At 58.4% G+C, this 57,671-nt stretch carries 52 protein-coding genes (1 of these 52 running past the window's edge); 45 read left to right on the top strand and 7 right to left on the bottom strand.

The window, feature by feature from the left end:
- The 8 genes from recJ to O9K64_RS17205 all read left to right on the top strand — a co-directional run.
- On the top strand, nucleotides 1-1,332 hold the 3' portion of the coding sequence (recJ, locus tag O9K64_RS17240; protein ID WP_335342312.1) for a single-stranded-DNA-specific exonuclease RecJ. It extends 399 nt beyond the left edge of the window; 1,332 of the gene's 1,731 nt are visible here — the last part of the coding sequence; its start codon lies off the left edge, out of view; the stop codon is at nucleotides 1,330-1,332.
- A gap of 163 nt (nucleotides 1,333-1,495) precedes the next feature.
- A complete protein-coding gene (yjgA, locus tag O9K64_RS17235; RefSeq protein WP_275099349.1) occupies nucleotides 1,496-2,014 on the top strand; it encodes a ribosome biogenesis factor YjgA in 519 nt (172 codons plus the stop codon).
- A gap of 165 nt (nucleotides 2,015-2,179) precedes the next feature.
- Entirely contained in the window at nucleotides 2,180-2,557 is a 378-nt protein-coding gene (gene sdhC, locus O9K64_RS17230) for a succinate dehydrogenase, cytochrome b556 subunit (RefSeq protein ID WP_275099348.1), read from the top strand.
- A complete protein-coding gene (sdhD, locus tag O9K64_RS17225) occupies nucleotides 2,554-2,898 on the top strand; it encodes a succinate dehydrogenase, hydrophobic membrane anchor protein (RefSeq protein ID WP_275099347.1) in 345 nt (114 codons plus the stop codon). The genes sdhC and sdhD overlap by 4 nt, the downstream gene beginning before the upstream one ends.
- Nucleotides 2,899-2,924: 26 nt before the next feature.
- Complete coding sequence (sdhA, locus tag O9K64_RS17220; protein WP_275099346.1) at nucleotides 2,925-4,688, top strand: succinate dehydrogenase flavoprotein subunit; 1,764 nt, start codon at nucleotides 2,925-2,927, stop codon at nucleotides 4,686-4,688.
- 10 nt (nucleotides 4,689-4,698) lie between these two features.
- On the top strand, nucleotides 4,699-5,391 hold the full coding sequence (locus O9K64_RS17215) for a succinate dehydrogenase iron-sulfur subunit (RefSeq protein ID WP_275099345.1): 693 nt from the start codon (nucleotides 4,699-4,701) through the stop codon (nucleotides 5,389-5,391).
- Between the two features lie 13 nt (nucleotides 5,392-5,404).
- A complete protein-coding gene (locus tag O9K64_RS17210; protein ID WP_275099344.1) occupies nucleotides 5,405-5,656 on the top strand; it encodes a succinate dehydrogenase assembly factor 2 in 252 nt (83 codons plus the stop codon).
- A gap of 258 nt (nucleotides 5,657-5,914) precedes the next feature.
- The gene (locus O9K64_RS17205; RefSeq protein ID WP_275099343.1) at nucleotides 5,915-6,394 is read left to right on the top strand and encodes a protein YgfX; all 480 of its coding nucleotides are present in this window, start codon (nucleotides 5,915-5,917) and stop codon (nucleotides 6,392-6,394) included.
- On the opposite strand, the gene nadB is transcribed toward O9K64_RS17205, so the two are convergent.
- Entirely contained in the window at nucleotides 6,345-7,973 is a 1,629-nt protein-coding gene (gene nadB, locus O9K64_RS17200) for an L-aspartate oxidase (protein ID WP_275099342.1), read from the bottom strand. The two genes, O9K64_RS17205 and nadB, sit on opposite strands and share 50 nt — an antisense overlap.
- A gap of 195 nt (nucleotides 7,974-8,168) precedes the next feature.
- On the opposite strand from nadB, the gene rpoE reads away from it, so the two are divergent.
- From rpoE to O9K64_RS17130, 14 genes are all read left to right on the top strand, one after another.
- Nucleotides 8,169-8,744, top strand: a complete 576-nt coding sequence (gene rpoE, locus O9K64_RS17195; protein ID WP_260293916.1) for an RNA polymerase sigma factor RpoE — start codon at nucleotides 8,169-8,171, stop codon at nucleotides 8,742-8,744.
- A gap of 42 nt (nucleotides 8,745-8,786) precedes the next feature.
- Nucleotides 8,787-9,365, top strand: coding sequence for a sigma-E factor negative regulatory protein (locus O9K64_RS17190; protein WP_275099341.1), 579 nt, complete (start codon nucleotides 8,787-8,789; stop codon nucleotides 9,363-9,365).
- Between the two features lie 5 nt (nucleotides 9,366-9,370).
- Nucleotides 9,371-10,336: a MucB/RseB C-terminal domain-containing protein gene (locus O9K64_RS17185; RefSeq protein WP_275099340.1), complete on the top strand. Its 966-nt coding sequence runs from the start codon at nucleotides 9,371-9,373 to the stop codon at nucleotides 10,334-10,336.
- Between the two features lie 16 nt (nucleotides 10,337-10,352).
- Entirely contained in the window at nucleotides 10,353-10,829 is a 477-nt protein-coding gene (locus tag O9K64_RS17180) for a SoxR reducing system RseC family protein (protein WP_275099339.1), read from the top strand.
- Nucleotides 10,830-10,901: 72 nt separating this feature from the next.
- Nucleotides 10,902-12,335, top strand: a complete 1,434-nt coding sequence (locus O9K64_RS17175; RefSeq protein ID WP_275099338.1) for a DegQ family serine endoprotease — start codon at nucleotides 10,902-10,904, stop codon at nucleotides 12,333-12,335.
- A gap of 7 nt (nucleotides 12,336-12,342) precedes the next feature.
- Entirely contained in the window at nucleotides 12,343-12,606 is a 264-nt protein-coding gene (locus O9K64_RS17170) for a glutaredoxin family protein (protein ID WP_275099337.1), read from the top strand.
- Between the two features lie 181 nt (nucleotides 12,607-12,787).
- Nucleotides 12,788-14,593 carry a translation elongation factor 4 gene (gene lepA / locus O9K64_RS17165; RefSeq protein ID WP_275099336.1) on the top strand — a complete coding sequence of 602 codons (1,806 nt, stop codon included), beginning with the start codon at nucleotides 12,788-12,790 and terminating at the stop codon, nucleotides 14,591-14,593.
- A gap of 67 nt (nucleotides 14,594-14,660) precedes the next feature.
- Complete coding sequence (gene lepB / locus O9K64_RS17160; RefSeq protein ID WP_275099335.1) at nucleotides 14,661-15,479, top strand: signal peptidase I; 819 nt, start codon at nucleotides 14,661-14,663, stop codon at nucleotides 15,477-15,479.
- Nucleotides 15,480-15,558: 79 nt separating this feature from the next.
- On the top strand, nucleotides 15,559-15,906 hold the full coding sequence (locus O9K64_RS17155; RefSeq protein ID WP_275099334.1) for a DUF4845 domain-containing protein: 348 nt from the start codon (nucleotides 15,559-15,561) through the stop codon (nucleotides 15,904-15,906).
- Nucleotides 15,903-16,580 carry a ribonuclease III gene (gene rnc / locus O9K64_RS17150; protein ID WP_275099333.1) on the top strand — a complete coding sequence of 226 codons (678 nt, stop codon included), beginning with the start codon at nucleotides 15,903-15,905 and terminating at the stop codon, nucleotides 16,578-16,580. Before O9K64_RS17155 ends, rnc begins: the two co-directional genes overlap by 4 nt.
- The gene (gene era / locus O9K64_RS17145) at nucleotides 16,573-17,472 is read left to right on the top strand and encodes a GTPase Era (protein ID WP_275099332.1); all 900 of its coding nucleotides are present in this window, start codon (nucleotides 16,573-16,575) and stop codon (nucleotides 17,470-17,472) included. The genes rnc and era overlap by 8 nt, the downstream gene beginning before the upstream one ends.
- Nucleotides 17,469-18,173, top strand: a complete 705-nt coding sequence (gene recO, locus O9K64_RS17140) for a DNA repair protein RecO (RefSeq protein WP_275099331.1) — start codon at nucleotides 17,469-17,471, stop codon at nucleotides 18,171-18,173. The genes era and recO overlap by 4 nt, the downstream gene beginning before the upstream one ends.
- Nucleotides 18,174-18,202: 29 nt before the next feature.
- Nucleotides 18,203-18,964, top strand: coding sequence for a pyridoxine 5'-phosphate synthase (gene pdxJ, locus O9K64_RS17135; protein ID WP_275099330.1), 762 nt, complete (start codon nucleotides 18,203-18,205; stop codon nucleotides 18,962-18,964).
- Nucleotides 18,965-19,185: 221 nt separating this feature from the next.
- Nucleotides 19,186-21,375, top strand: a complete 2,190-nt coding sequence (locus O9K64_RS17130; RefSeq protein WP_275099329.1) for an EAL domain-containing protein — start codon at nucleotides 19,186-19,188, stop codon at nucleotides 21,373-21,375.
- 201 nt (nucleotides 21,376-21,576) lie between these two features.
- Here the strand turns inward: O9K64_RS17130 and O9K64_RS17125 are convergent, their stop codons facing one another.
- Complete coding sequence (locus tag O9K64_RS17125) at nucleotides 21,577-23,052, bottom strand: cobyric acid synthase (RefSeq protein WP_335342313.1); 1,476 nt, start codon at nucleotides 23,050-23,052, stop codon at nucleotides 21,577-21,579.
- A 193-nt stretch (nucleotides 23,053-23,245) separates the two neighbouring features.
- Between O9K64_RS17125 and O9K64_RS17120 the strand changes: the two genes are divergently transcribed.
- Together O9K64_RS17120 and dsbB are read left to right on the top strand one after the other, a co-directional pair.
- A complete protein-coding gene (locus O9K64_RS17120) occupies nucleotides 23,246-24,349 on the top strand; it encodes a saccharopine dehydrogenase family protein (RefSeq protein ID WP_275099327.1) in 1,104 nt (367 codons plus the stop codon).
- A 421-nt stretch (nucleotides 24,350-24,770) separates the two neighbouring features.
- Nucleotides 24,771-25,301 (top strand): disulfide bond formation protein DsbB, encoded by a 531-nt coding sequence (gene dsbB, locus O9K64_RS17115; protein WP_275099326.1) that lies wholly within the window; start codon nucleotides 24,771-24,773, stop codon nucleotides 25,299-25,301.
- A gap of 45 nt (nucleotides 25,302-25,346) precedes the next feature.
- Here dsbB and O9K64_RS17110 read toward each other — a convergent pair whose 3' ends face one another.
- The 3 genes from O9K64_RS17110 to O9K64_RS17100 all read right to left on the bottom strand — a co-directional run bounded on the left by O9K64_RS17110 (nucleotide 25,347) and on the right by O9K64_RS17100 (nucleotide 31,203).
- Nucleotides 25,347-28,166 (bottom strand): ATP-binding protein, encoded by a 2,820-nt coding sequence (locus tag O9K64_RS17110; protein ID WP_275099325.1) that lies wholly within the window; start codon nucleotides 28,164-28,166, stop codon nucleotides 25,347-25,349.
- The gene (locus O9K64_RS17105) at nucleotides 28,163-28,981 is read right to left on the bottom strand and encodes an ABC transporter substrate-binding protein (protein WP_275099324.1); all 819 of its coding nucleotides are present in this window, start codon (nucleotides 28,979-28,981) and stop codon (nucleotides 28,163-28,165) included. Before O9K64_RS17105 ends, O9K64_RS17110 begins: the two co-directional genes overlap by 4 nt.
- Before the next feature lie 266 nt (nucleotides 28,982-29,247).
- Nucleotides 29,248-31,203, bottom strand: a complete 1,956-nt coding sequence (locus O9K64_RS17100) for a TonB-dependent receptor plug domain-containing protein (RefSeq protein ID WP_275099323.1) — start codon at nucleotides 31,201-31,203, stop codon at nucleotides 29,248-29,250.
- 189 nt (nucleotides 31,204-31,392) lie between these two features.
- Here O9K64_RS17100 and cysM point away from each other — a divergent pair, with 189 nt between their 5' ends.
- From cysM to O9K64_RS17070, 6 genes are all read left to right on the top strand, one after another.
- On the top strand, nucleotides 31,393-32,286 hold the full coding sequence (gene cysM, locus O9K64_RS17095; protein ID WP_275099322.1) for a cysteine synthase CysM: 894 nt from the start codon (nucleotides 31,393-31,395) through the stop codon (nucleotides 32,284-32,286).
- Nucleotides 32,267-34,363, top strand: a complete 2,097-nt coding sequence (locus O9K64_RS17090) for a hypothetical protein (RefSeq protein ID WP_275099321.1) — start codon at nucleotides 32,267-32,269, stop codon at nucleotides 34,361-34,363. Before cysM ends, O9K64_RS17090 begins: the two co-directional genes overlap by 20 nt.
- A 36-nt stretch (nucleotides 34,364-34,399) precedes the next feature.
- Nucleotides 34,400-35,014, top strand: coding sequence for a YdbL family protein (locus O9K64_RS17085; protein ID WP_275099320.1), 615 nt, complete (start codon nucleotides 34,400-34,402; stop codon nucleotides 35,012-35,014).
- Nucleotides 35,015-35,214: 200 nt separating this feature from the next.
- The gene (rlmD, locus tag O9K64_RS17080; RefSeq protein WP_275099319.1) at nucleotides 35,215-36,546 is read left to right on the top strand and encodes a 23S rRNA (uracil(1939)-C(5))-methyltransferase RlmD; all 1,332 of its coding nucleotides are present in this window, start codon (nucleotides 35,215-35,217) and stop codon (nucleotides 36,544-36,546) included.
- A gap of 13 nt (nucleotides 36,547-36,559) precedes the next feature.
- The gene (locus O9K64_RS17075; protein ID WP_275099318.1) at nucleotides 36,560-37,027 is read left to right on the top strand and encodes a CYTH domain-containing protein; all 468 of its coding nucleotides are present in this window, start codon (nucleotides 36,560-36,562) and stop codon (nucleotides 37,025-37,027) included.
- The gene (locus tag O9K64_RS17070; protein ID WP_275099317.1) at nucleotides 37,021-37,521 is read left to right on the top strand and encodes a L,D-transpeptidase family protein; all 501 of its coding nucleotides are present in this window, start codon (nucleotides 37,021-37,023) and stop codon (nucleotides 37,519-37,521) included. Before O9K64_RS17075 ends, O9K64_RS17070 begins: the two co-directional genes overlap by 7 nt.
- Before the next feature lie 6 nt (nucleotides 37,522-37,527).
- Here the strand turns inward: O9K64_RS17070 and O9K64_RS17065 are convergent, their stop codons facing one another.
- On the bottom strand, nucleotides 37,528-37,938 hold the full coding sequence (locus O9K64_RS17065; protein WP_275099316.1) for a flagellar basal body-associated FliL family protein: 411 nt from the start codon (nucleotides 37,936-37,938) through the stop codon (nucleotides 37,528-37,530).
- Between the two features lie 93 nt (nucleotides 37,939-38,031).
- On the opposite strand from O9K64_RS17065, the gene nagZ reads away from it, so the two are divergent.
- The 9 genes from nagZ (at nucleotide 38,032) to O9K64_RS17020 (ending at nucleotide 48,748) form a co-directional block, all read left to right on the top strand.
- The gene (gene nagZ / locus O9K64_RS17060; protein ID WP_275099315.1) at nucleotides 38,032-39,078 is read left to right on the top strand and encodes a beta-N-acetylhexosaminidase; all 1,047 of its coding nucleotides are present in this window, start codon (nucleotides 38,032-38,034) and stop codon (nucleotides 39,076-39,078) included.
- A gap of 350 nt (nucleotides 39,079-39,428) precedes the next feature.
- The gene (locus O9K64_RS17055) at nucleotides 39,429-40,034 is read left to right on the top strand and encodes a peroxiredoxin (RefSeq protein ID WP_275099314.1); all 606 of its coding nucleotides are present in this window, start codon (nucleotides 39,429-39,431) and stop codon (nucleotides 40,032-40,034) included.
- 143 nt (nucleotides 40,035-40,177) lie between these two features.
- Nucleotides 40,178-40,924, top strand: a complete 747-nt coding sequence (locus O9K64_RS17050; RefSeq protein WP_420493181.1) for an S-methyl-5'-thioinosine phosphorylase — start codon at nucleotides 40,178-40,180, stop codon at nucleotides 40,922-40,924.
- A 164-nt stretch (nucleotides 40,925-41,088) separates the two neighbouring features.
- Nucleotides 41,089-42,609 carry a hypothetical protein gene (locus O9K64_RS17045; RefSeq protein WP_275099312.1) on the top strand — a complete coding sequence of 507 codons (1,521 nt, stop codon included), beginning with the start codon at nucleotides 41,089-41,091 and terminating at the stop codon, nucleotides 42,607-42,609.
- Nucleotides 42,610-42,882: 273 nt separating this feature from the next.
- Entirely contained in the window at nucleotides 42,883-43,494 is a 612-nt protein-coding gene (gene imuA, locus O9K64_RS17040; RefSeq protein WP_275099311.1) for a translesion DNA synthesis-associated protein ImuA, read from the top strand.
- A gap of 1 nt (nucleotide 43,495) precedes the next feature.
- Nucleotides 43,496-44,917, top strand: coding sequence for a Y-family DNA polymerase (locus O9K64_RS17035; RefSeq protein WP_275099310.1), 1,422 nt, complete (start codon nucleotides 43,496-43,498; stop codon nucleotides 44,915-44,917).
- Nucleotides 44,918-44,927: 10 nt separating this feature from the next.
- The gene (locus tag O9K64_RS17030; protein ID WP_275099309.1) at nucleotides 44,928-47,996 is read left to right on the top strand and encodes an error-prone DNA polymerase; all 3,069 of its coding nucleotides are present in this window, start codon (nucleotides 44,928-44,930) and stop codon (nucleotides 47,994-47,996) included.
- Between the two features lie 88 nt (nucleotides 47,997-48,084).
- Nucleotides 48,085-48,393 (top strand): toxin-antitoxin system TumE family protein, encoded by a 309-nt coding sequence (locus tag O9K64_RS17025; protein ID WP_275099308.1) that lies wholly within the window; start codon nucleotides 48,085-48,087, stop codon nucleotides 48,391-48,393.
- Complete coding sequence (locus tag O9K64_RS17020; RefSeq protein WP_275099307.1) at nucleotides 48,386-48,748, top strand: MarR family transcriptional regulator; 363 nt, start codon at nucleotides 48,386-48,388, stop codon at nucleotides 48,746-48,748. Before O9K64_RS17025 ends, O9K64_RS17020 begins: the two co-directional genes overlap by 8 nt.
- A gap of 69 nt (nucleotides 48,749-48,817) precedes the next feature.
- Here O9K64_RS17020 and O9K64_RS17015 read toward each other — a convergent pair whose 3' ends face one another.
- Nucleotides 48,818-49,456, bottom strand: a complete 639-nt coding sequence (locus tag O9K64_RS17015) for an SOS response-associated peptidase (protein ID WP_275099305.1) — start codon at nucleotides 49,454-49,456, stop codon at nucleotides 48,818-48,820.
- 406 nt (nucleotides 49,457-49,862) lie between these two features.
- Here O9K64_RS17015 and O9K64_RS17010 point away from each other — a divergent pair, with 406 nt between their 5' ends.
- The 6 genes from O9K64_RS17010 to O9K64_RS16985 form a co-directional block, all read left to right on the top strand.
- Nucleotides 49,863-52,223, top strand: a complete 2,361-nt coding sequence (locus O9K64_RS17010) for a type I restriction-modification system subunit M (protein WP_275099304.1) — start codon at nucleotides 49,863-49,865, stop codon at nucleotides 52,221-52,223.
- Nucleotides 52,223-54,052: a DUF262 domain-containing protein gene (locus O9K64_RS17005; protein WP_275099303.1), complete on the top strand. Its 1,830-nt coding sequence runs from the start codon at nucleotides 52,223-52,225 to the stop codon at nucleotides 54,050-54,052. Before O9K64_RS17010 ends, O9K64_RS17005 begins: the two co-directional genes overlap by 1 nt.
- Complete coding sequence (locus O9K64_RS17000; RefSeq protein WP_275099302.1) at nucleotides 54,052-55,353, top strand: restriction endonuclease subunit S; 1,302 nt, start codon at nucleotides 54,052-54,054, stop codon at nucleotides 55,351-55,353. Before O9K64_RS17005 ends, O9K64_RS17000 begins: the two co-directional genes overlap by 1 nt.
- Before the next feature lie 12 nt (nucleotides 55,354-55,365).
- On the top strand, nucleotides 55,366-55,590 hold the full coding sequence (locus tag O9K64_RS16995; protein ID WP_275099300.1) for a hypothetical protein: 225 nt from the start codon (nucleotides 55,366-55,368) through the stop codon (nucleotides 55,588-55,590).
- The gene (locus O9K64_RS16990) at nucleotides 55,587-56,645 is read left to right on the top strand and encodes a virulence RhuM family protein (protein WP_275099299.1); all 1,059 of its coding nucleotides are present in this window, start codon (nucleotides 55,587-55,589) and stop codon (nucleotides 56,643-56,645) included. The genes O9K64_RS16995 and O9K64_RS16990 overlap by 4 nt, the downstream gene beginning before the upstream one ends.
- The coding region (locus tag O9K64_RS16985) for a type I restriction endonuclease (RefSeq protein WP_275099298.1) at nucleotides 56,646-57,671 on the top strand (1,026 nt) is incomplete at its 3' end.

The raw sequence follows: 57,671 nt of genomic DNA, 5'->3' as shown, positions 1-57,671 counted from the left end.
GTCATGACCGTGGACAACGGCATCGCAAGTCTGCAGGGCGTGCGGTTGTTGCGCGAGCAGGGCGTCGCCGTGCTGGTGACCGACCACCACCTGCCCGGGGGAGAACTGCCCGATGCCGATGTGATTGTGAACCCGAACAACCCCGGCGAGCCCTTCCCGAGCAAGCATCTGGCCGGGGTTGGGGTGGTCTTCTATGTCATGGCCGCTTTGCGGACCTGGCTGCGGGAGGCTGGCTGGTTTGGGGAAAAGGGGCTGCCGGAACCCAACCTGGCCGACTACCTGGATCTGGTGGCCCTGGGCACCGTGGCCGACGTGGTGAGGCTCGATCACAACAACCGGATCCTGGTACAGCAGGGCCTGGCAAGAATTCGCGCCGGCCGCTGCTGCGAACTGATCCGTGCGGTATTTGCCAGCGCCGGCAAGAACCTGTCCCGGGTGGTGGCGGCCGATCTCGGTTTCACCCTGGGGCCGCGATTGAATGCGGCCGGTCGCCTGGACGACATGTCCGTGGGGATAGCGGGGCTGCTGAGCGATTCCCCTGCCAGGGCGGCCGAGACGGCGAGTCTGCTGAACAGCCTGAATGGAGAGCGCAAGGAGATTGAGCAGGAGATGCGGCAGCAGGCACTCGCCTGTCTCGCTTCGCTGGAGCTGGGTGATCGGCTCCCGTTGGGGATCTGTGTCTATCAGGAGAACTGGCATCAGGGGGTGATCGGGATCCTGGCCTCGCGTATCAAGGAGCAGTATCACCGGCCGGTCATCGCCTTTGCCGATGCGGATGGTGAGATGCTGAAAGGATCGGCACGATCCATCCGCGGCGTACACATACGCGATATCCTGGAATCGATCGCCACCGCCCACCCCCAGCTGCTGGACAAGTTTGGCGGGCACGCCATGGCGGCCGGGCTGACCCTGATGAAGTGTGACCTGGAGCGCTTCAGCCGCTGCTTTGATGAAGCGGTAAGGCAACAACTCAACGGACGCGCGCTCGACGGGGCGCTGCGCTCGGACGGTGGTCTTGAGGTGGATGAGATGATCCTGAGTGTGGCGGAGCAGCTGCGTGAGGCCGGTCCCTGGGGACAGGGTTTTCCCGAGCCGCTGTTCGACGACCGGTTTGAGGTCGTCCGTCAACAAACGGTGGGCGCCGGGCACGCCAAGCTGGCCCTGCGTCGAGCGGGGAGGGCGGAGACGTTTGACGCCATCGCCTTCAATCAGTCCGCCGCGTTACCCACCCATCAACCGGCGACCATCCACGCCGCCTATCGACTGGATATCAATGAGTTTCGCGGCGCCACGAACGTACAGTTATTAATCGAATATTTTCAGGTTGTCTAGTGCTCCATCAACGTGATAATTACGTAACTACTCACGGGGTGATTGGCCCGCCTTGCCGGCCTCACGTGATGGCTGGATCAAGATCGACCAACAAGGCAGGCCAATCAGTTACAGGCCGGGCGAGTAGTCATCTCGCAATTATCACAATGACGGAGCACTGGTAATGTCCGACGATTTCGAATCGTATGAATTTGATGAAGAAGAGCAAACGGTTTCCCGCAGTGAAATCAAGCGCCAGATGCTGGCGCTGCAGGCCCTGGGTGAGCGGCTGGTTGGCCTCAAGCCAGCCCAATGGGAGGGGTTCGGCTTTTCGGAGGTGATGCTGGATGCACTGCGGGAGTCACAACGGATCAAGAGCCACAATGCCATGCGCCGTCACATCCGGCGTCTGGGCAAGCTGCTCAGCCAGGAAGATACGGAAAAGGTGGAACTGTTGTTCAAGCGGACGGACGATCGGGCGATGCAGGACACGCAGCGTTTCCACCGTATCGAACAGTGGCGGGATCGGCTGATCGAGGGAGATGACAAAACTCTGTCAGATCTGTTGGATATTTGTCCTAATGTGGACGTTCAACACCTAAGGCAATTAATTCGTACCGGTAAAAAAGAGCGCGAATTGGCCAAGCCGCCAGCGGCACAGCGAAAATTATTCAAGTATCTCAGGGAGTTAGATATCGATTGAAAACTTATTAACGGATAATTTATCGCCAAGTAAATTTAATGGCTGTATAAAATATATCCTTTCAAAGCCGGGACAAATCGCTATAATTGGGTTCGGTTGCGTCAGGTGTACCGTTTCTGACGAAAAATCCATACGTACATTAGGCTGAGACAAGAGACTATCTGTATGACGACAAAAAACCGGCCTGTCTATCTAGACCTGACGCAGTTCCGCTTCCCGATCGCCGCCATCATGTCGGTAGGCCATCGGGCCAGCGGGGTGCTGATGATCCTGGCCATTCCCTTCCTGGCATATGCCCTTGATCTTTCACTCTCCGGACCGGAAGGTTTTGCCGAGGCGAAGATGATTTTGGACGGCCTGTTTATCAAGCTGGTCCTGTTCGTGGTTCTCTGGGCGTTGCTGCACCATTTACTGGCAGGTATTCGCTTCCTGCTGATCGATATTCACATGGGTGTGGAGAAGGAGATTGCGACCAAGTCGGCCCAGGCCGTGATGGTAGCCGCTCCGGTTCTCGCCGTTCTGATCGGGTTGGTTCTATTATGAGTCGTCAAGCATCCGGGCTGCGCGCATGGGCGTTGCAGCGCATCAGTGCAGTCTATCTGGGCCTGTACCTTATATATATGCTCGGCCATCTGAGCTTCAATGCACCAGAATCCTACGAGGCGTGGCGGGCTTACGTCGCCGATCCCGGTGTCACCTTCGGCATGCTGCTGTTTGCCACGGCGCTGCTGATCCATGCCTGGGTCGGCATTCGTGACGTATTGATCGATTATGTACACCCCATCATGGCACGGGTAGGCCTGCTGAGCCTGTTTGCAATCGGTTTCATCGGTTGCGGCCTCTGGTTTGCCAAGGTTGTATTCCTCGCCGGTGTGGCAGCCTGAACACCACATATTAATAAAGGTATATCATGACGCTAGCCAGAAGACGTTTTGATGCGCTGATTATCGGTGCCGGCGGCGCCGGCCTGAATGCAGCGCTACAGCTTGCCAACGCCAACCTGCGTGTGGCTGTTGTCTCGAAAGTATTTCCGACCCGCTCCCATACGGTAGCCGCCCAGGGTGGTGTGAATGCCGCGCTTGCCAATGTCTTCGAGGACAATTGGCACTGGCACATGTTCGACACCGTCAAGGGATCGGATTACCTGGGCGACCAGGACGCCATCGAGTTCATGTGCCGCGAGGCGATCCCCACCGTCTACGAGCTGGAGCACAACGGCGTGCCGTTCTCCCGCCTGGATAACGGCAAGATCTACCAGCGTGCCTTCGGCGGCCAGAGCCAGAATTTCGGTGGTGCCCAGGCGGCACGAACCTGTGCCGCGGCCGACCGGACCGGTCACGCCATTCTGCACACCCTGTACCAGCAGAACATCCGTGCCCGTACCCACTTCTTTGACGAGTACTTCGGGGTCGAGCTGATCCGTGACGAGGATGGGGCCATCCTGGGCGCCCTGACCCTGGAGATCGAGACCGGTGAGCCGCTGCTGATCGAGGCCAAGACCACGCTGCTGGCGACCGGTGGCGGCGGGCAGGTGTTTCGCACCACCTCCAACGCCCATATCAATACCGGTGACGGCATGGCCATGGCGTTGCGTGCCGGTGTACCGCTGATGGATATGGAGTTTTTCCAGTTCCATCCGACCGGGATCGCCGGACGCGGTATGCTGATTACCGAGGGTGTGCGCGGTGAAGGCGGCTATCTGATCAACAAGGATGGCGAGCGCTTCATGGAGCGTTATGCCCCCACCGCCAAGGACCTGGCCAGCCGTGACGTGGTATCGCGCGCCATCGTCACCGAGGTGAAAGAGGGCCGTGGTTGCGGACCCAATGCGGATCATGTGCTGCTGAAGGTGGACCACCTGGGCGAGGATATTATCGCCAAGCGTCTGCCGGGTATTCGCGAAAGCTCCAAGATCTTTGCCGGCGTTGATCCCGCGGTCGAGCCGATCCCGGTATTCCCGACCGCCCACTATATGATGGGGGGTATCCCGACCGACCGCCTGGGTCAGGTGGTGATCCCCGCCGCGGACGGCTCCGAGCAGATCGTTCCGGGACTCTATGCGGCCGGCGAGTGCGCCTGCGTATCGGTACATGGCGCCAACCGCCTCGGCGGCAACTCGCTGCTGGATATTCTGGTATTCGGCCGCGCGGCCGGCCAGCAGATCATCAACAATCTGAAGGATAATCCGGAACATCGGCCGATGAGCGAAGCCGCCATCGACCAGGCCGTGGCCAGACTGACCCGCTGGGAACAGTCGGGCGAGGGTATTTCGGTGCGCGAACTGCGCGATGAGTTCCGCAAGGTGATGGAGGATCATGCCGGTGTGTTCCGCACCGATGAGATCATGGCGGAAGGCGTTGAGAAGGTAAAAGCGCTTCGCGAGAAGCTGAAGGACGTGCGTCTGGGCGACCAAAGCAAGGTGTTCAACACCGCGCGCATCGAAGCCCTGGAGCTGGAAAATCTGATCGACATCGGCATGGCGATCGTGCTCTCCGCACTGGAGCGCAAGGAGAGCCGGGGAGCCCACTCCCGTCCCGATTACACTGAGCGTGATGACGTGAACTGGCTGAAGCATTCGGTCTACTTCAAAGAGGGTGATCGACTGGATTACAAGCCGGTTCAGACCAAGCCGCTTACCGTTGAAACCTTCCCGCCGAAGCCGCGTGTCTACTGAGGGTTGTTGAATGAAATTTTTTGTTTACCGTTATAACCCGGACGTCGACACCGCCCCGCATATGCAGGAGTACGACGTCGAGGTGACCCGAGGCATGATGCTGCGCGATGCCCTGATGGAGATCAAGCGTCAGGATGAGGCCTTTGCCTTCCGCCACTCCTGTGGCGAGGGTGTATGCGGCTCCGACGCCGTCAATGTGAACGGCGCGAACCTGCTGGGCTGCACCACACCGGTGAGCGAGTTGAAAGAGCCGGTGAACGTGCGCCCGTTGCCGGGGCGTCCGGTGATTCGCGATCTGGTGGTCGATATGTCCCAGTTCTATCAGCAGTACCGGGCCGTCAAACCCTACCTGATCCATAAGGACGCCCTGCCGGAGCAGGAGATCCTGCAGTCGCCGGAAGACCGAGACAAGCTGGACGGCCTGTACGAGTGCATCATGTGCGGCTGCTGCTCTACGGCCTGTCCCTCGTTCTGGTGGAACCCGGACAAGTTCCATGGACCGCAGGCCCTGCTGCAGGCGTGGCGTTTCCTGGCGGACAGCCGGGACCAGGCCACCGAAGAGCGCCTGGACGCGCTGGAAGGACCCTATAAACTGTTCCGCTGTCACACCATCATGAACTGCGTGGAGTCCTGCCCAAAATCGCTCAATCCGACCAAGGCGATCGGCAAGATCAAGGAACTGATGCTAAGACACTCTATCTAGCGTGAACAGGCCGGTGACGGAATCCGAACTTCCTCCTCTCGGGCAGCTACGCTGGCAGTGCCGGCGTGGCATGCTTGAGTTGGATTATGTTTTGATCGGGTTCCTTGACCGGCACTACGCTGCTCTTCCCCCGGAGGACCAGCGCCTGTTTATCCGTATACTGGATTTCGAGGACCAGCTGTTGCTGGACTGGGTTATGGGCAATGTGGTGCCATCCGACGCCAATATCCGCCGCCTGGTCGGCCTGATGCAAATGCGAACCTAATTCGTAACTACTCGCGGGGTGATTGGCCTGCCTTGTTGGCCGATCTTGATGGCGCCTTGAATCCGGTCCTTTTTTCAGATTCAAGCCTGCCCTTGTTTGAGCGAAGCGAGTTTGGGCGGGCGCTGAAAAAGGGGCCGGATTCGAGGAGATAAGCCATCGTGTGAGGCCGGCAAGGCAGGCCAATCACTTACAGACCGGGTGAGTAGTTACACAAAGTAGAACTAACCGTAACATTTTTTCCGTGGCACAGGGAGTGTGATGAATCGGGAACAGGCGCCGCTGCGAATCAGGCTTCAACAGTCAAGAATATTAATCCTTTATCGGCATCTGTTGCATACGCTGCTGGCCGGCTATTGCGGCGTCGCCGCGGCGACCATTTCCTATCCGATCGCGATGCTGTTGCCGATCACCTGGCTTGTGCTCTCCTGGGTACTGCTGTTGAGAAATACCCGGGCCCTGGCCGGAGCTCAAACAACTATCGTCTGGGCTGCGGATGGCGGCTGGCTGGTTGAGGAGGCGGGTGGAACGACCCGCCACTATCCGCTGCTGCACAGCTGCTTCAACACCCACTGGCTAACCATCCTGGGATTCCGCAGCGGGCTCTTCGGTCGCCGATACTATCTGCTGCTGGCGGACAACTGTGACCCGGAGCAACGCCGCCGGCTACGGGTCCGGCTCAAGCAACGGGTCAGTCGTCAGCTACCAGCGGTTGATAATTATCCGGTATCAGAACGGTAGGGCTCTTCTGGAACCGGTCATCCTGATGCGGAAAGTCGATATTGAAATGCAGGCCACGACTCTCCTTGCGGTGTTGTGCGGAGTGGATGATCAGGTAGGCCACCTCCACCAGGTTGCGTAGCTCCAGCAGATCGTTGGTGACCCGGAAGTGACTGTAGTACTCCTTGATCTCGTGCCTGAGCAGGTTGATCCGCCGCTTGGCCCGTTCCAGGCGTTTGTTGCTGCGTACGATGCCGACATAGTCCCACATGAAGTGGCGCAGTTCGTTCCAGTTATGGGAGACCACCACCTCTTCGTCGGAATCGGTGACCCGGCTTTCATCCCAGGGGGTGACCTCGGGCGGTTCGGCCGCCGATGGCAGACGCCGCTCGATGTCCCAGGCCGCCTGTTGTGCATAGACCAGGCACTCCAGCAGGGAGTTGCTGGCCATGCGATTGGCGCCGTGCAGCCCGGTGTAGGAGGTCTCGCCGATGGCGAACAGATTCGGCACGTCGGTCCTGGCCTTGAGGTCGGTAATGACGCCGCCGCAGGTGTAGTGAGCGGCCGGCACCACCGGGATCGGATCGGTGGTGATGTCGATGCCGAATTCGAGGCACTTGGCATGGATATTGGGAAAATGTTCACGGATGAACTCGGCCGGTTTGTGGCTGATGTCCAGATAGACGCAGTCCGCGCCGATCCGTTTCATCTCGTGGTCGATCGCCCGGGCAACGATATCCCGCGGCGCCAGTTCGGCGCGTCGGTCGAACTGCGGCATAAAGCGGGTACCATCCGGTAGCAGCAGTCTGCCCCCTTCGCCCCGCAGCGCCTCGGTGATCAGAAAGGATTTGGCATGGGGGTGGTAGAGGCAGGTCGGATGAAACTGGATGAATTCCATATTGGCCACCCGGCAGCCGGCCCGCCAGGCCATGGCGATGCCATCTCCAGTGGATACGTCCGGGTTACTGGTATAGAGATAGACCTTGCTGGCGCCACCGGTCGCCAGAACGGTGAATTTCGCCACGAAGGTTTCGACCCGGTTGCTCTTTTTATTCAGTATGTAGGCGCCAAGGCAGGGATTTTCCGCGATGCCCTGTTTGCTCCCCATGATCAGGTCAATGGCGTTATGCTGCTCGAACAGGCTGATGTTGTGGCGCGCCTTGACCTGGGACTCGAGACGGCTCTCGACCTCCTGTCCGGTAGCGTCGGCCGCATGAATGACCCGGCGATGGGAGTGGCCGCCTTCGCGGGTGAGGTGATAACCGCCGCCCATCGGCTTGTCCCGGGTGAAATCCACGCCTTCGTCGAGCAGCCACTGGATGTTTTCCGGGCCTCTCTCAACCACCAGGCGGACGGTCTGCTCGTCGCACAGCCCGGCCCCGGCCTCCAGGGTGTCCTGCACATGGGAATCTATCGAGTCTTCGACGTCCAGCACGGCGGAAATACCACCCTGGGCGTAATAGGTGTTACCCTCGCTCAGCCCGCGTTTGGCGATCACGGCGACACGGATGGATTCGGGCAATCGCAGGGCAAGGCTCAGGCCGGCCGCGCCGCTGCCAATAATCAGTACATCAAATTGTTTGGGAGTGTTTGTATTCATGGGGTTTGCCCGAATCCTGGCTTGGGGTCATAATTCAGCATTAAAAGGCAGGGTCCATGGGATGCGGACACTGTGGACGAATCCTATCCTAATTCACGGATTTCGAGAACCGGATATTGAGAACTTATCACACAGCATGTTGTCAATCACTTTGAGTATGGAGCGGGGCTTACCACTATCAGAGGTCACACCCTGATGGGGGAACGTCAAATTGACCAGGAGTTGGTCGAACGTGTGCAGCGTGGAGATAAGAAGGCCTTCGATCTATTGGTACTCAAGTATCAGCAGAAGGTCGCCAATCTGGTCTCCCGGTATGTGCGAGATCCCAGTGAGACTCTCGATGTGACACAGGAAGCATTCATCAAGGCCTATAAGGCTTTGCCCAACTTTCGCCGAGAGAGTGCGTTCTATACCTGGCTCTATCGGATTGCCATCAACACGGCGAAAAACTATCTGGTTGCCCAGAAGCGTCGTCCCCCCAATTCGGATATTGATGCGGAGACAGCCGAACAGCTGGATGCCGGCGCGCGGCTGAAAGAGCACGCCACGCCGGAGAATCACCTGCTGGAGAAAGAGATTGCCGAAACGGTCAATCAGGCCATCGACGAGTTGCCTGAAGACCTGCGTACCGCCATAACCCTCAGAGAACTCGAGGGTCTCAGTTATGAGGAGATAGCCAGGGCGATGGAGTGCCCGGTAGGGACAGTGAGGTCAAGAATATTTCGTGCGCGTGCAGCCATAGATGCGAAATTGCAACCGCTTCTAGGCTGATTTTTTAACAGCAGTGGTATATCGACCCGGTCGGATATGAAAATGACAGACGATATCAATGAGCAGATTTCCGCGCTTCTGGATAATGAGCTGAACCAGAAAGAGTTCCGTCACACCCTTGATTTGCTTGAGGAGGACGCGTCGCTTCGCGGCAGTTGGGACCGCTATACCCTGATTGGCGACGCCATGCGCGGTGAAGCGGTACGGTTTTCCGCTGACTCCATCGCTGACAGGGTGAAGCGCCAGTTGGAGCGGGAGCCGGTGAATTTTCCCCTGTCGCGGCCGCTCCCCACCGGACGTCTGGGCCGTTTTCCATCCCGCTGGTATAAATCCGCCGGAGGCGCGGCGCTGGCGGCATCCGTGGCGGTAATCACGGTGCTGGCATTTCCCCAGCTCACCGACATGACGCCGGAGCCGGGGGGGCAGGTGATTGCAGAGCACTCCGTGCCCGATCCCAAACCCTATCTGGTCCAGTCCAGCACCCGCTGGAAGAACCTTTCAGAACCGAAGGTGGAGTCTAAACTCAACAGTTTTCTGATTGATCATAATGAATATGCGGCTCCTGGCGGTATTGGCGTCATACCCTATGCCAATTTTGTCAGTTACGACAGTAACCGCTGAAGCACATGAGATTGGTTCAAATTTTCACCGCTGCGCTGCTGATTATCGGCTCCCTGAATGCTAATGCGGCTGCAATGGAGGATGATGTACGTAGCTGGCTGCAACGCATGGTCAGTGCCGTTCATAGCCTGAATTATGAGGGTACCTTTGTTTTTTTGCACAACTCTCAGCTTGAGAGCATGCAGATCGTCCACACGGTGGACAATGGCGGGGAGAAGGAACGGCTGGTCTCTCTCAATGGGGTCCCCCGCGAGGTGTTCAGGGACAATGCATCGGTAACCTGCATAGCCCCCGACGCCAAATCCGTCTCGATCGGAAACCGGGTCAGCGGCGTTGGTCTGCGTGCGGTCTTCTCGGTCGATATCAGTCAGCTGTCCGACTACTATAATTTTCACCTGCTCGGGGAACAGCGGGTTGCCGGCCGTTCGGCCCGGGTTGTCGCCATCATACCCACGGATGCTTATCGTTACGGGTATCGTCTTTATCTGGATACCGAGTATGCGCTGCCGCTGAAAACCGACATGCTGAATGTGTCCGGTGTTTCCATATCCCAACTGATGTTTACCCAGCTGCAGGTACACACCAGCAGTAGAGAGATCGCCGGAATCTCGCTGGATGGCAAGGAGGATTATCAGTGGGTACAGCAGAAACCGATGCGGGCAATATCCGACGCGCAGTTATCCGGATGGTCTTTCAGGGATCTTCCGAAAGGCTTCGATGTCACGCTTCATTCGAAACGAAAAGCCAGAAATCAGGCGGGGGAAATTGATCACTTCGTACTTTCCGATGGCTTGGCCTCGCTCTCTGTCTATGTCGAGGCAGCAGCCGAGGTCGGACTGCGTGGCAGCTCAACCATGGGTACCGTCAATGCTTTTGGCAATGAGGTAGCCGGATATCAGGTGACCGCGGTGGGTGAGGTTCCGGCACTGACGGTCGAGCGAATTGCCAAATCACTCCAACCGTCCAAATGACAACGATAGAAGCCCGATGATAGAAGAGCGCGCGATAGTTACCGCCACCCATGGGAAATTTGCCCAGGTTGAAACCCAGCGGGAAACCAGTTGCGGGAGCTGTGAAGCGAAGGGTGCCTGCGGTACCTCCGTGCTGGCCAAGGTGTTTGGAAACCGCCGGACAGTGGTCGAGGTGTTGAATCCGATAGGCGCAACGCCGGGCGAGCGGGTGATTGTCGGCCTGGATGAATCGGCGCTGACCCGTGCCTCGTTTTTCTTCTATATCGTGCCATTGCTGGCGTTACTTAGCGGTGGCGTGCTGGGGCAATGGGTCGCTGAACAAATCGGTTTCGTTTCCACGGAACCACTTTCAATTATCAGTGGTCTACTGGGTCTGTTGATCGGACTTGTCTGGTTACGCCGGTTTGCTTTCAGGACCAGAGGAAGCAGTGCCTATCAGGCCGTGATTCTTCGCCGGGCCGGTTCGGTTCATGTCATCAATGGGATAACCTAGGAGCCTGTCGGAGGATCGCTAACGCCCGACAGACTCCTGGACACACGCTGTAACAGATTACAGGAGCTATACATGAAAGCGTTGTTGCATAACCGCTTTACCTCACTCTCACTGATCAGCGTACTGCTATTCGCTTCCGTTGCGGTACAGGCTCGATCATTGCCTGAGTTTACCGCATTGGCAGAGGATAACAGCCCCTCGGTGGTCAATATCAGTACCAAGCAGCACAAAACGGTCCCCAATCGGTTGAACCGGGACTTGCAGATTCCGGAGCTGCCGGAGGGGAGTCCGCTCAATGAGCTCTTTCGTCACTTCTTCGGCGAGGGGCAGGGACAGGGGCCGGGTGAACCGCGCGAATACGACGCCCGCTCGCTCGGTTCCGGCTTCATCATCTCCGATGACGGGTACATCATGACCAATGCCCATGTCGTCAGTGGTGCCGATGAGATCCTGGTGAGGCTCAGTGACCGCCGCGAATACCTGGCCGAAGTCATCGGCATGGACAAGACCAGCGACGTGGCGCTGCTGAAGATCGATGCCAAGGGTCTGCCGCAGGTGAAGATCGGCGATACCAAAAAACTCAAGGTAGGGGAGTGGGTGCTGGCCATCGGTTCGCCGTTCGGCTTTGATCACTCGGTAACCGCCGGAATCGTCAGCGCCATGGGGCGCAGCCTGCCGAACGAAAACTACGTGCCCTTCATCCAGACCGACGTGGCGATCAATCCGGGCAACTCCGGGGGGCCGTTGTTTAATCTTGATGGCGAGGTGGTCGGCATCAATTCGCAGATCTACAGCCGGACCGGAGGCTTTATGGGCCTCTCCTTTGCCATCCCGATCGATCTGGCGATGAACGTGGTTGACCAGTTGCGCACCAGTGGTGAGGTCAAACGCGGCTGGCTGGGTGTCATGATTCAGGATGTGACCCGTGAACTGGCCAAATCCTTTGGCATGGAGTACCCCTATGGCGCGCTGATCGCCCGGGTGATGCCTGGCAGCCCCTCGGAGAAGGCCGGTCTGGAGGTGGGTGATGTCATACTGGAATACAATGGCACCAAACTTGAAAGTTCCTCCATGCTTCAACACCTGGTCGGGGCCAGTGGAATAGACAAACCGGCCGAGCTTAAAATTCTCCGCAACGGTCAACGCAAAACGGTTCAGGTGAATATTGGCGAGTTGAAGAGTGATATGGCCCAGGGTGGCATGCCGATGCAGGAGAGCCACTCCAGTCTGGGCGTGCAGGTCGTGGAACTGGACGACGAGATCAGGAGCCAGTACAAGCTCAACGGGATCAAGGGCGTGTTTGTCCAGTCGGTGGATGACGGGGCGGGGAAAAAAGCCGGCATCGAGCCCGGCGACGTGATTCAGATGATCAATCGTGAGCGGGTCTCCAGCGTCGAGGAGTTCGAGGCGGCGGCCAAGAAACTGCCCAAGGGAACGACGGTTGCGGTACTGATTCACCGCGGTAATGGTGCACGTTTCATCCCATTGCAGGTCCCGAACGAGTAATCGCCGGGTGAATCATAATCATACGCTCACGTTTTATTATCGTGACGGCTGCCACCTCTGTGAAGACATGTGGCAGCATCTTCAGGTGATTCGCGATACGCGTCCGTTCGACCTGCAGTTGATCGACGTGGATGGTGATCCGCAGCTGCAGGCGCGATACGGCAAGCTGATCCCGGTCCTGGCCGCCGGTGATGACGTGATCTGCAACTACTATCTTGATCCGATTGGGCTGGAGCGGTTTCTTGACAGACCCCGGGCGGACCGCGCATAAGGCTATTTGTGTACAGTACAAACTGGGGTATGATGTAGCCTTCGTGGGAACAGTCATTCCATCACTATTGTCGACGGAACTTTTTGAAAAAAAGTTCCGTTTTTTTCAATTGGTTACACGATATTTTTAAAGTGTAATCATTCGCTGTACAACCCAGGGCTCATTACGCAGTAAATCATTCATGACAGATCTCCAGCATATCCGCAACTTCTCCATCATCGCCCACATCGACCATGGAAAATCTACCATCGCCGATCGGTTTATCCACCTTTGTGGCGGCCTGAGTGACCGGGAAATGAGCGAACAGGTGCTGGATTCCATGGACCTGGAAAAGGAACGTGGCATCACCATCAAGGCGCAGAGTGTCACCCTCAACTACACAGCACCCAATGGAGAGACCTATCGGCTGAATTTCATCGACACCCCCGGGCATGTGGATTTCTCATACGAAGTGTCCCGTTCATTGGCCGCCTGTGAGGGGGCGCTGCTGGTGGTGGATGCGGCTCAGGGTGTCGAGGCGCAGAGCGTCGCCAACTGCTACACCGCTATTGAACAGGGTTTGGAGGTGCTGCCGGTCCTGAACAAGATCGATCTGCCGGCGGCTGACCCGGAGCGAGTGATCACCGAGATCGAAGAGATTATCGGTATCGAAGCGCATAATTCGATACGCGTGAGCGCCAAAACCGGCGTCGGGATACCCGAATTGCTGGCCCAGCTGGTGGAGTTTGTGCCGCCCCCCCAGGGTGACGAAAACAAACCGTTGCAGGCGCTGATCATCGACTCCTGGTTCGACTCCTATGTGGGGGTCATTTCACTGATCCGGGTCTTCAATGGCAGGATCAAGCCCAAGGACAAGATGCTTATCATGTCAACCGGCAGGACCTTTCAGGTGGAGAAGGTGGGTGTGTTTACGCCGAAGCGGGAGACCCGCCCTGATCTGGGACCGGGCGAGGTGGGCTTCGTCATTGCCGGTATCAAGGATATCAATGGGGCGCCGGTGGGTGATACGCTGACCCTGGCGGACAACAAGGCGACAGCGGCTCTCCCGGGATTTGCCGAGATGCGGCCGCGGGTCTTCTCCGGCCTGTATCCGGTCAGCTCGGACGACTATGAAAATTTCCGCGATGCCTTGCAGAAGCTGAAATTGAATGACGCCGCCCTGCATTATGAACCGGAGACCTCCCAGGCGCTCGGTTTTGGTTTCCGCTGCGGTTTTCTGGGTATGCTGCACATGGAGATTGTGCAGGAGCGACTGGAACGGGAGTATGATCTTGATCTGATCACCACGGCGCCGACGGTGATCTATGAAGTGGAAAAGACCGATGGCAGCATCGTGATGGTCGACAATCCGGCCAATCTTCCCGCGCCAAACCAGATTGCCGAAATACGTGAGCCTATTATCGAGGCTCACATCCTGGTACCCCAGGCACATCTCGGTAATGTCATCAATCTCTGTATCGAAAAACGCGGCATGCAGAAAAACCTGCAATATCTGGGTGGCCAGGTACAGGTAACCTATGAGCTGCCGATGAACGAGGTGGTGCTGGACTTTTTTGACCGGCTCAAATCCGTCAGCCGTGGATACGCCTCCTTTGAATATGAGTTCAAGCGGTTTCAGCCCGCCAGTCTGGTAAAGCTGGACATCCTGATCAACGGTGAGCATGTGGACGCCCTGTCGCTGATTGTGCACAGGGAAAACTGTGAGTCGCGGGGGCGCGAGATCACCTCGCAGATGAAAGAGCTGATACCGCGGCAGATGTTTGAGGTGGCCATTCAGGCCGCTATCGGCAGTAAGATTATCGCCAGAACCACGGTCAAGGCGCTGCGTAAAAACGTTACCGCCAAGTGTTATGGTGGAGATATCACCCGCAAACGCAAGCTGCTGGAAAAACAGAAAGCGGGCAAAAAACGCATGAAACAGGTTGGCCGTGTGGAGATACCGCAGGAGGCCTTCCTTGCCGTGTTACGTGTTGGAAAGGACAACTGAACATCATTATCGAACACTGTTTTTCACAAACTACGCTCTGTAGTTCAGGATCAGGTTGGAACCGCCTATGAATTTCGATTTTCCCCTCTTTCTGGTCATCGCGACTTTTTTGACCGGCTTCATCTGGCTGCTTGATGCACTTTTCTTTTCCAGGCGGCGTCTGTTGCAGGCAGGTGGGGAAGGGAAGGCGAAAGAGCCGATGCTGGTCGAGTACTCGCGCTCCTTTTTTCCTGTCATCCTGGCCGTGCTGGTGCTGCGCTCCTTCGTCGTGGAACCCTTCCGGATTCCGTCCGGCTCCATGATGCCGACCCTGCTGGTGGGTGATTTCATCCTGGTGAATAAATTCTCTTTTGGCATCCGCTTGCCGGTCCTGAATGAGAAGGTGATTGAACTGGATGAGCCAGAACGCGGTGATGTGGTGGTATTCAAATATCCGCAAAACCCACGCGTGGACTATATCAAGCGCGTGGTGGGTGTGCCCGGTGACGTGATCAGTTACGCTAACAAAACCCTGTTCATCAACGGGGAGCCGCAGCCGCAAAGTCATGTTGAAATCTATAACGGTGTCGGCAGCGGTGTCCGGGAGAGCGGTGCCCTGAAGAATGTCGAACAACTGGGCGATGTGGAACATGAGATTCTCATCAATCCCATGGCTCCCGATTTTGGCTATGGTTGTCAGGTGTTGATGCGCGGCCCGTTTACCGTGCCGGAGGGGCACTACTTCGCCATGGGCGATAACCGGGATAACAGCAATGACAGCCGCTGCTGGGGGCTGGTGCCGGAAGAGCTGCTGGTCGGCAAGGCGTTTGCCATCTGGATGAACTGGGATTCGAATCGATCGGGTTTTCCGGTGACTTGGGATCGAATCGGCAATGGCATACACTAGGAATGGCTATGAAGCTTGATAAAAGGCATATAACAAATCAGGGGGCATGATGAAAGGCGGATTGATAAGACAGAAGGGGATGACCCTTACGGGCTGGATGACGGTTGTTGCATTGATTCTGTTTTTTGCCCTGCTGGGCATGAAGATCGGGCCTATCTACCTTGAGAACCTGACGGTCAAGGATGTGGTGGAATCGCTGAAGGATGAACCGCTGATCACCAAGCGTTCGGCACTTGAAGTAAAAAAGATGATCATACATCGTCTGGATATCAACGGGGTCTACGACCTGGCGGCTGATCATGTCACGGTCAAGAAAAGTCCCGGCATCATGAAGGTTGATATCACCTACACGGTACAGAAAAAGATGGTGGGCAACCTCGACATCCTGGTCTCTTTTTCTGATCAAATAGAGCTGATTTCAAATTGAGAGAACCGGTTGAACGCCTATGCCGGTCCATAGGCTACGCATTCACCAACCTGGGACTGGCGGAAACGGCACTGACCCACAGGAGTGCCGGAAGCAGCAACAACGAGCGCCTGGAATTCCTCGGGGATGCCATTCTCGGCTTTGTGATCGCGGATTATCTCTATGCCAATTTCCCGGATGCCGACGAGGGAGAGCTCAGTCGGCTCAGGGCGGGTCTGGTGAAGGGCGATTCACTGGCCCAGATCGCCAAGCAGCTGGATCTGGGCAAGTTTCTTAATCTGGGCGCGGGTGAACTCAGGAGCGGTGGGCACTCGCGTGGTTCGATTCTGGCGGATGCAGTAGAGGCTCTGTTTGCCGCGGTCTATCTCGATGGCGGATATCTGGAGGCGCGCCGGGTCATTCTCGAGCTGTTTGAGGATAAGCTCTCGCGGCTGAGCAAAAAGTCCCAGCAGAAAGACCCCAAAACACGGCTGCAGGAGTTGCTTCAATCGCGGAAGAACCCGCTGCCAACCTACACTATTATCAGTATAACCGGTGAACAGCATGAACAGTGCTTCACCGTTACTTGCCGGGTGGATGAGCTGAATATAATTACTGAAGGCACGGGCAGCAGCCGCAGAAAGGCGGAGCAGGATGCGGCCAGCCGATTTTTGAGGCGGATCGAGAATGTCTGAACAACCGAGTGGCCGGTGCGGCTTTTGTGCCATTGTCGGACGACCCAATGTGGGTAAATCGACACTACTGAACCGGTTGATCGGCCAGAAGCTGGCCATCACCTCCCATAAGCCGCAGACCACCCGCCACAGCATTCTCGGCGTCAAGACCACGGAATCGGATCAGATCATCTATGTGGATACCCCGGGCATCCATAAACGCGGTGATCACGCAATGAACCGCTATCTCAATCGTACCGCGCGGTCCGCGCTGGCCGATGTGGATCTGATCCTGTTTGTCGTCGAGGCGTTGCGCTGGACGGATGAGGATCAGGCGGTGCTGGATGCCTTGTCCCGACTGACCATACCGCTCCTGCTGGTGGTCAACAAGGTCGATATGGTGAAAAACAAGGAGGCATTGCTTCCCTATCTCGAAGCTACCGCCGCGCGGTTTGATTTCATCGCCGTGATACCGCTCTCGGCCCGCACGGGCAACAACCTCCAACCACTGGAACAGCAGGTGGCCGCCAACCTGCCGGAAGGCGAGCACATCTTTCCGGAGGATCAGTTGACCGACCGGTCGGAACGTTTTTTTGCCGCGGAACTGATACGCGAGCAGTTGACCCGGCGTTATGCGAAAGAGATCCCCTATGCCTTGACGGTAGAGATAGAGAAATTCGAGGAAGAGGGCAATCTCTATCGCATCGATGCCCTGATCTGGGTCGAGCGCCAGGGCCAGAAGAACATCATTATCGGGGCCAAGGGCGATGCGTTGAAAGAGGTCGGTACCCAGGCCCGCAAGGAGATGGAAAAATTCTTCGACAAGAAGGTCTTCCTTCAGCTCTGGGTCAAGGTAAAAAAGAGCTGGTCCAGTGATGAAGGGGCCCTGTCCCGGCTGGGTTACAGTGATTGATCTCCTCTGCTTCCACCTTGTCGGCCGCCTTCCTGCTGCATCGCCGGGACTACTCAAACAGCAGCCTGCTGGTTGAATGCTTCACCGAACAGCAGGGGCGTTTCCCCGCCGTGGTCAAAGGGGCCAAGGGCCGGGGCAAGTCCGCATCAGGGCTATTACAGCCATTTGTGCCGCTCCTGATCGGCTGGAGTGGCCGGGGCGAAGTGAAAACGCTGACCGACTATGAGGCCGCCGGACGCCTGTTCCAGCTCAGCGGAAAAGCGCTGTTCTGTGGCTTCTATCTCAATGAACTCCTGATGCGCCTGCTGCAACGCAATGATCCCCATGAACGGCTGTTCCATATCTACCGGAGGTTGCTGAATCAGCTCTCTGAAAATGGGGTCGATGAGGCGGCGTTGCGTTATTTTGAACTGGATATGTTGCATGAGCTGGGGTACGGCATTCCGCTGACCATGGAGCATATACAGGGTAAACCGGTCGAGGCGGACAAGTGCTATCAGTTTGTTCAGGACCATGGGGTCATCGAATGCCCCGCAGAGAATGAACATGCCATCCGTGGTCAGACATTGCTATCATTGGAGTCGCGCACGCTGGGAGGATCAGCGGAGCAAAGAGAGGCACGCAAGCTGCTTCGTACCGTACTGGGTTTTTATCTGGGTGATAAACCATTGAAGAGCAGGGAACTTTTCCGTCACGCTTAGCGGACTCGTGAGATGAACCGGGAAACATCATGAACATGTCATATCCGAAATTGCTGGGCGTCAATATCGATCACGTGGCCACGCTGCGCCAACAGCGGGGCACCCGCTACCCCGAGCCGATTCAGGCGGCGCTGCTTGCCGAACAGGCGGGCGCGGACCTGATTACGCTGCATCTGCGTGAAGACAGGCGCCATATTCAGGATCGTGATGTGGAGATGCTGGCCGATATGCTGCAGACACGGATGAATCTGGAGATGGCCGCCACAGCCGAAATGCTGGCAATCGCCCGGGAAATAGCGCCTTCCGATTGCTGTATCGTGCCGGAACGGCGTCAGGAGCTGACGACGGAAGGGGGGCTGGATGTCGTGGCCAACCAGGCGTCTCTCCGTGACTTCTGCGCGGGTTTGCAGGAGGCGGGTATCCGGGTGTCCCTGTTTGTCGATGCCGATGAGCGGCAACTGGAGGCGTCCTACGCTATCGGCGCCCCCGCCGTGGAGATTCATACCGGTCATTTTGCCGATGCCCGTAACGGTGTCGAGCGGGAAAAAGCGCTGCTGAAGATTCAGCAAGCGGTAGATTTTGGTTTAAATACCGGTCTGCAGGTGAATGCCGGTCACGGATTGGACTACCACAATGTGGCAAAGATCGCCGCGATCCCGGGTATCCGGGAGCTGAATATCGGTCATTCCATCATCGCACGTGCCGTTTTTTCCGGACTGGCCGATGCGGTAAAGGAGATGAAGCGCCTCATACTTGCGTCGCACAGGGCGTCATGTCTGGATGATGATTGATCTCATATCGATAAAGGAAACCGATTAATCACCTGCGGTTCCGTGCGGATTACTGGAAAATCATCCTCTGCCGGCCCAGTGTAGTGCTCAAGCTTTGCCCGGCATAGCCGATATATATCCCAATTTGTAGGGTAAGAAGGCCTATTGGCGGCAAAAAGGCATACCACCCCCCGCCAGTATTCAGACCGATTACAAAACAAGGATGAAGCATCGGTGCAGCCGTGAAATCTCTCGATCAACAGTTGACAAAATTTACCCATGAGCCGGTTGCCCTGCTGGTTCTGATCGGATCATTGGTCTGGACTGCCCTGGTCGGCTATTCGCTGGACTGGAATATCACCAATCTCAAAAATGAAAAGGCCAAGCTGGCGATCAGCGAGGCAAAATCCAACTGGAACAAGGACCAGGCATTCAGGCAGTGGGCCAGTAAGCACGGCGGCGTCTATGTACCACCTACCGAAACCACCCCATCAAATCCCTATCTTTCCCACCTGAAGCATCGGGACATTGTCACCACCGAGGGTATGCGGCTCACCCTGATGAATCCGGCCTATATGCTTCGCCAGATCACCAGTGATTACGAGGATGTCTACGGGGTCAAAGGCAAGATCACCGGCAAGATCACCTTCGATCCAACCAACAAACCTGACTCCTGGGAACGGATGGCGCTGGAGCGCTTTGAGCAGGAACGGGTAGATGAGGTGATTGAGCAGACCAATATCAACGGCAAGCCTTACATGCGCTTCATGAAACCCATGTATATGACGCAGGGGTGTGATAAGTGCCACGGTATACTGGGTTTCAAGGAGGGCGACCTTCGTGGTGGCGTCAGTGTTTCTATCCCCATGACCCCCTATCTGGAGGCGGCCAAAGAGACGTCCGACTCCATGGTTATCACCCATGTTGCCGTCTGGTTTGCCGGCATTAGCGGTATTTTTGCCTTTGGATTATATGCCCGTCATCGTCAGGCGGAACGGCAGGGGTTGTTGGCGAGTCTGGAACGCGGGGCACTCTATGACTCACTGACAGGCCTGCCGAACCGTTTCCTTTTCAGCGATCGCCTGCAGGTGTCAATGGCAAAACAGGCCCGGAACCGCAACTATCAATATGCCGTCTGTTTTGTCGACCTCGATCGATTCAAGAATCTCAACGACTGTTACGGACACTCTGTCGGTGATCTGCTGTTAAAGGAGGTTGCGGAACGATTCAGGCGGATCCTCAGGCCAGCGGATACCGTAGCCCGGATGGGTGGCGATGAATTTACCTTCCTGGTTGATAATATAGGCAATCCGCAGGAGGCGATTATGGTCGCCAATCGCCTCCTGGAATCGACTAATCTACCCTTCGAACTGCGGGGTACTTCGTTGAAGATAAGTGCCAGTATCGGCATCTGTTACGGTGAACCCCACTATCAGGCCGTGGACGAGATTATCCGCGATGCCGATATAGCCATGTATCGGGCCAAAAATCTCGGCAAGGGGAGGATAGATATCTTTGCCCCCGAGATGCATGCCGAGGTGGCCAAAACAACCCACATCGAACATGATCTGCACACGGTACTTGACCGGGATGAGTTGGATATTCATTACCAGCCGATTGTGAATCTGGATTCCGGGATGATCGATGGTTTCGAGGCATTGTTGCGTTGGCAGCATCCTTACTTTGGGAGGATTCCGCCCGACGAGTTTATCCCGATAGCAGAGAGCTCCGATGTGATTCATCGCCTTGGAGAGTGGGTGCTTGCGCGTGCCTGCAGGCAGGTTGGTGAATGGAGCGCAAAGTTTGCTGGTGATCGAGGTTTTTTTGTCTCGGTCAATTTTTCTGCCCGCCAGGTCAGCCACATGGAGATCATTGATGTAGTGAAAGAGACCCTGGCAAATGCCGGGTTCAATCCTGCCAGGCTCCATTGTGAAGTGACGGAAACCCTGTTGATCGCCGACCAGGATACCACGCGAATCAATATGGCCAGGCTGAGCGAACTGGGGGTACAACTGAGCGCCGATGATTTCGGCACAGGCTACAGTTCGCTCACCTATCTGCAGAATTTTAACTTCAATGCCATGAAGATTGATAAGGAGTTCGTCCAGGACATGGGGCCGGATGGCAAGGGCACACAGTTGGTCAGCTCGCTGTTGCGGCTCGCAAGCGATTTTGACCTGCAGGTGATTGCCGAGGGCGTGGAGACCCGGGAACAACTTGATTACCTGCGGATGCAGGGGTGTCACTGGGTCCAGGGCTATTATACCTGTCCACCGTTGGCGGCGGATGCGATAACGCAGCTGTTGCAGGCCGGCGCCCAGTCACAGCTCGATATACTGTTGCGGTTGAATCCGTTTTCGGCAACCGGGAGCGCGGCCAGCGTTCCGGAAGGGGCGTACCCGACGGATCCCACATTCGTAACCTCATGGTAACTACTCACGGGGTAAGGATGTAGGGTGGATAAGCCGGTAGGCGCATGCCATCCTCAGGTCCGTAAACGGTACATCCATGTACCACTCCTCACCAATGCTCACGGGATGATTGCCCTGCCTTGCCGGCCTCACACGATGGCTGAATCAAGATCGGCCAACAAGGCAGGCCAATCACTTACAGACCGGGTGAGTAGTTACACCTCATGATTCAATTCGACCGTCAGCAATTGCAATGATTTTTTTGATATCCAGGTGCGCTTCGGCGGCATCCGCCAATCGCTCGATGCCGGCTTCACGCAGCTGGTGGTAATCGGGTGTCGTGGCCTGTTCAAGGCCGGCCCAGGTGAGCAGCGCATCACACGCGGATGGCATCTCAAACAGACCATGCAGGTAGGTGCCGGCGACCTGGTTGTCTTCAGACAGGGCGCCATCATGGCCCTGTTGAAGGGTGACCAGTGGTCTGGACAGTGCCGGTCCCCGGCTGACGCCCATGTGGATTTCGTAGCCACTCACCGGAACCGACTCCGCCAGGGTCAGTTCGCCAGTCACCAGGCGCAGCTGTTTCTCTCTCTCCAGGGTGGTTTCCATATCCAGGAGTCCCAGGCCGTTACTGCTGCCGGGTTGACCCTCGATGCCCAGTGCGTCATGTATGGCCTGCCCCAGCATCTGAAACCCGCCGCAGATGCCCAGCACCTTGCCACCCAAACGCACGTGGCGTTTGATGGCCCGTTCCCAGCCGCTCTGTTGCAGATACGCCAGGTCCGAGCGCACGCTTTTTGACCCCGGCAGGATAATCAGGTCGGCCGGCGGAATCGCTTCACCCGGCCCGATCCAACGCACCTCGACCTGTGGATGCAGCGCGAGGGGGTCCAGATCGGTATGGTTGCTGGTGCGCTGCAGCCAGGGGACCACAACCCGCAGCGGCTTCTCAACGGTGGCTGCGACTCCCGAATTGGTCAGGCTGTCTTCCGCTTCCAGGTGCAGTCCGGCCAGATAGGGCAGGACACCCAGGACCGGCTTGCCGGTGTGCTGTTCCAGCCAATCCAGTCCCGGCTGCAGAAAGCTCAGCTCACCACGGAACCGGTTGATAATGAACCCCTTGATCCTGGCCTGTTCGCTTGCCGAGAGCAGCGCCAGGGTGCCGACCAGGTGGGCGAAGACACCCCCCTTGTCGATATCGGCCACCAGCAGGACGGGACAGTCCACCGCCTCGGCAAATCCCATGTTGGCCACATCGTTCTCACGCAGGTTGATCTCCGCCGGACTCCCGGCCCCTTCCACCAGGATATATCGATAATCGGCCCGCAGCCGGCTGTGCGACTGGAGAATCGCGGGCATCACCCGGGGTTTGTAGGCGTGATAGCCCCAGGCCTCCATGTTGTTCTCCGCCGCCTGGCCCTGCACGATCACCTGACAACCGGTATCGGTATTGGGCTTCAGCAGGACCGGATTCATATCCACGTGCGGTTCAAGGCGTGCCGCCTGGGCCTGGACCGCCTGGGCACGGCCGATCTCACCGCCATCCGCTGTCACCGCGCTGTTAAGCGCCATGTTTTGCGGTTTGAACGGGGCAACACTGAGGCCTTGGCGATTGAATACCCGACAGAGAGCGGCGACCAGTGTGCTTTTTCCGGCATCCGAGGTGGTGCCTTGGATCATCAGGGTTTTGCTGTCAATCATAGGAGTACGCAGTTGAGTGGGTTAGGGATTTGCCGGCTCAGCGGACCGACGTATGGCGTGTGCGATGGCCGGTGACTGAGCAGCGGAGTGCTAAACTTCTCTCTAACAAAGAGCAAATTTTATCATATTCGGATGGGGGGCGGGATCGCGCAAGCATCGGTTCCCGATTTGCTGATCTTCAGGAGTCTGTATGCATAGAGTGGCCATCGTAGGCGCGGGAAGGATCGGGGCAGCCATCGCCAGGCTTCTGGATGATAGTGGGGATTATGAAATCCTGCTCACCGACCAGTCCAGCCATATCCTGGAATCGATCCACCTCAGTGATCGGGTGGAAAAACGGATACTGCAGATTGGTCGAGTGGATAACTTGCACCAGGAGATCCGGGGATGCGACGCCGTCATCTCGGCCTGTGGCTATGATGTCAATGCGCTGGTCGCGGAAGCGGCCGCCGCCACCGGCGTGAGCTACTTTGATCTGACCGAGGACAACGCCACCACCAGTGCCATAAAGCGGATCGCCGAACGCGCCGCCCCGGGACAGGTGTTTGTGCCCCAGTGCGGACTGGCGCCCGGTTTTATCGGCATACTCGGTTTTCACATGGTGCAGCAGTTTGATCAGCTGGACAACCTCAAGCTGCGGGTCGGTGCGTTGCCGGAATTTCCCACCAATAACCTGATGTACAACCTGACTTGGTCCACCCAGGGGCTGATCAACGAGTACTGTAATCCGTGCCATGCCATCCGCGCCGGACACTATGTGGAGTTGACGCCGCTGGAAGGGTTGGAGACCTTCTCGCTGGATGGTGTCTCCTACGAGGCCTTCAACACCTCCGGCGGGTTGGGCACCCTGTATGAGACGCTACAGGGCCGGGTGTCGGATCTCACCTATAAAACCATCCGCTATAAAGGGCATCAGTATCTGATGAATTTTCTGATCAATGATCTCCGGCTCGGTGAACAGCGGGATCTGCTCAAGCAGATCTTCGAGAAGGCGCTGGCGGTCACCCGGCAGGATGTGGTGCTGATCATGGTCACCGCAACCGGCATTATTGATGGCAAATTCATGCAGATAACCGACAGCCGGAAGATTTATCACGACGATATCGCTGGCGAGCACTGGGGGGCCATACAGATCACCACCGCATCCAGCCTCTGCGCCATTGTGGATCTCTTTTTTAACGGCAAACTGCCGCACCAGGGTTATATACGCCAGGAGCAGGTCGATTTCGATGACTTTATCGACAATCGCTTCGCCGCCTGTTACCGGGCGGCGGGTCGGCCCCATGGCAGGTGACAACAACGAGAGCAGATGACGTGAACAGTACTTGATAAATGCCGGGGTAATCCCCCGACTCGGTCGGGGACTGTGCGCCAGGTTTGACCTGTTCATGGGTCGCGCGTCTCTGGCTTACAGATGGGGATGACAGATGGTAAATGAACTCTCGCCAAGACACCAGGCACGCCAAGGAAAACCGATTTATGCCGCTAATCTTTGCGCGCTTGGCGCCTTGGCGAGAGCAATAAACCTTTACCGATCCGGGATCGGGAAGTTGTCGTGGGTACGAAAATTTGTTCGACCACCTTGGACGGCCCCGGGATTCCAGCATCCGTCTCTTGAAGTGACAGATTGTCACGGGTATCCTCTAACCTGTTTGCGCATCCAGGCAGCCACTCGGGCTGCCTGATTTCATTCCGAGGCATCACCTGGTCCGCACATGCTGAAATTCTTTAACCGACTGTCAAACAATCGCGCACCCTGGATACTGCTGGCGTTGACCGCGCTGGGACTGGAGCTGGCCGCCCTCTATTTTCAGTATGAGTTAAAGCTGGATCCCTGTGTGCTCTGTGTGTATGAGCGAACCGCAGTGATGGGTATACTGTTTTCCGGCCTGATAGCGGCGCTGGCGCCGGGGCTGATGCTGTTGCGCATGCTGGCAATACTCATCTGGGGCGGCAGTGCGGCCTGGGGATTGCAGCTGGCACTGAAACATACCGGGATACAGCTCTTCCCGTCGCCCTCCAACACCTGTGATTTCGCGGCCAATTACCCGGACTGGGCAAAACTGGATGAATGGATCCCCTGGCTGTTCCAGCCAACCGGTTTCTGTGACGAGATTCAATGGCAGTTTTTCGGATACACCATGCCGCAGACCATGATTGGCGTTTACGCCCTCTATCTGCTGGCGCTGCTGCTGGTTCTTCTGTCCCAGTTCGCCGGTAAGGAGCGCTCCATTTTTCGTGATTGATACGCTTGTTTTGCCGGGCGGCAAGCCTAAATCACGGGTCGTGGATCAACCGCCATCGGTACTGAACTGCCAGCGTTCGTCTACTGATAGCTCAAGAGTGTAGAGCTGTTGGCAGCCTGTTCTGACTCGCTGCATGCGGGTGGAGATATTATCCACATCGGCTTTTCCCGCCGCCAGCTCGAGTTCCGAAACGGCGGCTTTCAGCGCCGGTACGCCACAAACCGCGCAGGCGCCATGTAACCGGTGGGCAACTTCACCCAGCGCCGGCCAGTCGTGGTTCTCCCGATGTTTTTCCAGTAGTGCCATCTGCTGCGGGAGGTCGTCCATGAACTTTCTGAACATCTCCATCGCCAGCTCCTCTCTCCCGCCGGTAAAGCGCAGGGCCTCCTGCGGATCGTGAACCGGAAGCGTTCCGGCGGCATCCGCCTTGAAGGCCTCTTCCGCTGCGTACACTTCGGGAATCGCTGATGCCGGACTGTTTGCATTCACCAGATTGTCGATGGCCTGCCAGAGTTTGCTGTCATCTATCGGTTTGGTCAGGTAGAGGTCCGCACCGGCCGCCAGCAGGGCATCACGGTGTTCCGGTATGATGTCGGCCGAGAGGGCAATGATCGGCGTATGGCTGCCGGCATATTCCTGACGCTCCATTTGTCGAATCCGGCTGGTCGCCTCTCCGCCATCCATAACCGGCATGTGCACATCAATAATCACCAGGTCCGGGCGCCGTTCCCGATAGGCGTTGATCACCCCGACGCCATTCTCGGCCTCCACGATATCGGCACCGGTCATCGACAGAATGGCCGATATCAGTTGCAGATTGATCGGATTGTCATCGGCGATAATGAACCGTTTTCCCTTAAATGAAGGGGTGCTGGAACTCCCGTATTCGATGGTGCCAGACGGGGTGGATGGATTGGCAAATATCTGTTCCAGGGTGCGTTTCAGTACCGCCAGGGTCACCGGTTTGGAAATACATGGCGCCAGTGTCAGTGCCTGGAATCTCTCGTGAACCGTTGCGTCAGAGCTGCTGAGTAGTATCAGCAGGTTGCTGGGAACGGTCGTTTTTTGCAGGCGGGCTATCCGGTCCATGGCGACTCCGGAATCGATTTCGGCGGCTGAAAACCCGATCAAAAGCAGATCCTGGTCGGCAATGGCCGCCTTGTTCAGTTGTCCCCAGCCGACCTCGGAAACCGCCATGCCCAGGCTTTCCAGTGTGTGTGACATGGCCAATTGCGATATCACGTGGTGATCGATGATGGTGCACCGTCTGGATCTGAAGCTGTTGTCCACCAGGGGTTGTGCCATCTCAGGGCTCTTCGGCAGGTTGAGCATTACCCTGAAACAAGAGCCTTTACCCTCAACACTGTCGAGGGCTATTTCTCCCTTCATCGATTCAGCCAGTTTTTTACTGATACTCAATCCCAGGCCGGTTCCCCCGTATCGCCTGTTGGTCTGTTTGGTACCCTGCTGAAAAGAGGTGAAAAGATCCTTCTGGATATGTTCGTCTATCCCTATGCCGGTGTCGGTGACGGAGAATTGAAGTCGGCAGGAGTCCTCGGTCTCATCCTCGATCATCACCCGTACGATGATCTCTCCCTGGTGGGTGAACTTGATTGCATTGCCTACCAGATTGACCAGTATCTGGCGGATACGGGTTTCGTCACCGATCAATTGTGCCGGCACATCCGAATAGATCAGCAGCGCCAGCTCAAGCTGTTTGTCATGCGCCGCCGGCGCCAGCAGTGCAACCGGGTCCTCAAAGCAGGAACGGATATCAAAGAGGGCATATTCCGGTTCCAGTTTTCCATATTCCAGTTTGGAAAAATCGAGAATGGTATTGATGATCCCGAGCAGGCCGGTGGCGGATTTGTGTATGGTTTCGGCAAGTTCACGCTGCTCGGGTGATAGTCTGGATTTCATCAGTAGTGTGGAGAAACCGATAACCCCGTTCATCGGCGTTCTGATTTCATGACTCATGTTGGCCAGGAACTCGGACTTTGCCTGACTCGCCTTCAACGCGCGTTTTCTCGCAAGATCGAGTTCCACATTCTGTATTTCCAGTGCCTCCATGGTCTGGGTGAGATCCGAGGTTGCCCGGTCCACCTGCTGTTGCAATATCTCCTGATTGTATTTCAGCGTCCTGGCCATGGCATTGAAGCCTTCTTCCAGACTGCGCAACTCCCCGGCGGAAATTTCCGGTACCGTGACGGCGAAATCCCCATGTTTCATGCGGATGACCGCCTGGGTCAACTTGGAGAGGGGGCGGGTTATTTTCTGACTTAATAGCAGGGCGATCAGGGCCGTCAGGATGAGCCCGGTGACACTGATGATCACACTGGTGATGATCGAGTCACGTTGCTGTTCCAGCAGGCTGGTTTTCTCGAGTTCCACCACCACCGAACCGATAGTGGAAGGGGTGACATCGCCCTGGATGAACTGTATCTGATCGGGATAGTCGCCCAGGATGTCTGGTTGGAAACCGCTTTGGACCGAGGTGAAGAAGAATGATGATTTGCCGGGATCATGGGTCGCGACACCTGCATCATTCGATACAGACTCGCCGATACTCAACAACAGATTGCCCTGCGCGTCATTGACGATGATGGAGAGAATGTCTTTTCTCTTGAGTATCGAATTCAGATTCAGCGACAGCGATTCGATATCGCCACTGAATATCCCGTAGAAACTGGCGGCAGCCACCTCCTGTGCCGTGGCATTGCCCTGCGCCTTGAAGGCCATTTCCAGATTGTCCAGCTGTGCGGTGATCAGGTAGGCCGTCAGTGACAATGCCAGGATGGCGGCCGGCACAATGCCCAGTAACAGTGCCCGCGTCTTGATCCGCGAATAGCGACGTCGTTTCATCATGGTTTGTTGTCTTCCAACATTTGACGAATAATATCAGTCTCATCCGGAAGTGATATTCCCAGTGATCTGGCCACGTTACGGTTGACGGTCACACTGAAGTATTTCGGGTATGACGGGTCCGGCAACGCTCCTGTGCCGGTTTGCAGAAAATCGCGGGTGGTTTCCGCCAGGTGGTGCGCGATATCCTCCGGTGTCGAGTAGGTGGCGATGAGTGCACCGGCCTTGACATAGGCCGACGAAAACCCGATCACCGGTACTTTATTATGATAGCTCGACAGCAGGATATTGAAGATAGTGGATCGATTGAATATGGCCGGGTCGGGGAGCGCCAGCAGGACGTTGCTCTCTTCCAGCACCTCTTTCAGTAGTGGACCGAGTCTGTCGGTGGCGTCGACTTCCCGATAAGTAACCGGGATGCCCTGAATGGCGGCGGCGGTCGAAAGCCTTTCCCGGACAGACGTGGTTAATGGACTGATCAGCAGGCCGATGTGCGGATCGGGGCGAATTATTCTGGCAAGCTGAAGTTGCCGGCTGATCGGCTGGTCAAGATAGATCGCCGAGTGATGTGCGGCCCCGCCCAGCTGTTCATACGCACTCTTTGGTATCAGTGCATGCAGCGTCGGCAGGCCGGTCTCCATGTCGTGTATCAGTTGCCCGGCATGCTGGCCGAGGGTGATTATCAGCCGCGTGCGTGGTGGAATGAGAACGCGTCCTCCCGCCTCCTCCTGGGTGAGGATATGGATCTGATGCGGTGGGCATTCGGCGCCCATATCGGCGCACTGTTCATTCAGGCTGGCTTTCAGCAGCCTGGCCACCTGATCGTAAACCGGCGCGGGACTGCTGCTGAAAATAACGATATTACCCTGTGCCGCATAACCGCTCGGCAGGATCAGCAGGAGGGATAATGCCTGCAACAACACAAACAGTATCCCCCTGCCATATCGGACTGACGCCAGCAGATTACCAAGACTATGGCTGAGGTTCTGACGACTCACGGTATTACGCTGGCCGACGCCTCTGGTTAAAAGTCAAAACACAACCTCCGTGTAGGAAACAGTTCCGCTAATAAGACCCGTTGTGGTTAATACCAGTTCAAACTGGCCTGGAGAAACACCCGGTCTCCCCAGACATTTTCGGTATGAAAATCCTGGAAATCATTATCCGGTCCAATGTTCTGAAAGATCAGCGCTATCTCCCCGTCGGCGCGTTCCAGCTCGAACGGCTTGGCGATTTTGATATCCCAGCGCCGATTGATATCGATAAGGTCGCCATCACCGGCCCAGTCCATTTCATCCATATAATAATATGCCGAACTGAGCTTGATGCCGTTATCAAACTGGTGACTGCCGAGTACACTGAGCGTCAGCGGGGGAACCCGGCGGTCGAGGACCCGGAAATGCTCGGGCAACGTCGGGGGGTTCTTTTTGATCTGACTGCCGTAGGCATTGGTCAGGCTGTAGGCGATATGCAGCATGCTGCGTGCTGAAGGCTCCCAGCGCAGACCAATCTCGAAACCATTGATATTGAAGCTCCCACTGTTGATATAGGCGAAGGGCTGGCCGGGGGCGTTCAGATCGGCCACTTCCGCAATCATCTCCTTGATCTCTTCGTGAAACAGCTTCATGTCGAGTGTCAGGCCCAGCTTTTCGAAACTCCCCAGGTAGCCCAGCTCGAAGGATTCGATATATTCCGGTTTCAGATTGGTGGTGGTCTTGTAGGTCTGCAGAATCGGAACCATCGACCCGGTGAAAACCACCGACTGATCGGCAAAATCCTCCCAGAAGGTGGGCATGCGGTAGGCGCGGGTGGCACGCAGGCGCAGGGTGTTCATCTCATCCAGTTTGAGATTGAGTGCCGCCATCGGTGAGAAGAACCCATCTTTCTGCTCAAATTTCTCATACATGCCGCCCAGATTCAGCAGCAGGCTGTCGGTCAAATGCCACTCGAAATTGCCAAACGCGCGGTACTGGTCTCGGGTCATCCAGTCGCCCTGCTTGAATGTCCAGACCCCCTTGGCCTGATCGCGCCGGGCGCCCAGGCCCCAGACCATGCGCTGCGCCGGATTGATATCGAAGGTGTGCTGGAATTCCAGGTCATAACGCTGGGACTTGAAGCCGTAACCCAGTGAGACATCCAGGGGCGCAAAGGTGATGGCGTCGGAAAAGCTGTCATCGATCTCCTGGTAGTTGTGGTAGAACTGCAGCGAATACTCGTTGCCGGGCGCGAGGCTGCGGGTCCAGCGCAGCTGCTGGAAGGCGTGGTTGTCCTCGGTGGCGCGGAACGGCTGCTCGGCATCGGCCGGAAAACCGTCCTCGCGGGTGCCGCCGCTATGGCCCAGTTCCAGCAGCAGCGCATCCCGGTTGTTGACCTGGTAATCGCCACGCATACTCAGCCAGCGGGTGTCCGAGCTGTCATGCCGGGTATCGAAACCGTCGTTTTCGTCATACTTGAGGGCCACCCGGTAGGCGAGATTGCCCTCGACGCCGGCAAACCGGTTATAGACCTGGCGCCGGCCGCCGTCGCCGACCACAGTCTTGACCCGGATGGCGGGTTGTTCCGAGGGGTGTTGGGTTATGATATTGATCACCCCGGCGAACGAGTTGGAGCCGTGGGTACTGGCGTTGGGGCCGCGGATTACCTCGATGCGTTGGATGTCATCCATGTCCAGCTCCTGGTCGCTCCAGGTGACGCCGCCGAAGGCCGGGTCATAGATCGAACGGCCATCCACCAGCACCTGCATGTCCCGGGCAAAGCGATCGGTATTGCCGTGGGATGAGACGGTAAACTTGGAGCCGGTGTAATAACCGACCTGGAAGCCGGGCACCAGACGCAATAGATCGACCAGCTCGATTGCGCCTGACGCCTCGATCATGGTCCGGTCGATCACCGTGACGGACGCCGGTGAATCCGGCAACGCCTGTTTCAGTCGTGTGGCGGAGAGCACCACCGGCACATCACTGAAAAACAGCTCTTCAGGCAAAGGATTATTGGCATCCATTGCATGAACTGACAGGGAGGCGATCGCTCCCAGTCCCAAAGCCCAATACCTTTTGGGGCTGTTTTTAAGTGGATGTGTGTACTTCATAATGCTTCTGTTTTGTTCTCTTGGTGTTATTGATAGACTAATCGCCGCTGGCCGGCCGCGGAATCGCCGCTGCCGGGATAGTTCAGTCCTATACTATATAGCGTGATCTCTTTCCACAGGACCCTACTGTAACCTTGTCTTATGAAATACCCAACCATTGAACAGTTTGTCGGTCATACTCCCCTGGTGCGCCTGCAGCGGCTGCCCGGAAACACCACGAATGCCCTTCTGGTCAAACTCGAAGGGAACAACCCCGCCGGGTCGGTCAAGGATCGCCCGGCGCTGAGCATGATCCAGCACGCGGAGGATCGCGGTGACATCCACCCGGGGGACACGCTGATCGAGGCGACCAGTGGCAACACCGGTATCGCCCTGGCCATGGCGGCGGCGATCAAGGGCTACCGGATGATCCTGATCATGCCCGACAACCTCAGCCTCGAACGGCGCGCCTCCATGCGGGCGTATGGCGCGGAACTCATTCTGGTCACGAAAGAGGAGGGCATGGAAGGTGCGCGGGATCTGGCGCAGCAGATGGAACAACGGGGTGAGGGCAAGGTCCTCGACCAGTTCGCCAATGCCGATAATCCGCTGTCCCACCTGGAGGGCACCGGCCCGGAGATCTGGAATGACACCCGCGGCGAGATCAGCCATTTCGTCAGCGCCATGGGCACCACGGGGACCATCATGGGTGTTTCCCACTACCTCAAGGGGATGAACCCGGCGATCCAGATTATCGGTGTGCAGCCGACGGAGGGCTCCAGCATCCCCGGCATCCGGCGCTGGCCGGAGGCCTATATCCCGAAGATCTTCGATAAGCAGTGGGTGGACCGCACGTTGGATGTGACCCAGGAGGAGGCCGAGGAAGTCACCCGCCGGCTGGCGACGGAAGAGGGTATCTTTGCCGGTATCTCTTCCGGCGGAGCGGTGGCCGCGGCACTCAGGCTGTCGCGGGAAGTGACCCACGCCACTATCGTGACCATCATCTGCGACCGCGGCGACCGTTATCTCTCCACGGGTGTCTTTCCGGCTGAATAATCTCCAGTTTTCCTTTCCGGCAGTCATCCTCTGGGCACTGCTGGTCAGTTCCCTTCCCCTGCGGGCGGCAGACCGGCTGACGCTGACCCTGGGCGATCTGGGGGGCGAGGGGTGGCAGGTCAGCGGGCTGGCACTGCAGGTTGACCTTCAGCCATCCCAGGATCGCTATATCCTTTCCGCCGAGGAGATTCGGCACCCCGCGCTACCGGGTCCGCTACGCATGTTCCGTTTCGACTGCCGGGCCGGCAAGATTGCCGGGAGGCAGATCAGTTGCCGGGAAGGTCTGCTCGACCTGACCCTGAATGGGCAGAAAATGGCCGGGATAAAATCAAGAATCGACTGGAAGATAGATTCACAAGTTATTGATATACAACTTGATGATATTCCATTGTCCAATGGAAAACTGGCCGCCTTGATCAACATCGAACGGCAGCAGTGGCTCCTGTCGCTGAAAGGGAATGGGCTGGATATCCAGAGGCTTGGAACACTCCATGCGGCCCTGGCGGAGTCGGTGGAGCGTTTCTCCCTCAGTGGCAGGCTGGGGCTGTCGGCGACCTTGCGGGGCGTCGGTGCGCAGCTCCTGCAGGGCAGTAGCCGGCTCGATTTCAGGGATGTTGGTTTTGCTGATGCCAGCGGGAGCTATATCGGGCAGGGGCTGGCGGGACAATGGCAGGGTGAGGCGGTGCTGAGCAAGGGACAGTGGGCCGGGACCCAGCGGCTGGCGCTGAATGCCGGGGAACTGTTGGCACCGCAGTTATATCTCTCGCCATCCGCACATCCCCTGTCGCTGGAGACCGCCTACCGCTATCGGGCTGACCGTTCACTGATCTCTCTTGAGCAATTCAGGTTCCGCCAGCCGGAACGCCTGAATTTTAGCGGGGCAGCAGAAATTTCCCTGCTACAGGAACCGCAGCTGATCTCATTGAATCTGACATCGGAACCGGCGGATCTCGCCGGGCTTTTTCGTGACAATATCCTGCCGGTGTTGGCCAATCCCCAACTGGAGGATATGGAACTGGCGGGGCGATTCGCCCTGGATATCAGCCATCGGGCCGATGACAGCCGGATCCGCATCGACCTCCAGGATGTCTATATCGAGCAGGGAATGCGGCAGCGGGGAGACGGCCAGGGGCAATTTGCCCTGTATGACCTCGATGGCGAAATCAACTGGTCCAGCAAGCGCGCCCGGGAGAGCCGTCTCAGCTGGCAGGGGGGACATCTGTTTGGCGGCATCACCCTGGGGGCGACGGACGTCGCGCTGAATCTTTCCGGAGATAGGGTCTCCCTGGTTAATCAGGCCAACATTCCGGTACTGGATGGCGAGCTGCGGGCGGAAAAGTTTGAACTGGAGCGGGGCGAAGCCGGTCCAATGGTCCGCTTTCAGGGTTATCTCACACCGATCAGTATGGCGGCAATCAGCAGCGCTGTCGGCTGGCCGCCGCTGGCGGGCCAGCTTTCCGGGATGATCCCGGGGCTCGCATATGAGCAGGGTGTCATTGCCGTGGATGGCGTGGCGCTGGTCAAGATCTTCGATGGCGAAATTGTGATCCGGGATCTCCAGCTGGACGATCTGTTCGGAGCACTGCCTGCATTGAGCGCGGATCTGGAATTGAAGGATATCGACCTGGAAACTCTGACCCGTACCTTCTCATTTGGTAAGATTACCGGGAAATTGGCAGGCCGGGTCACCGACCTCAGATTGGAAGAGTGGGCCCCGGTCTCATTTGATGCGGCCTTTGCCACTCCGGCGGGTGACAAGAGTCGACGCCGTATCAGTCAGCAGGCGGTGGATAATATCTCCAATCTGGGCGGCTCGGGTGTCTCCGGTGCCATATCCCGTAGCTTTTTGAGAATCTTCAAAGAGTTTGGTTATGACCGGCTGGGTATCAGTTGCCGCCTGGAACGCGGCGTCTGCCACATGGGAGGAATCGAGGCGGCCGAGAGAGGCTACTACCTGGTGAAAGGTGGCGGCATACCACGAATCGATATCATGGGATTCAATCGCGAAACCGATTGGCAGGTGTTGGTCAGCAAGTTGAAACAGATCGCGTCGGGTGAGTCACCCGTAATCCAATAACAACTAGATTGAATGCTAATAAAAGGAGCTAAGCGGATGAAAACGTTAAAAATAGGCAGTGCGATGGCCGCCCTGGTTGTGCTTGCCGCCTGTGTCACAATCAATATCTACTTCCCCGCTGCCCAGGCTGAGGAGGCGGCGGAACGGATAGTGGATGACATCCTGGGCAAGGAAAAACAGCAACAACAGGAAGAGCGGGACAAGGGTGAAAACAAGAGCTCCTCACTCAATAATTCGCTGTTCAGAGTGATCGCTTCCGGGGCGCTAGAGTTGCTGATTCCGTCAGCGCAGGCGGCGCAACCCGATTTTAACGCCAGCTCACCGGCCGTCCGCAAACTGCAGGCCAGCATGAAAAGCCGCAACAGCGCCCTGACCCCCCACTACAACAGCGGCGCCATCGGTTTTACCCGGGACGCCATGATCGCGGTGCACGACGCCGCCGCCATCCCACTGAAAGAGCGCAACAAGGTGCAGGGGCTCATCAGCAGCGAAAACAGTGATCGCAGCGCGCTCTACCGGGCGATTGCCGATGCCAACGGTCACCCCGAATGGGAGCCCGAGATCCGTGCAACCTTCGCCCGCACCTGGGTAGAGAAGGCATCCGGGGGATGGTGGTATCAGAATGCACAAGGCGGCTGGGTACAGAAATAGGTTGTAGCCTGGATGGAGCCCGCTCCATAGGAACCTAACAGGCGCACAGCCTCAGACGGGCGGAATCCAGGGTGGTTAGTCGAGACTGCTTCCCGGATTTCGCCGCCGTGGGTGCATGCGATTCATCCAGTTGGGGTGCGGCTTCATCCAGGCTACGGTGCTGCCGTTGTTATTAACCGAATGAGGATTGATCTGGTTTCATGGGACGCTCAAGAAGACGCAAGTTACCGCAAGATCCGGTTGTGACCGGTATCGATGCCCTGAGCCATGACGGTCGCGGGGTGGCGCACATCGACGGCAAGGCGGTGTTTATCCATGGCGCCTTGCCGGGAGAGACCGTCAGTTTCCGCTATACCCGCGTACAGAAGAAATTTGATGAGGGCGAAGCCCTCGAGATCCTCTCCGCCTCGCCTGACCGGGTGGTGCCCCAGTGCCCGCATTTCGCTGTGTGCGGCGGCTGTTCGCTGCAGCATCAATCACCATCCGCGCAGATACAGGCCAAGCAGACCGCGCTGATGGACGCCTTTCAGCGTATCGGCAAGGTGGAGCCGGCAAGGCTGCTGGCACCACTGGTCGGCAGCGACGCCTTCGGCTATCGGCGAAAGGCCCGGCTCGGGGTCAAATACGTGGCCAAGAAGGGTAAGGTGCTGGTGGGATTTCGTGAGCGTGGCTCCCCCTACGTGGCGGATCTCTCCGAGTGCCATATTCTGCATCCCCGGGTGGGTCGGCTGCTTACCCCCCTGAGTGAGCTGATCGGGTCGCTCAGTATCAAGGAGCGTGTGCCCCAGATCGAGGTGGCCATGGGCGACACCCGGTGTGTGCTGGTGTTCCGGATCCTCGAGCCCCTGTCGGCGGCTGATGAACAGGCGCTGCTGGCATTCGGCAGGGAGCGGGAGATCGATGTCTACACCCAGACCGGCGGCCCGGACACCGTCGCGCCATTGAGCGGCGAGCCGGCGGATCTGCAGTATGCCCTGCCGGACTACGGCCTGCACATCCACTTTTTGCCCAACGACTTCACCCAGGTGAACAGCGACCTCAACCGCCTGATGATCGGGCACGCCCTGGAGCTGCTGGCAGTGGCGCCGGAAGACCGGGTGCTGGACCTGTTCTGCGGCCTGGGCAACTTCACCCTGCCGATTGCCCGAGGCGTGGCGGAGGTGGTCGGCGTCGAGGGAGATGCGGGCCTGGTCGCCCGGGCCCGGGATAACGCACGGCGCAACGGTATCGAAAACAGCCGCTACTACACGGCCGACCTGTATGATTCGTTGCAGAAGGAACCCTGGCTGCGCGAACGTTTCGACAAGGTGCTGCTCGATCCTCCACGCTCCGGCGCGGCCGAAGTGTTGGAACACCTCCCCCGGCTGGGGGTGAAGCGCGTGGTCTATGTCTCCTGCTACCCGGGCACCCTGGCGCGGGACGCCGGGGAGCTGGTCAACCGGCACGGCTATCGGCTGGTCGCGGCGGGGGTGATGGACATGTTCCCGCACACCGCCCATGTCGAGTCGATCGCGCTCTTCGAGAAATCCTGAACGGACTGGGTAAATGGCTTTAGAAATAGAACGAAAGTTCCTGGTTGTTAACGATAAATGGAAGGATAATATCCTCTCTGAGGCGGTGCTGAAGCAGGGCTATATCGCCAATCAGCCGAACGCCACCGTGCGGGTCCGCATCGCCGGCGACAGCGCCTGCCTGAATCTCAAAAGTGCGACAAAGGGCATATCGAGGTCCGAGTTCGAGTATCCGATTCCGCTGGCGGATGCCGAGCAGATACTGGCACAGCTGGCCGAGCAGCCCTTTATCGACAAGACACGATACAAGGTGCGCTGGGGTGGGCATGTGTGGGATCTGGACCTGTTCGCGGGCGAGAACAGCGGGCTGATCATGGCGGAGGTGGAACTCAGCTCCGAGGACGAGCCGTTCGAGCTGCCCCCCTGGGCCGGTGAAGAGGTGTCTGGGGATCCCCGCTATTACAACGCCAACCTGGTGAAGCACCCCTATTCGCAGTGGTGAAGCGTCAGGCTCAACATATTCAGGTCGACCTGCAACGGCAGCAGTTGCGGCTGTTGTCCGGTGACGCCTGTATCGCAAGCTATGCCATCTCCAGCGCGCGTAATGGGGCGGGGGAATCCCGGGGTAGTGAATGTACCCCGCGGGGTCTGCACAGTATCCGCCTGAAAATCGGTGACGGGCTGCCGGAGAACAGCGTGTTTATCGGCCGCCGGCCCACAGGTGAAATCTACACCCCCGCACTGGCCGCCGCTGATCCGGGGCGCGACTGGATCCTGACCCGTATCCTCTGGCTGAGCGGGCTGGAACCGGGCAGAAACCGTGGTGGTTCCGTCGACAGCCTGAGACGCTTTATCTATATCCACGGCACCCCGGACAGCGAACCGATGGGGCAGGCGGCCTCCCACGGTTGTATCCGGATGCGCAACCGGGAGCTGATCGAGCTGTTCGAGCGGGTGAGGGTGGGAACCGTGGTGGAGATTCGCGAGCGCTGCTGAGCCCGGTTATTGCACCAGATAGGTGGTAAAAAAGAGCTCGTCAATCGTCTCGTCGCCCACCAGGTTTTTCATCACAGCCTGGAGTGACTTGAGCGCAACCTTCCGCAGTTTCTCCTTGCCCTTGGTGGTGCGGATCTCGGCTCCCTGCTGATCGCTCAGCAACAGGATCAGTTCGTGGCGCAGTGCCGGGGCGTGCAGACTGATGGCGGGAAGCCGGGTCTCGTCCCGGGTCATGAGTTGCACATCGCAACGGATATACTTTTCCCTGCCCTTAACGTTGACCACGATGGAGGGGGAGAGCTCGTAATAGGCCATGGTCCCGGGTGCTTCGCTACCATCCTTGGTCTCTGTCGCCGCTGAAAGTTGAGTGGTGGAGAAAACGAGCATGACACTCAATAGCAGGGTTATAAAACGCATCTTTACTTCCGAATCGGTTTAATCTGTAATGCTCGACCAACAAGCCACACAGTATAGCCGATAGAAAAAAATGATGATTGAGGAATTCGCTCCATGAGCCACGGCCCACTCATGCTGGATATAAAGGGAACGGTGCTCACCCAGGAAGAGCGTGAGATGCTGGCCCATCCCGCCGCCGGCGGGGTGATTCTGTTCAGCCGGAATTATGCGTCACCGGAACAGGTTGCCGCGCTGATCGCGGATATTCATGCCCTGCGCGCACCGCCACTGCTGATCGCCGTCGATCAGGAGGGGGGGCGGGTGCAACGCTTCAGGGATGGTTTCACCCGTCTGCCGCCCGCCGCCTGGTTTGGCGAACTGAATCGGACCAATACAAAAAAGGCCCGTTCCATCACCCAGCGCATCGGCTGGCTGATGGCCGCGGAATTGCGCGCCGTCGGCGTGGATTTCAGCTTTGCCCCGGTGCTGGACCTGGGGCTTGGGCTCAGCAGCGTAATCGGCGACCGCGCCTTTGGCGCGGAGCCGGTGGTGGTGGCCGAGCTGGCCCATGCCTGGATGATGGGCGTCCATGAGGCAGGGATGGCCGCGGTAGGCAAGCATTTCCCCGGGCATGGCGGCGTGACCGAAGACTCCCATTGCGAATTGCCGGTGGATCGTCGCCCGACGGGCCACCTGCTGATGGAGGATCTGGTACCGTTTCAGCGCATGATCGATTACGGGCTGGAGGCGATCATGCCCGCCCATGTGATCTATGAGCAGGCGGACCGGGAACTGGCCGGCTTTTCCCGCTACTGGTTGCAGGATGTCCTGCGCAATCAGCTCGGCTTCCAGGGCGTGATCTTCAGCGACGACCTCACCATGGCCGCCGCCGAACAGGCGGGGGGGTATGCCGAACGAGCCCGGGCGGCGCTGGCGGCGGGGTGCGATATGGTACTGGTCTGCAATAACCCGGCGGGTGCCGCCGAGGTGCTGGCGGCGCTGGTCGACCACAGCGATCCGGCAGCGCAGATGCGGCTGGTGCGCATGCACGGCAGAAAAGCCCTCGCCAGGGAGGCCCTGCACCTCGATCCGCGCTGGAGCGAGGCACTGGAAATCGTCGCCCGGTATGAAGAGAACCCCTCCCTGGACCTGGATTTGTAACTTCTGGCGTAACTACTCACCCGTTCTGTAAGTGATTGGCCTGCCTTGTTGGCCGATTTTGATCCAGCCATCACGTGAGGCCGGCAAGGTAGGCCTATCACCCCGTGATTAATTACCTTCTGACAAGCTGCCGGGCTCAGGAATTGCCAGGCGTCTGTCGGACTTAAGCTGATCTACTGCGACTGCGGCACTTGGATGCTCTCTCACTGTGTCCCGGACACCAAATCCACGCTTCGGCTGAATGGTCGCATTAAAATAAAGATCTTCCTGTGGCATAATCGCCCACTTATTAGAGAGAATCTAATAACGGACGCAAGATCAACTAACAATTCAATTTAGAGGATTTCAACGTGGGCATACTTGTAGGACGTGAAGCACCTGATTTTACCGCACCGGCCGTACTGGGTAGTGGCGAGATTGTCGATAGTTACAACCTGAAAGAGGCGACAGCGGGGAAGTACAAGGTACTGTTTTTCTACCCGCTCGATTTCACCTTTGTCTGTCCTTCGGAACTGATCGCCTTCGATCACCGGCTGGCGGAATTCAGTAAACGCAATGTGGAAGTGGTCGGTATCTCCATCGACTCCCATTTCACCCACAACGCCTGGCGCAATACCCCGGTGAATCAGGGCGGTATCGGGCCGGTGGGATACACTCTGGTGGCCGACATGACCCATGCGATCTGCAAGGCCTATGACGTGGAGACGCCCGACGGTGCCGTGGCGTTCCGCGGCTCCTTCCTGATCGACAAGGCGGGCGTGGTCCGTCATCAGGTGGTCAATGACCTGCCGCTGGGGCGCAATATCGACGAGATGCTGCGCATGATCGATGCCCTGCAGTTCACCGAGGAGCACGGCGAAGTCTGCCCGGCCGGCTGGAAACAGGGGGAGAAGGGCATGTCCGCCTCTCCGGATGGGGTGGCCACCTATCTGGCGGAGAATGCCGAAAGCCTCTGACAGGCCGTGCACCCGAACAGAGCCGGTTACCCCCCGTGGTGACCGGCTTTTTTTATTGAGTATGCCCGCAGGCAAGGTATGCTAAGCCACCTGAGCGGTCGATGCCGCATCGAGGCCAATCTCTTAATGAAAGGAAGGTTGCAGTGACAGATCTGGCAATAATTGGCGGTTCCGGATTTAGCCGGCTTGAGGAGCTTAAAATCACCCGTCGCGAGGTGATACACACCCCCTATGGGGAACCGTCGGCACCGATTACCCACGGCACTTTCAAGGCGCGCAAGGTCGCCTTCTTGCCGCGCCATGGCACGGCCCACACCATACCGCCACACAAGGTCAACTATCGTGCGAATATCTGGGCCCTGAAGCATATAGGGGCCAGGCGAATCGTCGCTATCGCCGCCGTGGGCGGTATCGGTCCGGAGATGGCGCCCAGCGTCATCGCCATACCGGAGCAGATCATCGACTATACCTATGGCCGGGAGCACACCTACTTCGAGCATGATCTCAGCCAGGTTATCCATATCGACTTCACCCATCCCTACAGTGAAAAAATCCGCCAGCGGTTGCTGAAGGCGGCGAAGGCGGCCAATGTCCCCGTTGTTGCCGGCGGCGTATACGGCGCCACCCAGGGGCCACGCCTGGAGACCGCCATGGAGATCAACCGCATGGAGCGGGATGGCTGCACCCTGGTCGGCATGACCGGGATGCCGGAAACGGCACTGGCGCGCGAGCTGGGACTCGACTATGCCTGCTGCGCCGTAGTGGCCAACTGGGCGGCGGGCAGAGGGGACGGTCCGATCTCGATGAAGGAGATCGAGGGACATATTGGCCGCGGCATGGAGCAGATCATCTCATTGATCGAGGCCCTGGTGGGTGGGATCGGGCGGTAGCCTAGCTGAGCATGACGAATAATCAGGTCCCTCTATAGCTATATAAAGATATCCGATGCCGGTAGGCCCGGTTACGGCGGATAGGATTGATCCAGCACATAGCATCCCGCACAGGCAGACGCTAGGCTGCCGGGACGAAAAAGCACAATTCAGGAGTAGGACCCATGGCCGAGGACGATACCAATCAGGCACCGCAACAAGCGGCAGAGGAAACGGCGACAGACAAACCTTCGACACCTGTGAGGACAGAGGCCAAGACAGAGGCCAAGACAGAGACCAAGAAAAAGACCGTAAGGAAAAAGGCCCCCGCGGTCAAAGCAGCAGCCACTAAGCAATCCAGCGTCAAGAAAAAGGCCGCCCCAAAGAAAAAGGCGGCGCGTAAGAGCCGTGCCGCGGCCGGCATGGAAAAGGCCGGTGACGTGGCTCAGGCGGCAGGGACTCAGACCCTGACGGCGGTTGTGGAACCCAAGCAGGTGCCGGCAGCTGGGAATCTGACGCTCATGGCGGGCGCCGCAACCGTGGCGGACGAAGCGACCGAACCCGCCATCACAGCCGGGCCAACCAATCCGACAGTAGCTAGCGTAGCGGATCCAACCGTTAAAACCGCAACGGCTACGCCAAAGTCCGACTCGGCAGAACCGTCACCGGAAGAGACGCCACAGCGTAATGAGAATGTTCAGAAACGATTAGAGGAGATGGGAGTCTTGCCTTCTGATTCAACTGAAAAACAGACACCACCGGCCAAGCGCACGGGATCCGCCCTCGGCTTCTGGCAGAAATCATTCATCTTGGCCATCGTTGTGGTTGCCGGACTGCTCTACATGCTCAATGTGGCGGACGATGGTGGAGGCGTTGCTGACGGCGTGGCGAATAACCCGGTTGCAACCGGCGAACCAGGGCAGGTCACCAGTGCCGAAAACGCCCCCGGGGAGGTCACCGCCCCGGTTACCCGGATCCCCGATCAACCGATGCCAGCGGCGCTGCTCTTGGCCGGTCCGTCGGGTAGCGGGGAGCAGGGTGCCAGTGACCTGACCGCCGACACCCCGGCGACTGCTCCGGTCACCCCGGCCGCCTTGACTGCCGATCCGACGCCAGCGGTGAGTCGGGTTGGTGAAGCAGCGGTGGCTGGCCTCGGGGAGGCGATGGATCAACAGACCCTCACACTTGCCACCAATCAGCCGATTAGCGGGGATTCCACAACACCGGCGATCGAGGAGGGTGAACAACCGGCAGCCGACACCGATGCCCCCGCAAAGACCGCCGGGGAAACCGCGGTGACGGAAACCGCCGCAGGCACGCAGACAGCGGCCGCGATAACCGGCACCACGGGCACTTCAGCGCAGACAGCGCCGCAATCGGCAATGGCCAGCGCGGACAACCGGCCCGCGGCATCACCGATGATGCCCGGTCCTGGCGGCCTCATGACGTATCGGCCGGGAGCGGGATACCCAGCTCCCTTGGCCGGCACCAGACCGGCCGATACCGGCAACCCGCAGAGTGGCCAGCAACCGGGGATGGGCTGGTCCCGATATCCGGTTCCTCGCCAGCCGGGCTATGTCACGTCAAGCTATCCCTGGGGCTACAACCCGCCGATGATGCCCTATTACTGGCCCTACCCGCCGCGCCCGCCCGTGTATGGGCCCGCCGTGGCGTACCCCTACCACTACCCGCAAATGCCCAGATAAGGGGGCATGGCACACACACGATTCCGCCACCTCGCAGCGTTGCGAGGTGGCAGAATGGCGGTTTTGCGGCCGGAATCTGGTGGTTAAACAACCTGAAATCCAAAAAATACTGGGCATCCTGATGTTGATGTGCTGTGCCTACTTCAATGGCCCATTGAAAGTTCTCCACATGTTCTCTATCCTTTAAACAACAGATTCGGCAGTTGTCGATTCCTCATTGCAGGGATTGGCCCACTGTCGCTGTTGTCACTGCTGCCTCTTGGTTAGAGAACGATGATCCTGGAAGAGCTCCTCTCAAGCGCCCCTGTCTGGCGTGGCGATACACTGCTCCTTGGCCACCAGCCGCGGACGCTGCCCAGTGGCTATCCGGCGCTGGATGGGCTGCTGTCCGGCGGTGGATGGCCGGGGGCGGCGCTCACCGAGCTGCTGCTCGATCATCACGGTATCGGCGAGCTGGGCCTGCTGCGCCCGCTGCTGGTTGAACTGGGGCAGGCCGGGAAGCCGGTGGTCTGGATCTCGCCGCCCTATATTCCCTATGCCCCGGCGCTACGCCAGGCGCGGATATCCCTGGAGAGCATGCGCTGGGTCGCTCCCGACCAGCCAGGCGATGCCGCCTGGGTGGCGGAGCAGTGCCTGCGCTCCGGTAGTTGCGGCGCGGTGCTGTTGTGGCCCAGGGCTCTCAACACCAAGATGCTGCGCCGTCTGCAGCTGGCGGCGGAGCAGGGGGCGTGCCCCGGTTTTCTGTTTCGTCCCCGGGCGGTGGCCACGCAGAGTTCTCCGGCGGCCTTGCGCCTGCTGCTGAGCCCCCAGGCCCGGGGGCTGGGGGTGGAGCTGCTCAAGTGCCGCGGGCGCCGTCCCGGTGCCGGCACCTGCCTGGCGGTGTGAGATGCTCTGGTTGGCCCTGCGTTTTTCACACCTTGCGTTGGAGTTGGTCGCCGCTGTTCAGGTGCCCGCCGGACCCCTGGTGGTTCGTCAGCAGCAGGCCAATCGTCAGCAGGTGTTCGATGCCGATCCGACCGCGCGTCGGCTTGGCGTACGCCGCGGCATGAGCATGAAGCAGGCCCAGCTGTTGGTGCCGGATCTTGCCATGGTCGACCGGGATGAGGTGGGGGAGGCCGAAGGGCTGGAACGCCTGGCCCACTGGGCCATGCAGTTCACCTCCCAGGTGGTGATTCAGTCGCCCCGGGGGCTGCTGCTGGAGATCGGCGCCAGCCGGCGCCTGTTCGGCGGGGTGACGGCGTTGCACAGGCAGGTCATCGCCAGTTGTGAGCAGCTCGGCCACGCACCCCGCAGCGCGATCGCCCCCAATTCCCAGGCGGCCTGGTGGCTCAGCGCCTTATCCCAGGCGCCGGTGATCACCCGGGAGCGGGAGCTGCGCACGGCCCTGGCCGCGCTCCCGCTCGACTGCCTGGAACTGTCGGACAAACAGCGCCAGGCCCTGCGCCGCATGGGGCTGCAGCACCTGGGAGAGTGTCTGCATCTGCCGCGAGCAGGCCTGCGCCGGCGCTTCGGTGCGGAGTGGCTCGAACGGCTCGATCGTGCCCTGGGCCACAGCCCCGACCCCCGACCCTGTTTCCGGCCGCCGCATCGCTTCGCGGCGCGGCTGGAGTTGCCGGCCGAGGTCGATAACTGCAGCGGGCTGCTGTTTGGCCTGCGGCGCCTGTTGCAGGAGCTGGGCGGGGTGCTGCTGGGTGCCGACGCTGCCATCGACCGGTTGATGTTGACCCTGGAGCATGCGGACCTGCCCCCGGTCGATATCGCCCTGCAACTGCTTGAACCCCAGCGTGATCCGGGCTACCTGCTGGAACTCTGGCGTGAACGCCTGGAGCGGGAGGCACTGCAGGCACCGGTGTTGAGTCTGCGCCTGGCCAGTGTGGAGTTCCAGTCCGCCGGCCATGCCAACCTGGGACTGTTTGGCCAGCCGTCCGGACGCGCGGAAGGGCAGGCCCTGTGGGAGCGTCTGCAGGCCCGCTTGGGCCGCGAGGCGGTGCGGCGGCCGGGGGTGGTGGCCGACCATCGCCCCGAGTCGGCCTGGAGCCTGGACGACTCGGCCGACGGAGCACCCCCGGGACAGCGCCCGCTGTGGCTGCTGGACCCGCCGGAGCGGTTACGCCAGGGACCGGAGGGGCCGTGGCGCGACGGGCCGTTGCGATTGGAACAGGGACCCGAGCGGATCGAGAGCGGCTGGTGGCAGGGGCGCTGGGTGCGGCGCGATTACTTCATTGCTACCGATAGCCACGGCGCCCGGCTGTGGCTGTTCCGCCAGGCCGACGAGCGGGACTGGTACCTGCACGGCCGCTTTGGCTGAGGTGACCCGGATGCCTGCTGAATATGCCGAGCTGCATTGCCTCTCCAACTTCACCTTTCTGCGTGGAGCATCGCATCCGGAGGAGCTGGTGGCCCAAGCCGCCGAACTGGGCTACCGGGCGCTGGCCCTGACCGACGAATGCTCCCTGGCCGGTGTGGTGCGAGCCCACGAGGAGGCCAAGGCGCGTGCACTGCCGCTGATCATCGGTAGCGAGTTTTTATCGGAGGAGGGGGACCGGCTGGTGCTGCTGGCCAGCGACCGCCAGGCCTACGCCGGGCTGAGCGCCCTGATCACCCGCGCCCGGCGCGCCGCCGATAAGGGGCAATACCGGCTCTCCGTCGATGACCTGGATGACCTGCCGGACTGCCTGGCGCTGTTGCACCCCGACGATCCGGATGACAGGGAGCGGCTGGCCCGCTATACGGAGCGCTTTGCCGGCCGCCTGTGGCTGGAGGCCAACCGGCTGCTGATGGGCGATGAGCAGCATCAACTGCGCTCGCTCCGCGTCGCGGCCGAACACTTCGGCCTGCCCATCGTCGCCGCCGGCGATGTGCACATGCACCGGCGTGAACGCCAGCCGCTGCAGGATCTGGTGACCGCCATCCGCCACCGTACCACGCTGGAGCGGGCCGGTTGGGCGCTCCATGCCAATGCCGAACGCCACCTGCGGCCGCTGGAGACCTTGGCGCGGATCTATCCCCGGGAGTGGCTGCAGCAGAGCTGTGCCATCGCCGAGCGCTGCCGTTTCAGTCTGGACGAGCTGCGTTACGAGTATCCCGACGAGCTGGTGCCGCCGGGCCTTACCCCGGCGGCCCATCTGCGCGCCCTGACCGAGGCCGGCATGCGGGTGCGCTGGCCCGACGGGGTGAGTCCCAAGGTACGTGCGCAGATCGAGCACGAGTTGCGGCTGATCGGCGAACTGCACTACGAGCCCTATTTTCTCACCGTGCACGACATCGTGCGCTTTGCCCGGGGACGGCAGATCCTCTGTCAGGGGCGGGGCTCGGCGGCCAACTCGGCAGTCTGCTACGCCCTCGGCATCACCGAGGTGGACCCGGCGCGCCAGTCGACACTGTTCGAACGCTTTCTCTCCAAGGAGCGCAATGAACCGCCGGATATCGACGTCGACTTCGAACACCAGCGGCGCGAGGAGGTGATCCAGTACCTCTATGAGAAGTACGGCCGCCACCGCGCCGCCCTGGCCGCCACGGTGATCACCTACCGTACCCGTAGCGCCCTGCGCGAGACCGGCAAGGCCCTGGGCTTCGACAACGATACCCTGGACCGCCTCGCCACCACCCACAGCTGGTGGGACGGCCGCCGCCTGAACGTCGAACGCATCCGGGAGCTGGGATTCGATCCGCAACAGCCGACATTGCGCCGACTGCTGGCGCTGACCGGGCAACTGATCGGCTTTCCGCGCCACCTCTCGCAGCACGTGGGGGGCTTTGTCATTGCACGGGAACGGCTCGACTGGCTGGTGCCGATCGAAAACGCCGCCATGCCCGAGCGCACCGTCATCCAGTGGGACAAGGATGATCTGCAGGCCCTGGGACTGCTGAAGATCGACGTGCTGGCCCTGGGCATGCTCAGTGCCATCCGCCGCAGCCTGGCCCTGATCAGTGACTACCGGGGCGAGGTCTTCCGTATGCAGGATATCCCGGCCGAGGACCCGGCCACCTATGCCCTGATCAGCCGGGCCGATACCGTCGGCGTGTTCCAGATCGAATCCCGGGCCCAGATGACCATGCTGCCGCGGCTGCGCCCCGCCTGTTTCTATGACCTGGTGATCGAGGTGGCCATCGTCCGCCCGGGGCCGATCCAGGGCGACATGGTGCACCCCTATCTGCGGCGGCGCCAGGGGCTGGAACCGGTGGAGTATCCCAGTCCGGAGGTGCGGGGGGTGCTGGAGCGCACCTTGGGTGTGCCCCTGTTTCAGGAGCAGGCGATCGAGCTGGCCATGGTGGCGGCGGGATTCTCCGCGGGCGAGGCCGATGCCCTGCGCCGGGCCATGGCCGCCTGGCGCCGCCGCGGCGGCATCGAGGTGTTTCAGCGCAAGCTGTTCGATGGCATGCACCAGCGCGGTTATAGCGAAGAGTTCGCTGAACGTATCTTTAATCAAATCAAGGGGTTCAGCGAGTACGGCTTTCCCGAATCCCACGCCGCCAGCTTCGCCCTGCTGGCCTACGCCTCGGCCTGGCTCAAGTGCCATCATCCGGCGGCCTTTTTCTGTGGCCTGCTCAACAGCCAGCCGATGGGCTTCTATGCCCCGGCGCAACTGATTCAGGATGCCCGGCGCCACGGCGTGCGGGTGCGCCCGGTGGACGTGTGCCACAGCGACTGGGACAGTTCACTGGAGCGGGGCCGGGATGGCCGCCCGGAGCTGCGGCTGGGACTGCGCCTGGTCAATGAGCTGTCGCACAACGGGGCGGCACGTCTTGTGGAAACACGCCAGGACAAGAATTTCACCGATATCAGCGACCTGTCCCGGCGCGCCCGACTCAACGAGCGCGATCTTCAGGCCCTGGCCGCCGCCGATGCCCTGGCGGGGCTGGGTGGTGACCGCTACCAGACCCAGTGGCAGGTTCTCGGCATCGAAGCACCGACCCCGCTGTTTGATGGCGTGGCGGAAGAGCAGGGCGCCGCACTGCCGGAACCGACACTGGGGGAGGCGGTGTGCGCCGATTATGACGCCCTGGGCCTGTCGCTGCGGCGGCACCCATTGCAACTGCTGCGCACCCGCCTGCGTCGCGCCGGGGTGCGCACGGCGGCCGAGGTGCAGGCGGCACACGATCGCACCTGGCTGCGTGCGGCTGGCCTGGTGATCGGCCGCCAGCGGCCGCACACCGCCAGCGGCGTGCTGTTCGCCACCCTGGAGGACGAGAGCGGCCAGGTCAACCTGGTTATCTGGCCCAAGACACTGGAGCGGTTTCGTCAGGTGGTGTTGAATGCCCGGCTATTGCTGGTCAACGGCCAGGTGCAGCGCGAGGGGCAGGTGGTGCACCTGATCGCCCACAGGCTGGAGGACCACAGCGACTGGCTGGGTGATCTGAATGTCTCGTCGCGGGATTTTCGCTGAATCAACTCCGACAGACTGGAATGAACTCTAGGCCTTTTATCAATATGGATATTTTCACTAATAAACACCATATGGTAACATCTACCATATGAAGGCGGAGTTACTTTTCAAGGACAAGTATATCTACCGGGATGGGGCCATCCGAGAAATGGTAATCTGGCGACTACCGGCGGCCGACGCGGGACGACCTCATGGATTGAAGTACCGGCTTTATTACGGTCAATCCGGGCAGTGCCTGGTGCGGTACGACAACGAGCAAGGCAAAGGCGATCACCGCCACTACGGCGATGGTGAGGGGAACGAGCGCGAGGAGGACTACGCCTGGATATCGGTGCAACAACTCATGGCCGATTTCAAAGGTGACATCGAACAACTGCGAGGTGATCAAGATGACTAAACAGCATATCCATATTGGCACTGAAACCCCTGGTCGCGGATTCGATCGCTTTGTGGATGCCTGGCAGCGAGCGGAACGGGGTGAACAGACTGAAACTGAAGTTCACCTGAACTTCGAGGATCTTTCCATGCTGCTGGCCGTGATTACGCCACGGCGCCTGGAGGTGCTAAAAACCCTCCGCCAAGAGGGTCCAATGAGTGTACGGGCACTGGCGAAGACACTGGCGCGGGATTACAAGAATGTCCATGGCGACACCCGGGCACTGGAAGAGGTTGGCTTGTTGGAACGTACCGAATCGGGCACCTTGCAAGCCCCCTGGGATGTCATCGATGCCCATTTAAGTCTGGTTGCTTAATCCTGCAGGCTCGGCATCAACACCACTGACCGGGCGGGCTGCAAGTTCTGTAGTGGGATTTTCGCTGAATCAATCCTGAATCGGCCGAATCAACGCTTCACCCTGGCTGCGCGGATTGCCCACGGCGCGGTCAACGGCATGGAAGCGGGCGTCAAGATGCACGACCGAGTCACCAAGTCGGTCGGCCATAGCGGTCCCGTCGATCAACCAGCACCGGGCATCCTCCGGGGAGAGCATCACCGGCATGCGGGAATGAAGCTGGGTCAGTTCCCCGGCCGACTCCCGGGTGAGTATGGTGCAGGAGTATTGTCCCTCACGCTGTTCCCAGAGCCCGGCGAAAACCAGCGGACCTGCGTTCTCCGACAGATGAACAAAGTAGGGCTGTTTGGTACCCTGTTCGGTACGCCACTCGTAATAGCCCAGCGCCGGGATGAGGCAGGTCTGGGAGTGGCGCCAGGCGTTGCGGAAGGCCGGCTTGTCGCTCACCGATTCCAAACGGGCATTGAAAGTGGCGTATTTGGGGGAGGCCTCTTTTGACCAGGCCGGCACCAGACCCCAGCGCATGGGGAAGGTCCCTTGTGCCTGAACGGCCGGGATGATCTGGGTCGGCGCGACATTGAACCCGGTGGGTACCCCGGCCGGCCAATCATTCAGAATATCCAGCCACTCGTGCATGGCCTGAACGTGGTTAGCGAAGCGTCCGCACATCGAGTTTGGTTCTCCCAGTCGAACAAGATTGAATATCAAACTACCTGCAATTATTCGGCGAGTCTATGCGGCCCTCCACTGAGAGGGGATAACAGACAATTATTCCAGGACGCCCCCTGAAATACGTGATTCAATTACCGGGCTATGAATCCGTCGACAGCACCGAGATCTACTCCTATGCGCTGACCATTGATGATGTGGCATTCTCAGAAGAGGTAGGTTTCCACTAAATATTATCTTTATTATCATATTTTTATTGGCATTTCATTATGTATAATAAGAAGTTATACAGGCTTGAGTTTTTACTGGGAAGGCGGACTGTAATGGATGGATAAAACGTACAATCAAGTCGATCAAAATATAACTCTAATTAACTAATATAGTAGTTCATCAAAGATAATTATAAATGGATCACTCTGCCCAAAATAAAATCGTCTCCTTCATCTGGTCAATCGCCGACGACTGCCTGCGGGACGTGTACGTGCGCGGCAAGTACCGCGATGTCATCCTGCCCATGTTCGTGCTTCGGCGACTGGACTGCCTGCTTGAAGGCTCCAAGGATGCCGTGATGGAGGAGGTCAAGTTCCAGCGCGACAACGGATTCACCGAACTTGACTCTATGGGCCTCAAGGACGCCTCGGGCTACGTGTTCTACAACACATCGCCATTCACCCTTCAGAAAATCGTTGATACCGCCTCGAACAACCGCCAGCAGTTAGAAGCCAACTTCAAGCTTTACCTGGATAGCTTCAGCGCCAACGTAAAGGAGATCGTCAACAAGTTCAATCTGCGCCGCCAGGCCAAGCACATGGCGTCCAAGAACGTCCTGTACGATGTGCTCGATAAATTCGTCTCCAAACACATCAACCTGTCGCCGATCGAAGCTACTGACCCGGAAGGCCGTAAGCTCCCAGCACTGTCCAACCTCGGCATGGGTTATGTCTTCGAGGAACTGATCCGCAAGTTCAATGAAGAGAACAACGAGGAGGCCGGTGAGCACTTCACTCCGCGTGAGGTGATCCACCTGATGACCCACCTGCTGTTCGATCCGGTGCAGGGCAAGCTGCCTCCGACCATGCTGATCTACGACCCAGCCTGCGGCTCCGGTGGTATGCTGACCGAATCCCAAAACTACCTTGAAGACCCGGAGGGACCTTTTCAGGTGGGATCAGATGTAGTCTATCTCTATGGCAAGGAGATCAACGACGAGACCTACGCCATCTGCAAGTCAGATATGATGATCAAGGGCAACAATCCCGAGAACATCAAGAATGGCTCCACCCTGGCCACCAACGAGTTCGCAGGCACGCGATTCGACTTCATGCTATCGAATCCACCCTACGGTAAGTCCTGGAAGTCGGATCAAAAAGATATCGTCGACGGTAAGGAGATTCTCGACAGTCGTTTCGAGGTCGTGCTGACGAATTTCCGGGGTAGCGCAGAAACCGTCCCGGCCACACCACGTTCGTCTGACGGACAACTCCTGTTCCTGATGGAAATGGTGGACAAAATGAAGTCCACCAGCGACAGCCCCCTGGGTTCCCGGATCGCCTCTGTCCACAACGGCAGCTCGCTGTTTACCGGCGATGCCGGTGGCGGCGAGAGCAACATCCGCCGTTACATCATCGAAAACGACCTGCTCGAAGCCATCATTCAGCTACCGAACAACCTATTCTACAACACCGGCATCACCACCTACATATGGCTGCTAGCGAGCAACAAGGCCGCCAACCGCAAGGGCAAGGTTCAGCTGATTGATGCCTCCAACCTGTACCGGAAACTGCGCAAGAACCTGGGCGACAAGAACTGCGAATTCGCGCCCGAGCACATCCAGCAGATCATCGGCCTACACACCATGATGCCGGATGAGGGAATTTCGAAAATATTCGAGAATGACGACTTTGGCTACTATAAGGTTACAGTGGAACGGCCCAGCCGCAAGGCTGCGCAGTTCACCCCGGAGCGCATAGCTACACTGCGCTTTGCACCAGCAGTCTCCGAGTTGATGGAATGGGCCTACGAGCGCTGGGGCGAAGCCATCTACACGGAGCTGAAGCAGCACAAGCCGGTCATCGAGGATCACCTGGACAAGGAAGATATCAACCTCACGGCCAAGAACAAGAAGCTGCTGCTCGATCCGAAAGCCTGGAAGGCCCAGCATGAGCTGATGCAGACCGCCGAACAGCTCATGCAGGCCATCGGGCAGGACCTGCACATGGACTTCAATATCTTCCGCGCCAAGGTCGAGGAGACCCTCAAGGAACGGGCTATTAAGCTGACCGCATCGGAAAAGAACCAAATCTACAACGCCGTCAGCTGGCGCGAGGACGAGGCTGAAAAGGTCATTAAGAAGGTCCACAAGCTCAAAGGCGACAAGCTTGGCAAGGTGCTCGAAGACCAGTCGTTCGGAGATTTCCGCTGCGACCTGGGCATGCTCGCCGATTTCGGTTACTGGCCGACCTCCACCAAAGGCGAGTACGTGGAGTACGAAACCGACTCGGACATGCGCGACACCGAAAACGTCCCGCTGAAGGAAGACATCCACGCCTACTTCCAGCGTGAGGTGCGCCCGCACGTCGATGAAGCCTGGATCAACCTCGGCGCTACCAAGATCGGCTACGAGATCAGCTTCAACAAGTACTTCTACCAGCACAAGCCGCTGCGCTCGCTCGAAGAGGTCACCCGCGACATCCTGGCGCTGGAGGCGGAAACGGAAGGTCTGCTCAAAAAGCTGGTCAGCTTCGGCACAGCACAAGGAGAGGCGTAATGCAGGAAATCAAAGGCTACGACCGCTGCGTCCACGACCTGCTCGGCGGCTCGCACTTCGGTATCGACTACTACCAGCGCGAGTACAAGTGGGGCACCAAGCAGCTCAGCGAGCTGATCAATGACCTCACCAGCCGCTTCCAGGAAAACTACAGCGAAGGCGACACGCCCAAAGCGGTGGCCCAATACGGGCACTACTTCCTGGGTTCCATCGTGGTCAGCAAAGGTGGCGAAACCAACCAAGTCGTGGACGGTCAGCAGCGCCTGACCACCCTGACGCTGCTGCTGATCTACCTGAACAACCTGCAAAAAGAGGCCGACAAGCCGGTCGACATCAAGAACCTGATCTACGATGACGACTTCGGCGAGATGACCTTCAAGCTCTCCATTCCAGAGCGCAACAGCTGCATGGCGGCCCTGTTCAACCAGACGCTCTTCGACCCGGAAGGCAAGTCCGAATCGGTGCAGAACCTGTATGCCCGCTACAGCGACTTGGACGAACTCTTCCCGGACGAGCTCAAAGGCGAGCTGCTGCCGCTGTTCGTCTACTGGTTGATCAAAAAGGTTCAGCTGGTCGAAATTACCGCCTACGCCGACGAAGACGCCTACACCATCTTCGAGACCATGAACGACCGGGGCCTGTCGCTCAGCCCCACCGACATGCTCAAGGGCTATCTGCTGGCCAACATCGACAACCCCGAAAAGCGCCTCGAAGCCGACAAGCTGATCAAGAAATGGCTGTTGACCTTCGCCGACTACGGCAAAGACACCGAATCCGATTTCTTCAAGGCGTGGCTGCGTGCCCAGTACGCCCGCAAAATCCGCGAACGCAAGGCGCAGGCTCGCCCAGAAGACTTCGACCTTATCGGCACCGAATACCACCGCTGGGTGCGCAACAACCGGCAGGTGATCGGCCTGGAAAACAGCGATGACTACCACTGCTGGATCACCCACGACCTGGACTACTTCGCCCAACTGTTCATCAAGCTGCTCAAAGCCTCGGCCGAGCGCACGCCGGGGCTGGAAAGCGTGCGCTACAACGCCGACGCCGGTTTCACCCAGCAACTGCAGCTGCTGCTGGCCCCGGTGGTTGCCAGCGAGGGCATGGCGCTGTCGCTACAAAAGGCCGGGGTGGTCGCCAACTTTCTCGACTGCTGGCTCAACCGCCGCCTGTGGAACTTCAAGTCCAACTCCTATTCCAGCATGCAGTACACCATCTTCGTGCTGGGCAAGGAGATGCGCGGCAAGCCGCTGGCCGAATTGCGCGACTACCTGGCTGAGCGCCTTCAAGCGGAGGACAAGGCCCTGGACTTCACCGAACCGACTTACCTCAACCAGTGGAGCGCCAAAAGTCTGCACCGCCAGCTAGCCCGCTTCACTGACTGGCTGGAACAGCAGACCGGACTGCCGGGCCGCTACCCGGAATATATCCAGCGCTCCGGCAAGCACGCCTACGAGATCGAGCACATCTGGGCCAATCACTACCAGCGCCACAGCGACGAGTTCCCGCAGCAGAAAGAGTTCGACGACTGGCGCAACACCATCGGCGGCCTGTTGCTGCTGCCGAAAAAGGTCAATGCCAGCCTCAATGACATGACCTACCAGGACAAGCTGCCACACTATATCAAGGAGAACCTGCTCGCCCAGTCGCTGCACTCGCTGGCCTACCAGAATCACCCGGGTTTCAAACAGGCCATGACCGAGCATGGCCTGCTGTTCAAGCATCACCCCGAGTTCAAAAAGGCGGACCTGGAGGCGCGGAATGCCCTGTATTGCCAATTGGCAAACGCGGTCTGGTCGGTGGGGCGATTGAAAGGGGAAGTGGCCTGATGGAACAGCTGCACTTCCCTCGATACGAGGACTACAAGTCGAGCGGCTTTGATTGGTTGGGCGACATTCCGTCCGGCTGGCCGCTGCAACGACTTGGCGCGGTGTTCGAAGCGCGTAAAGAGAAAGTTTCAGACAAGGACTTTCCAGCGCTATCTGTCACCAAGAGTGGGATTCTTCCGCAACTGGATTCTGCGGCGAAAAGCGATGACGGCGATAACCGGAAAGGTGTGCGTACCGGGGATTTTGTGATCAATAGCCGTTCAGATCGTAAAGGCTCCAGTGGCATTGCGAAGCAAGACGGCTCCGTGTCGCTCATAAATATCGTGCTAAAGCCGAAGGGCATTGACCCTCAATACTGCGAACACCTGCTCAAGAGCAATGGTTTCATCGAAGAGTTCTACCGTAACGGACACGGCATCGTGGCTGACCTGTGGACAACGAAGTACTGGGACATGAAGTCGATCTTCATCCCAGTCCCGGATATGGCGACTCAGCAGCGTATCGCCAACTTCCTCGACCAGAAAACCGCCGAAATCGACGAGGCCATCGCCAAGAAACAGCGCCTCATCGAGCTGCTGAAAGAGCAAAAGGCCATCCTGATCAATCAGGCCGTGACCAAGGGGCTTAACCCTGATGCGCCTATGCGGGATAGCGGGGTGGAGTGGATTGGGGAGGTTCCGGAGCACTGGGATGTAATTCAGAATCGACGTGCATTCACCAAGATTGAGCAAGGTCATAGCCCCGCAATCAATAACGCGGTGGAGGACAATGAGTTCTCTGTTCTAAAGCTTAGCGCGATCAAACAAGGTATTTTTATCGATGGCGAAGTGAAAGCAGTGCCAAAACGGAATTTTCGAAAGGAGTATCAGGTCAGGAAGGGAGACTTTCTTTTGACAAGAGGAAATACTCCCGATCTGGTGGCCGATATCTGTCTTGTTCGGGGCGATCCAGCATCGATAACAATGATGCCAGACCTTGTATACAGGATTTCATACGACGAGGAAGTTCTTGATAAAGGCTTTATATCCTACTTTTTTCAAAGCCCAGCGGCTCGCGCACAGATAAAGTTGAGCGCAAGAGGATCAAGCCCAACCATGGTTAAAGTTGGCCAAGATCATATAAAGAGCTGGCTGATTCCCTTGCCTCCAATAGATGAACAACAGGGTATTCGGGACCATTTAGACGAACTCGTTGCGCAATTTGAGCTACCAATCCGGAGTGCAGAAAGACAGATCCGGAATCTCGGCGAATTTCGTGATGTGCTTATTTCAAATGCCGTCACCGGAAAAATCAAACTATAAGGACATAGCCCCATGGTTAGCCAAACCAACGAACAGGCCCTGAAAGCCACCATCGAGAAGGCGCTCTCCGGCAGCAGCCGCGAGACGTTGAAGGATCAGGTCGGCAGCGGCGATGCGGTTGCCATGGCGCATGCCGCCGAGTACCGCAGCGAAACCGGCCACGGCTCCCCGCTGGGTTGGTCATCGGATTTCAACCGCAAATTTTCCGTCAACAAGGTCAGGGGCACACTGGCATGACATCAAGGAAGAACAAGCCAATCAAGGAGGTCTCGATAGTCCGTTCCTCGGCAGCCGAGTACCTGACCTTTGTCGCTGCCAGCGGCAGCGGTGGCGTCGAGGCAGTCTACGCGGACGAGAGTATCTGGCTGACCCAGAAGATGATGGCCACGCTCTATGACGTGGATGTGCGCACCATCAACTACCATCTGAAAAAGATCTTCAAAGACAGTGAGTTGCAGGAAGATTCAGTTATCCGAAATTTTCGGATAACTGCCGCCGATGGTAAGAATTACAACACTAAGCACTACAAGCTCCCCGCCATTATCGCCGTCGGTTACAAGGTGAACTCGGAACGGGCGGTGCAGTTTCGCAAATGGGCCACCACCGTCATTGATGAATACACCATCAAGGCCTACGTCATGGATGACGAGCGGATCAAGAGCGGCGGCTCGATCCTGACAGAACAGTACTTTGAGGAACAGTTGCAGCGCGTCCGCGAGATTCGCCTCTCCGAGCGCAAGTTCTACCAGAAGATCACCGACATCTATGCCACTGCAATCGATTACGACGTGACAGCCCTGGCGACCAAGCGCTTTTTTGCCACGGTGCAAAACAAACTGCACTGGGCGATCCATGGTCAGACGGCGGCGGAAGTGATCGTCAAACGCGCCGATGCCGAAAAACAGCATATGGGCCTGACCAGTTGGAAGGATGCCCCGCGAGGAAAGATCCAGAAATTCGATGTCAGTATTGCCAAGAACTACCTGACCGAAGACGAAATGGTGCAATTAACGCGACTGGTCAATGCCTATTTGGATGTGGCGGAGGATATGGCGCTACGCAAGATGCCCATGACCATGCAGGATTGGGAAACGCGCCTTAATCGCTTTATTGCGGCCACCGACCGGGAGATCCTGCAGGATGCCGGAAAGGTAACGGCGGAGATCGCCAAGGCACATGCCGAGAGCGAGTTCGAAAAGTACCGCATCGTGCAGGACCGGTTGTTCGAAAGCGACTTCGATCGGATGCTGAAACAGATTGAGACATTGCAAAAACCGGATGGTGAAAAATAGATGGTCAGCCAAACCAACGAACAGGCCCTGGAGGCCACCATCGAGAAGGCGCTCTCCGGTATCAGCCGCGAGGCGCTGAAAGATCAGGTCGGTAGCGTGAATGCCGTCGCCCTGACGCAAGCGGCCCAGTACCGCACCGAAACAGGCCACGGCTACCAGTTGGGCTGGTCATCGGATTTCGACCGCGAATTCGCCATCGACAAGGAAAGGTTCTGGGGCTTCCTGGAGAATACTCAGGCCGATGAACTGGCCAAGCTGAAGGATCAGCCGAACTGGCAGCGGCTGGTGCTGGAGCACCTGAACAAGCGCATAAAGAAGCACGGCATCCTTAAGGTGCTGAAAAACGGCCTGTCGATCAACGATGCCCATTTCACCTTGCTCTACAGTGCGCCCTATAACGACATCAATCCGGAGGTGGCGGCGAACTTCGGGCGCAATGTCTTCTCGGTGACCCGCCAGCTCTATTACTCGCAGGCCAATCTCAACCTGTCCATCGATATGGCGTTGTTCATCAACGGTCTGGCCGTCGCCACGCTGGAACTGAAAAACGCCTGGACCGGCCAGACCACCTACCATGCGATGAAGCAGTATCGCGAGGATCGCGACCCGAATGAGCCGCTGTTGCAGTTCGGGCGCTGCCTGGTGCATTTCGCCGTCGATACCGATGAGGTCTACATGACCACCCGTTTGGCGGGCAACAGGACGGTCTTTCTGCCTTTCAATAAAGGCTGTAACCACGGCAAGGGCAATCCCCCTGGCGATATGGCTTCGGGCGGCCATCGCACGGCCTATCTGTGGCAGGAAATCCTCACGCGCCACAGCCTGACCAACATCATCGAGCACTTCGCCAAGCTGGTCGGTGAAAAGGACAACGACCCGCTGCACAAGCGCACCCTCTATTTCCCGCGCTATCACCAGCTGGAGGTGGTACGGAATCTGCTGGAACACGCCAAGGCGCAAGGGGTAGGGCACACCTATCTGATTCAGCACAGCGCAGGTTCGGGCAAGTCCAACTCCATCACCTGG

It is taken from the genome of Sedimenticola hydrogenitrophicus, assembly GCF_029017505.1.
GTDB classification, from domain to species: Bacteria; Pseudomonadota; Gammaproteobacteria; order Chromatiales; family Chromatiaceae; genus Sedimenticola; species Sedimenticola hydrogenitrophicus_A.
The sequence above is the reverse complement of the archived record's forward strand: the minus strand, read 5'-3'. Positions and strand labels throughout refer to the sequence as shown.

What these genes read in the sequence shown, in the direction of transcription:
- yjgA (WP_275099349.1), top strand. Translation starts at nt 1,496, where the DNA reads ATGTCCGACGATTTCGAATCGTATGAATTTGATGAAGAAGAGCAAACG.
- sdhC (WP_275099348.1), top strand. Translation starts at nt 2,180, where the DNA reads ATGACGACAAAAAACCGGCCTGTCTATCTAGACCTGACGCAGTTCCGC.
- sdhD (WP_275099347.1), top strand. Translation starts at nt 2,554, where the DNA reads ATGAGTCGTCAAGCATCCGGGCTGCGCGCATGGGCGTTGCAGCGCATC.
- sdhA (WP_275099346.1), top strand. Translation starts at nt 2,925, where the DNA reads ATGACGCTAGCCAGAAGACGTTTTGATGCGCTGATTATCGGTGCCGGC.
- O9K64_RS17215 (WP_275099345.1), top strand. Translation starts at nt 4,699, where the DNA reads ATGAAATTTTTTGTTTACCGTTATAACCCGGACGTCGACACCGCCCCG.
- O9K64_RS17205 (WP_275099343.1), top strand. Translation starts at nt 5,915, where the DNA reads ATGAATCGGGAACAGGCGCCGCTGCGAATCAGGCTTCAACAGTCAAGA.
- nadB (WP_275099342.1), bottom strand. Translation starts at nt 7,973, where the DNA reads ATGAATACAAACACTCCCAAACAATTTGATGTACTGATTATTGGCAGC.
- rpoE (WP_260293916.1), top strand. Translation starts at nt 8,169, where the DNA reads ATGGGGGAACGTCAAATTGACCAGGAGTTGGTCGAACGTGTGCAGCGT.
- O9K64_RS17190 (WP_275099341.1), top strand. Translation starts at nt 8,787, where the DNA reads ATGACAGACGATATCAATGAGCAGATTTCCGCGCTTCTGGATAATGAG.
- O9K64_RS17185 (WP_275099340.1), top strand. Translation starts at nt 9,371, where the DNA reads ATGAGATTGGTTCAAATTTTCACCGCTGCGCTGCTGATTATCGGCTCC.
- O9K64_RS17180 (WP_275099339.1), top strand. Translation starts at nt 10,353, where the DNA reads ATGATAGAAGAGCGCGCGATAGTTACCGCCACCCATGGGAAATTTGCC.
- O9K64_RS17175 (WP_275099338.1), top strand. Translation starts at nt 10,902, where the DNA reads ATGAAAGCGTTGTTGCATAACCGCTTTACCTCACTCTCACTGATCAGC.
- lepA (WP_275099336.1), top strand. Translation starts at nt 12,788, where the DNA reads ATGACAGATCTCCAGCATATCCGCAACTTCTCCATCATCGCCCACATC.
- lepB (WP_275099335.1), top strand. Translation starts at nt 14,661, where the DNA reads ATGAATTTCGATTTTCCCCTCTTTCTGGTCATCGCGACTTTTTTGACC.
- O9K64_RS17155 (WP_275099334.1), top strand. Translation starts at nt 15,559, where the DNA reads ATGACCCTTACGGGCTGGATGACGGTTGTTGCATTGATTCTGTTTTTT.
- era (WP_275099332.1), top strand. Translation starts at nt 16,573, where the DNA reads ATGTCTGAACAACCGAGTGGCCGGTGCGGCTTTTGTGCCATTGTCGGA.
- pdxJ (WP_275099330.1), top strand. Translation starts at nt 18,203, where the DNA reads ATGAACATGTCATATCCGAAATTGCTGGGCGTCAATATCGATCACGTG.
- O9K64_RS17120 (WP_275099327.1), top strand. Translation starts at nt 23,246, where the DNA reads ATGCATAGAGTGGCCATCGTAGGCGCGGGAAGGATCGGGGCAGCCATC.
- dsbB (WP_275099326.1), top strand. Translation starts at nt 24,771, where the DNA reads ATGCTGAAATTCTTTAACCGACTGTCAAACAATCGCGCACCCTGGATA.
- O9K64_RS17110 (WP_275099325.1), bottom strand. Translation starts at nt 28,166, where the DNA reads ATGATGAAACGACGTCGCTATTCGCGGATCAAGACGCGGGCACTGTTA.
- cysM (WP_275099322.1), top strand. Translation starts at nt 31,393, where the DNA reads ATGAAATACCCAACCATTGAACAGTTTGTCGGTCATACTCCCCTGGTG.
- O9K64_RS17085 (WP_275099320.1), top strand. Translation starts at nt 34,400, where the DNA reads ATGAAAACGTTAAAAATAGGCAGTGCGATGGCCGCCCTGGTTGTGCTT.
- rlmD (WP_275099319.1), top strand. Translation starts at nt 35,215, where the DNA reads ATGGGACGCTCAAGAAGACGCAAGTTACCGCAAGATCCGGTTGTGACC.
- O9K64_RS17075 (WP_275099318.1), top strand. Translation starts at nt 36,560, where the DNA reads ATGGCTTTAGAAATAGAACGAAAGTTCCTGGTTGTTAACGATAAATGG.
- O9K64_RS17065 (WP_275099316.1), bottom strand. Translation starts at nt 37,938, where the DNA reads ATGCGTTTTATAACCCTGCTATTGAGTGTCATGCTCGTTTTCTCCACC.
- nagZ (WP_275099315.1), top strand. Translation starts at nt 38,032, where the DNA reads ATGAGCCACGGCCCACTCATGCTGGATATAAAGGGAACGGTGCTCACC.
- O9K64_RS17045 (WP_275099312.1), top strand. Translation starts at nt 41,089, where the DNA reads ATGGCCGAGGACGATACCAATCAGGCACCGCAACAAGCGGCAGAGGAA.
- imuA (WP_275099311.1), top strand. Translation starts at nt 42,883, where the DNA reads ATGATCCTGGAAGAGCTCCTCTCAAGCGCCCCTGTCTGGCGTGGCGAT.
- O9K64_RS17035 (WP_275099310.1), top strand. Translation starts at nt 43,496, where the DNA reads ATGCTCTGGTTGGCCCTGCGTTTTTCACACCTTGCGTTGGAGTTGGTC.
- O9K64_RS17030 (WP_275099309.1), top strand. Translation starts at nt 44,928, where the DNA reads ATGCCTGCTGAATATGCCGAGCTGCATTGCCTCTCCAACTTCACCTTT.
- O9K64_RS17025 (WP_275099308.1), top strand. Translation starts at nt 48,085, where the DNA reads ATGAAGGCGGAGTTACTTTTCAAGGACAAGTATATCTACCGGGATGGG.
- O9K64_RS17020 (WP_275099307.1), top strand. Translation starts at nt 48,386, where the DNA reads ATGACTAAACAGCATATCCATATTGGCACTGAAACCCCTGGTCGCGGA.
- O9K64_RS17015 (WP_275099305.1), bottom strand. Translation starts at nt 49,456, where the DNA reads ATGTGCGGACGCTTCGCTAACCACGTTCAGGCCATGCACGAGTGGCTG.
- O9K64_RS17010 (WP_275099304.1), top strand. Translation starts at nt 49,863, where the DNA reads ATGGATCACTCTGCCCAAAATAAAATCGTCTCCTTCATCTGGTCAATC.
- O9K64_RS17005 (WP_275099303.1), top strand. Translation starts at nt 52,223, where the DNA reads ATGCAGGAAATCAAAGGCTACGACCGCTGCGTCCACGACCTGCTCGGC.
- O9K64_RS17000 (WP_275099302.1), top strand. Translation starts at nt 54,052, where the DNA reads ATGGAACAGCTGCACTTCCCTCGATACGAGGACTACAAGTCGAGCGGC.
- O9K64_RS16995 (WP_275099300.1), top strand. Translation starts at nt 55,366, where the DNA reads ATGGTTAGCCAAACCAACGAACAGGCCCTGAAAGCCACCATCGAGAAG.
- O9K64_RS16990 (WP_275099299.1), top strand. Translation starts at nt 55,587, where the DNA reads ATGACATCAAGGAAGAACAAGCCAATCAAGGAGGTCTCGATAGTCCGT.